This is a genomic window from Massilia genomosp. 1 (assembly GCF_011682185.1).
Classification (GTDB): Bacteria; Pseudomonadota; Gammaproteobacteria; order Burkholderiales; family Burkholderiaceae_D; genus Telluria_A; species Telluria_A rubra.
The window spans coordinates 1-56,632 of sequence record NZ_WHJF01000037.1 but is presented as its reverse complement, the minus strand read 5'-3'; the positions used below and the strand labels follow the sequence as shown (position 1 = coordinate 56,632).

Annotated in this window: 31 protein-coding genes; 17 read left to right on the top strand and 14 right to left on the bottom strand. The window is 67.1% G+C overall.

All coding sequences use genetic code 11. From position 1 onward, the window contains the following. Nucleotides 1-210: 210 nt before the first annotated feature. The 5 genes from rplI to F1735_RS15695 all read right to left on the bottom strand — a co-directional run bounded on the left by rplI (nt 211) and on the right by F1735_RS15695 (nt 2,057). Complete coding sequence (rplI, locus tag F1735_RS15715) at nt 211-663, bottom strand: 50S ribosomal protein L9 (protein ID WP_166891657.1); 453 nt, start codon at nt 661-663, stop codon at nt 211-213. Nucleotides 664-689: 26 nt separating this feature from the next. Beyond that, on the bottom strand, nt 690-980 hold the full coding sequence (gene rpsR, locus F1735_RS15710; RefSeq protein ID WP_008450941.1) for a 30S ribosomal protein S18: 291 nt from the start codon (nt 978-980) through the stop codon (nt 690-692). Nucleotides 981-1,014: 34 nt separating this feature from the next. After that, nucleotides 1,015-1,308, bottom strand: a complete 294-nt coding sequence (gene priB, locus F1735_RS15705) for a primosomal replication protein N (RefSeq protein ID WP_167237808.1) — start codon at nt 1,306-1,308, stop codon at nt 1,015-1,017. Between the two features lie 41 nt (nt 1,309-1,349). Then, the gene (gene rpsF / locus F1735_RS15700) at nt 1,350-1,754 is read right to left on the bottom strand and encodes a 30S ribosomal protein S6 (RefSeq protein WP_167237807.1); all 405 of its coding nucleotides are present in this window, start codon (nt 1,752-1,754) and stop codon (nt 1,350-1,352) included. Nucleotides 1,755-1,892: 138 nt separating this feature from the next. Next, nucleotides 1,893-2,057, bottom strand: a complete 165-nt coding sequence (locus F1735_RS15695; RefSeq protein ID WP_167237806.1) for a DUF29 domain-containing protein — start codon at nt 2,055-2,057, stop codon at nt 1,893-1,895. A 131-nt stretch (nt 2,058-2,188) separates the two neighbouring features. On the opposite strand from F1735_RS15695, the gene lexA reads away from it, so the two are divergent. Next, a complete protein-coding gene (gene lexA, locus F1735_RS15690; RefSeq protein ID WP_167237805.1) occupies nt 2,189-2,824 on the top strand; it encodes a transcriptional repressor LexA in 636 nt (211 codons plus the stop codon). Between the two features lie 34 nt (nt 2,825-2,858). On the opposite strand, the gene F1735_RS15685 is transcribed toward lexA, so the two are convergent. After that, nucleotides 2,859-3,584, bottom strand: a complete 726-nt coding sequence (locus F1735_RS15685; protein WP_167237804.1) for a tetratricopeptide repeat protein — start codon at nt 3,582-3,584, stop codon at nt 2,859-2,861. Nucleotides 3,585-3,778: 194 nt separating this feature from the next. Here F1735_RS15685 and F1735_RS15680 point away from each other — a divergent pair, with 194 nt between their 5' ends. From F1735_RS15680 to F1735_RS15610, 15 genes are all read left to right on the top strand, one after another. Continuing rightward, the gene (locus F1735_RS15680) at nt 3,779-7,465 is read left to right on the top strand and encodes a WGR and DUF4132 domain-containing protein (protein WP_167237803.1); all 3,687 of its coding nucleotides are present in this window, start codon (nt 3,779-3,781) and stop codon (nt 7,463-7,465) included. Continuing rightward, on the top strand, nt 7,456-10,149 hold the full coding sequence (locus F1735_RS15675) for a DUF4132 domain-containing protein (protein ID WP_167237802.1): 2,694 nt from the start codon (nt 7,456-7,458) through the stop codon (nt 10,147-10,149). Before F1735_RS15680 ends, F1735_RS15675 begins: the two co-directional genes overlap by 10 nt. A 27-nt stretch (nt 10,150-10,176) precedes the next feature. Beyond that, nucleotides 10,177-13,608, top strand: a complete 3,432-nt coding sequence (locus F1735_RS15670; protein ID WP_167237801.1) for a DUF4132 domain-containing protein — start codon at nt 10,177-10,179, stop codon at nt 13,606-13,608. 197 nt (nt 13,609-13,805) lie between these two features. Then, nucleotides 13,806-14,036: a hypothetical protein gene (locus F1735_RS15665; protein WP_167237800.1), complete on the top strand. Its 231-nt coding sequence runs from the start codon at nt 13,806-13,808 to the stop codon at nt 14,034-14,036. A gap of 30 nt (nt 14,037-14,066) precedes the next feature. Then, a complete protein-coding gene (locus F1735_RS15660) occupies nt 14,067-17,474 on the top strand; it encodes a DUF4132 domain-containing protein (RefSeq protein WP_167237799.1) in 3,408 nt (1,135 codons plus the stop codon). 37 nt (nt 17,475-17,511) lie between these two features. Continuing rightward, a complete protein-coding gene (locus F1735_RS15655; RefSeq protein ID WP_167237798.1) occupies nt 17,512-20,931 on the top strand; it encodes a DUF4132 domain-containing protein in 3,420 nt (1,139 codons plus the stop codon). Nucleotides 20,932-20,970: 39 nt separating this feature from the next. Then, a complete protein-coding gene (locus tag F1735_RS15650; protein ID WP_167237797.1) occupies nt 20,971-24,669 on the top strand; it encodes a DUF4132 domain-containing protein in 3,699 nt (1,232 codons plus the stop codon). A 37-nt stretch (nt 24,670-24,706) separates the two neighbouring features. Beyond that, complete coding sequence (locus F1735_RS15645; RefSeq protein ID WP_167237796.1) at nt 24,707-28,453, top strand: DUF4132 domain-containing protein; 3,747 nt, start codon at nt 24,707-24,709, stop codon at nt 28,451-28,453. 35 nt (nt 28,454-28,488) lie between these two features. After that, complete coding sequence (locus F1735_RS15640) at nt 28,489-32,175, top strand: DUF4132 domain-containing protein (protein ID WP_167237795.1); 3,687 nt, start codon at nt 28,489-28,491, stop codon at nt 32,173-32,175. A 35-nt stretch (nt 32,176-32,210) separates the two neighbouring features. Then, nucleotides 32,211-35,888, top strand: a complete 3,678-nt coding sequence (locus tag F1735_RS15635; RefSeq protein ID WP_167237794.1) for a DUF4132 domain-containing protein — start codon at nt 32,211-32,213, stop codon at nt 35,886-35,888. A 4-nt stretch (nt 35,889-35,892) separates the two neighbouring features. Further along, a complete protein-coding gene (locus F1735_RS15630; protein WP_167237793.1) occupies nt 35,893-39,606 on the top strand; it encodes a DUF4132 domain-containing protein in 3,714 nt (1,237 codons plus the stop codon). 70 nt (nt 39,607-39,676) lie between these two features. Beyond that, the gene (locus tag F1735_RS15625; RefSeq protein WP_229505803.1) at nt 39,677-40,774 is read left to right on the top strand and encodes an ATP-binding protein; all 1,098 of its coding nucleotides are present in this window, start codon (nt 39,677-39,679) and stop codon (nt 40,772-40,774) included. Next, a complete protein-coding gene (locus tag F1735_RS15620; protein WP_167237791.1) occupies nt 40,771-43,104 on the top strand; it encodes a DUF5682 family protein in 2,334 nt (777 codons plus the stop codon). Before F1735_RS15625 ends, F1735_RS15620 begins: the two co-directional genes overlap by 4 nt. Continuing rightward, nucleotides 43,101-44,252, top strand: a complete 1,152-nt coding sequence (locus F1735_RS15615) for a vWA domain-containing protein (RefSeq protein ID WP_167237790.1) — start codon at nt 43,101-43,103, stop codon at nt 44,250-44,252. The genes F1735_RS15620 and F1735_RS15615 overlap by 4 nt, the downstream gene beginning before the upstream one ends. Further along, nucleotides 44,249-46,210 (top strand): SWIM zinc finger family protein, encoded by a 1,962-nt coding sequence (locus F1735_RS15610; protein ID WP_167237789.1) that lies wholly within the window; start codon nt 44,249-44,251, stop codon nt 46,208-46,210. The genes F1735_RS15615 and F1735_RS15610 overlap by 4 nt, the downstream gene beginning before the upstream one ends. Here the strand turns inward: F1735_RS15610 and F1735_RS15605 are convergent. The 6 genes from F1735_RS15605 to accD form a co-directional block, all read right to left on the bottom strand. Next, on the bottom strand, nt 46,207-47,448 hold the full coding sequence (locus F1735_RS15605) for a cystathionine gamma-synthase family protein (protein WP_167237788.1): 1,242 nt from the start codon (nt 47,446-47,448) through the stop codon (nt 46,207-46,209). The two genes, F1735_RS15610 and F1735_RS15605, sit on opposite strands and share 4 nt — an antisense overlap. Nucleotides 47,449-47,451: 3 nt before the next feature. Continuing rightward, nucleotides 47,452-48,972 carry an amidophosphoribosyltransferase gene (purF, locus tag F1735_RS15600; protein ID WP_167237787.1) on the bottom strand — a complete coding sequence of 507 codons (1,521 nt, stop codon included), beginning with the start codon at nt 48,970-48,972 and terminating at the stop codon, nt 47,452-47,454. 35 nt (nt 48,973-49,007) lie between these two features. Then, nucleotides 49,008-49,493 (bottom strand): CvpA family protein, encoded by a 486-nt coding sequence (locus F1735_RS15595; protein WP_167237786.1) that lies wholly within the window; start codon nt 49,491-49,493, stop codon nt 49,008-49,010. Between the two features lie 25 nt (nt 49,494-49,518). Further along, nucleotides 49,519-50,577, bottom strand: coding sequence for an SPOR domain-containing protein (locus F1735_RS15590; RefSeq protein ID WP_167237785.1), 1,059 nt, complete (start codon nt 50,575-50,577; stop codon nt 49,519-49,521). A 10-nt stretch (nt 50,578-50,587) separates the two neighbouring features. Further along, nucleotides 50,588-51,886, bottom strand: coding sequence for a bifunctional tetrahydrofolate synthase/dihydrofolate synthase (gene folC, locus F1735_RS15585; protein ID WP_167237784.1), 1,299 nt, complete (start codon nt 51,884-51,886; stop codon nt 50,588-50,590). A 109-nt stretch (nt 51,887-51,995) separates the two neighbouring features. After that, a complete protein-coding gene (gene accD / locus F1735_RS15580; RefSeq protein WP_167237783.1) occupies nt 51,996-52,868 on the bottom strand; it encodes an acetyl-CoA carboxylase, carboxyltransferase subunit beta in 873 nt (290 codons plus the stop codon). Between the two features lie 167 nt (nt 52,869-53,035). On the opposite strand from accD, the gene F1735_RS15575 reads away from it, so the two are divergent. Beyond that, nucleotides 53,036-53,275, top strand: coding sequence for a TIGR02450 family Trp-rich protein (locus F1735_RS15575; RefSeq protein ID WP_308627589.1), 240 nt, complete (start codon nt 53,036-53,038; stop codon nt 53,273-53,275). A gap of 100 nt (nt 53,276-53,375) precedes the next feature. On the opposite strand, the gene F1735_RS15570 is transcribed toward F1735_RS15575, so the two are convergent. Together F1735_RS15570 and F1735_RS35695 are read right to left on the bottom strand one after the other, a co-directional pair. Continuing rightward, nucleotides 53,376-55,910, bottom strand: coding sequence for a cellulose binding domain-containing protein (locus tag F1735_RS15570; RefSeq protein WP_167237782.1), 2,535 nt, complete (start codon nt 55,908-55,910; stop codon nt 53,376-53,378). A 528-nt stretch (nt 55,911-56,438) separates the two neighbouring features. Continuing rightward, nucleotides 56,439-56,632, bottom strand: a 194-nt coding sequence (locus F1735_RS35695) for a hypothetical protein (protein WP_222852998.1), incomplete at its 5' end; no start/stop codon positions are given.

Below are 56,632 nucleotides of genomic sequence, written 5' to 3'. Positions count from 1 at the left end.
CGCAGTTTCGCTCCACGCTTCCTCCCCACAGTCGGTCGCCCTTCCGCAGTTGCGCTTCACTTCGCTCACTGTGGTCAGCTTGCGGGAGGACTTGCACCTCCAAGAGTGCGCCCATGCTGGGCGCACGTAAAAAAAGCCGGGAAGACCCGGCTTTTTCTTAGTTGCATTGCAAGCATGATGCCTGCAATGCAACAGTGTGACATGCCTTACTTAAGCAGCTTCGCCAACAACAGCGATCGTGATCTCAGCCACCACGTCGGTGTGCAGGGCGACTGCGACAGCGTGTTCGCCAGTCGTTTTCAGCGGGCCGGTAGGCATGCGTACTTGCGATTTTTCTACAGCGAAGCCCGCTTTCGTCAACGCTTCAGCGATGTCGAAGTTGGTGACCGAACCGAACAGACGGCCATCGACGCCCGCTTTTTGAGCGATCGAGATGGTCATGCCGCCCAGCTTGTCGCCTTGGGCCTGGGAAGCGGCCAGCTTGGCAGCTGCCGCTTTTTCCAGTTCGGCGCGCTTGACTTCGAATTCAGCGACAGCCGATGCGGTAGCACGGCGAGCCATGCGTTGCGGGATCAGGAAGTTACGTGCGTAACCGTCTTTGACTTTAACAACATCGCCCAGGTTGCCGACGTTAACAACTTTTTCCAACAGAATGATTTGCATAGAGTTCTCCAGTTTATCCGCAGCGATTAAGCGTGGTGCAGATCGGTGTATGGCAGCAGCGCGAGGTAGCGGGCGCGCTTGATTGCGGTGTCAACCTGACGCTGGTAGTGCGCTTTGGTACCGGTCAGGCGTGCTGGCATGATCTTGCCGTTTTCCTGGACGAAGTCTTTCAGGGTGTCTACGTCTTTGTAGTCGACCTGTTCAACGTTTGCTGCGGTGAAGCGGCAGAATTTCTTACGCTTGAACAGTGGGTTCTGTTGTTTGCGCTTTTCTTTAAGCTTGAGCTTGTTCTTGTCGAATTTTTTACCGAATGCCATTTGAGGCTCCTGTATCTAAAAATGTGCTGACGCCTCAGGCGGCGGCACAGAAATCAATGATGTGAAACACCAGGCTTTTGCTGCTGCGGTTCTTCTTGGCCAGAAATCCCGTGAACTGATGAACGGCGCCCAATTCGGCCTGGCTGAATCGTCCCGAAATCTCGCCCGCGGCAAGCGCGGTGATCTCGAATTCGACCAACCTGGCAAGCCCTGCTTCCATCTGCTGCGAACTGTGCAGCAGGGTGGCGGTCACGATGGGCACGCCGGCCGGGGTGTAGCGCAATACGTCGCGCTCGCAAATCTGGGCTACGAACTGGAGTTGATTCACCGAGGTGAGGTCAATTCGCGTTCAGGGAATCTTGTCAACAATTACGCTGCTGCGGCTGGAGCTGGCGCTGGCGCGGCTGCAGGAGCAGGCGCTTCAGTGCGGTGGCTCTTGGCTGCGTCTTCACGTTGTACCGATTTCATCATCGGCGACGGTGTGGTTTCAGCCTTCTTCATCTTAACGGTGAGGTGACGCAGCACGGCATCATTGAATTTGAACGCGGTTTCGAGTTCCACGAGGGTCTCGTTGTCGCATTCGATGTTCAGGCAGATGTAGTGCGCTTTTGGCAGCTTCTGGATCGAGTAAGCCATCTGGCGACGGCCCCAGTCTTCAACACGGTGAACCGAACCGCCGCGCGTGCTTACGCTGGCTTTGTAGCGTTCGATCATCGCCGGGACTTGCTCGCTTTGGTCCGGGTGGACGATAAAAACGATTTCATAATGACGCATGCATAACTCCTTAGGGACGTTTAAACAAATGCCCACCTCGGCGTCAAGACGAGTGTGGGAAGGGAAAGCCGGCGATTATAGCGTGAAATGGAGCAACAGACAAGGACGCTGTGAGGCGCTTACGGGTTTCGGCGGCGTTTATGGCACAACATTCTTTTTGCGACGCTGTTCCGCGCACGCAACGATGTGCCCGAGATGAGCTGCGGGTTCCCTGCGCTCCGCCCGCAGCAACTGCGCCTGCTGCTCGCGCCACAGCACAAAATCGTCCTCATAACCCACCGGTGAAACCGCCAGCCGCTCCATGACGCGCCTCCTTTGGTCCTTGTTGGACAGCCCCTGTCGCAAATAATTCCCCGTTCTGCCAATTAACCCTTGCATTGCGCGAAATACTGTACAAAAATACAGTCTGTCCATATACACAGTCCCGCACATCGATGATCAAGCTCACACCACGGCAAGAACAAATCCTCAACCTGATCAAGGATGCGATCGAGAACACGGGCTTTCCTCCGACCCGTGCCGAGATCGCCAATGAACTGGGCTTCAAGTCGGCCAACGCGGCCGAAGAGCACCTGCAGGCGCTCGCGCGCAAGGGCGCCATCGAAATTTCGCCGGGCACCTCGCGCGGCATCCGCCTGATCGGCGCCAGCGTCGACGCCATCGCCATGCCGCCGCCGAACCTGCTCATGTCGCTGCCGCTGGTCGGGCGCGTGGCCGCCGGTTCGCCCATCCTGGCGCAGGAACATGTGGAAGCGACCTACAGCGTGGACCCGGCGATGTTTTCGTCGCGCCCCGATTTCCTGCTCAAGGTGCGTGGCTGGTCGATGCGCGACGCCGGCATCATGGATGGCGACTTGCTGGCCGTCAAAAAGGTCGACAGCGCCAAGAATGGCCAGATCGTGGTGGCCCGCATCGGTGACGACGTCACCGTCAAGCGCTACAAAAAGACTGGCTCGCTGATCGAACTGCTGCCGGAAAACCCGGACTTCAAGGTCATCCACGTCGATCCGGCGACCGACGATTTCGCGCTCGAAGGCCTGGCGGTGGGCTTGATGCGCAGCTGGAACTGAGGGCGCGGGCGCGGCCCGGCTGCGCCCGCCTGCTTCAGTCGCCCTTGCGCGGCGCGCTTGCGGCCGCATCGGTCACGATGCGGTTGTGTTCCTTGATATAGGCGTCGGTGGCGCTGCGCCAGGCGCCGAAGTCGGCCAGCACCAGCTTGGCCGAAACCTTGGCGTTTTCGGCGATGCCGGCATACACGCCTTCCAGGTGCAGGCGCGACTGCTCGGTTTCTTCCTTGGTCAAGAGGTCGGCGATATCCTTGGGAATGCGCTTGGTCAGCGGGCTCGCGTCGTTCAGCTTGCGCACGAAGGCGTTGTAGCAATCCTGCCACGCGGCGACCTTGGCCGAGACGCTCTCGATCTCGTCGTTCTGCTTCGACATGGCCGGAATGCGCGGCGCCGGACAGCGGAACTGGCCTGCGCTGAACTCGGCGCCATCGTATCCGGATATCCAGTAATCGAGCTCGGCGCGCCGCGTCTCGCGCTTTTTGATCATCTCGAGCGAGCCGGCGGCGCTCTTGTTGCCCTTGGCCGCCGATTTCTTGAACCAGGCTTCGGCCTTGGCCAGGTCCACCGTCCCCGCCTCGCCGTAAAAATACATTTCGCCCATGTGCAATTGGGCTTCGGCATTGCCGGCGTTAGCCAGTTTGGTGTAGAGCTGCAGCGCTTGCGGATAGGATTTTTTCGCGAACAGGGCGTTGGCGTCGGCCAGCTCGTCCGCTTGCGCCACGCCGCCCAGCATCAATGCCAGGCAAAACAGGGTTTTCTTCATTGCATGTCTCACGATGGGATGTCCGGATGCGCATCATAACCGGATTGGCACGGCTCGACAGGGGCACCGCTTTGCCGTAAAGTATCATTTTTTGCAACACTTATCTTATCATTCGTTATGAGCAAGCGAAACAAGTGTACGGCGCGCGCCGGCAGCCGCTTCCCCCTTCCCTTCAAGCTCGCTTAGGACGCCGAATGCGACGTTTCGAGTGTTGCGAAGGCGCGTCCAACAAATTCTGGGAAGTCGAGCAGGATGGCTGCGATCTCCATGTCCGCTACGGCAAGGTGGGCACGGCGGGACAGGGGCAAACCAACACCCATCCTGACCGCGCCACGGCGGTGGCGGCAATGGACAAACTGATACGCGAAAAAACCGGCAAGGGCTATGCCGAGATCGGCGCAGCGCCGCCGCTGGCGCCTGTGCCAGCCGCGCCAGCCGCACCCGCCCCGCTCCCCATCGCGCCCGCCATCGCCGCGCCAGGCGCTGTGGCGCCCTGGCTGGCGGTCGAGCCGCTGGTCGACATATCGCCCGCACTGGCAGCGCTGGCAATGCCGTCGCGCCGGTTCCCCGGCATGGCGCGCGCCATCGACGCCGGCGCATGCTGGGACGACTTCAAGCTGGTCACCCGCCATTGCACCTTCAGTGCGGAGCTCTCCGATCCCGCGTACCGCGATGCCGTGGCCGAAACCATCGAGCGCATCGCCCAGGACCGGCGGCGCGGTTCGCCCCTGTCGGACGCCATCATGATGCTGCTGGAAGCGAAAACCGGTTCCGCCTACGGCGAGGTGCATACCAGCGCCTTCACCGACTTCCTGGTGAGCGACAGAGGCTTGCCCTACGCCGTCGCGGTGTATCTGCAGCGGCTGGGAATGGTCCTCGATCAGGAGCGCGATCCCTCCGGCCTGGCGTACGCCATCAGCGCCGACGTGGACAATAGCGGCTACAGCTGGTTAACCGGCGGCTATCGCGAGGCCGACATGCTGTTGCGTGAGCACCTGGCGCAGGCGCGCGAGGAGGACTGGAACGCGTGCGTGCGGTCGATGCGGCAGGCCGCACCATCGCTGCCCGACTGGCGCCGTCCCCTGCTGGCCATCCTGCTGCCCGATGCGCCGGACCTGGCCAACGAACTGACCCTGGGCACGCAGTCGCCGGAAGGCCAGCCTCCCGCGCCCTGGTTCGAACAGTACGAGTGGTTCAAGGCCTACGCCACCTCGGACGCCGCCATCAAAGCGTTGCGCCGCTGGCCCAAGGCGGCAAGCTGCGGTGAGCACAACATCGGCACATCGGCCAGGCACGTGGCCACGGTGGTGCGCGACCGTGGCGCCGGCGCGGTCGCGCTCCTGGCCCCGCATGCCATCTACGAGGAAACCTCGGACGGGCTCAGTTGCATCGGCACGCACGAAGCGATGACGGCGCTGGCGCTTGAAACACTGGGCAGGTCGTATTCGTCCGCGCGTTTTGACGCGGCGGCCGCGCGCTGGCCGCAAGCGGCGATGGCCGTGTTGAGCGAATTGATTGCCAGGGATGGCTGCGGACCGCATTTCGCACGCTGCGCGCTGGCCGGGGTACTCGCCAGCAGCGCCCACATGGTTCCGGCGTTCAAGCCGTGGCTGTCGGCAGGTGCGTGGAAGGTACTGTCGAACGCCGCCGCGCGCTACCTGGCCGTGCCGGACATCGCCGACGCGGCCGACCTGCCGCCAGTGCTGGTCAACCCGCCCTGGAACAGGCCATCGAAAAAACCGGCCTGCGCAGCCGCGCTGGCGCTGGCCCCGATGCCCCTGGCGCCGGTCGAACGCTGGAGCGCGCAGCAGCGCGAACAACTGGGCAAGGAGAGCCGCCACATTCACTACCACGGCCCGGCCACGCCGTTCGCCGACGCCGCCATCGCGGCCGGCGACGCCGATGCGCTGATCGCGGCATGGCGCGCCAGCACCGGTTCCTACCATCCGCCGGAACAAGGCGCGCGCCTGATCGGCACGCTGCCGGCGCCGCTCAACGCCCAGGTCTGGAACGCGCTGGCCGCTACCGACATCAATCACCCCGGCTGCGCCATCGCCGCCACGGGCCTGGCCGGCTTGCCGGCCCTGGTGGCCCTGGTCGCACAGCAGCCGGTCGATAACCTGGCCTACGCGCTGCACTTCGGCGCGGTCGAACTGGCCGCGCCGGTGGCGCGTGCCTACGCCATGCTCAAGCCGAAAAAAATGATCGCCAGCGCGCGCAGCTGGCTGCTGCGTAATCCCGAACATGCCGCCTGCGGCCTGGCCGCCGCCGCCCTGGGCGAAGCGGGCGCGCCGCGCGAGCAGGCGCGCCAGGCCCTGCGCATGCTGGCCGGCGCCGGCCATGACGGCGTGCTGATGGAGGTCGCCGCCCGCTATGGCGACGCTGCCGTCACCGACGCCATGCGCGCCATGCTCGATGAAGATCCGCTCACGCTGCATCCGCCCAAGATCGGCAAGTTGCCGTCCTTTTGGGACCCGCCCGGATGGACCCGCCCTCTCTTGTCCAGCAACGGCAAGGCGCTGCCCGACGCGGCGCTCGACATCATCGGCGCCATGCTGCGCTTTCCCCACACCGACCGCATTTACGCCGGCGTGACCCAGCTCAAACAGGCCTGCACGCCGGACTCGCTGGCCGATTTCGCCTGGGAGCTGTTCCGCGCCTGGGTTGAACGCGGCGGCGAAACCAAGGAAAACTGGGCGTTTTACGCGCTCGGCATGCTTGGCAACGACAACAGCGCGCGCATGCTCGCGCCGCTGGTGCGCGCCTGGCCTGGCGAAAGCCTCAACGCGCGCGCCGTGGTCGGCCTGGACGTGCTGGCCATGATCGGCAGCGACACCGCCCTGATGCTCCTGCACGGGATCGCCCAAAAGGTCAAGTTCCAGGCACTGCGGCACCACGCATACGACAAGATCGGCGAGATCGCCGCATCGCTCGATCTGGGCACCGAGGAACTGGAAGACCGCCTGGTCCCCGACCTGGACCTGGACCAACACGGCGAGATGCAGCTCGACTTCGGCCCGCGTCAGTTCCGCGTCGGCTTCGACGAGGCGCTCAAGCCCTGCCTGCGCGATGCGCAGGGCGCGCGCCTGGACGAGCTGCCCAAGCCGAAAAAGACCGACGACGCCGCGCTGGCGGCGGCCGCCGTGGCGCGCTACAAGCTGCTCAAGAAGGATGCGCGCAGCATCGCCGCCCAGCAGGTGCTGCGCCTGGAACAGGCAATGTGCGGGCGGCGGCGCTGGACCGCGCACGCCTTCCGTGACTTCCTGGCCGGCCACCCGCTGCTGCGCCACCTGGTGCAGCGCCTGGTGTGGGGCGCGTACGACGGCGACGGCACGCTGCTGGCCAGCTTTCGGGTCGCGCCCGACGGCGGCTGCACCGACCATGCGGACGACGCCTTTGCACTGGCGCCGGGCGACGCTATCCGCATCGGCATCCCGCACCCGCTCGAACTCGACCCGGCCGTCCTGGCCGCCTTCGCCCAGCTGTTCGCCGACTACGAACTGCTGCAGCCGTTTGCCCAACTCGCGCGCGACACCTACACGCTCACGCAGGCCGAGCGCGACGGCCAGGCGCTGGCGCGCTGGGACGGCGCCGTGGTCAGCACCGGGCGCTTGCTTGGCCTGGTCGAGCGGGGCTGGCACCGCAACATCGGCAGCGGCGGCGAGACGGTCGAATTTTCAAGGTGGTTCGGCCGCGGCAAGCTGGCGCACCTGCACATCGCGCCGGGCCTGACGGCAGGCTTCATCCACGGTGACGAACAACAGACGCTGGTCAGGCTGGTTCTCGAACACTACCGCGTCGACGAGGACGCGCGCCTGTCCGCGCTCGACCCGATCGATGTCAGTGAATTTATCCGGGTAATGGAGCAATTATGCGCGTGATGCCGCCGTCCGCTTCCATCGCGCCTTGGCTGGCGGCCGGCGCGCTGGCCGACATGCCGCCCGAACTGGCCGCGCATGCCCTGCCCTCGCGCCGCCACCCCGGTCCACCGTTTTGCGCGACCAGCAGGGAGCGCTGGGTGCTGTTCCTGACCCGGATGCGCGAAAACTGTACGCTGCAAGCGGGCGGCGACTGCGCGCACCAGCCGGTCGTCATCGACACCATCGAGCGCCTCGCCAAGCGCAGGCAGCTCGGCACGCCGGAAACCGATGCGGTCCTGCTGGCGATGGAAAAAATCAACGAGAAAAATCGGCCGGCGTCGGAAGGCTGTCCTTTTCTCGACGTGCTGGTGGCGGACAAAGGTCTGCCGTATGCCTTCGACATCATGCTCAGGGCGCAGCGCATATGCCTCGAACCGGTTGCCGGCCCCGATAAGAACGGCCATGAAGTGCATGCCAACAGCGGCGGCGCCCGTCAATTCTATGGCATCACCGACCTGGCCCTGCGCGCCCATCTGGCGCACGCCCCGCAACAGGTCTGGGAACAATGCGTCCGCATGGCGCGCGACGCGGCAAAGGAACTGCATACCAGCACCCGCCCGCTACTGGCCGCGCTGCTGCCCGATGCACCGGAACTGGCCAACGAACTGGCGCTGACGCTGCAGCCGGAAACGGACGACAAGGGGCGAGCGCAATGGTGCGGCAACTACGCATGGCTGATCGTCTACGCCAGCTCGCCCGAAGCACGGCGTGCGCTGCGCCTGTGGCCGCGCGATGAGGCCCTGCGCGACGACAGCTTTCATCAATCGCCGCGCGCCGTCGCCACCGCATTGCAGGACCGCGGGACCGACGCTGTCGATGCGCTCAAGGACGGCGTAAGGCACGCGCAGACGGTACAGGCGCTGGCCTGCATTGGCACGCCGGAAGCGATCATGACCCTGGTGCAGGGCCACTGCGCGCTGCCGCCCGGCTATCTGGGCGACGCCGGGAGGCGCTGGCCCGATGCCACCATGGCGGCGCTGAGCCAACTGATCGCCCGGGATCACTGCGGCCCTGAGCGCGCGCGCCAGTTGCTGGCCGGCGTGGTGGCTATCCACGCGCACCGGGTTCCCGCCCTGCGGCCATGGATTGCGGCGCCGGCCTGGAAGGTGCTGTCGGTCGCCGCCGCGCAGTACATCACGATGCGCGACTGCGCCGTCACCAGCGAACTGCCAGCGGTGCTGGCTGCGCCGCCCTGGCGCGGCAAGCTGCCGGCCTTCTGGACACCGCTGGTGTGGACCCGTCCCCTGCTGGCCGCCGGCGGCAAGGCGCTGCCCGATGACGCGATGGATGCGCTTGGCGCCATGCTGCGTTTCCCGGACCCTGATGGGGTGCATGCCGGCGTCACCCAACTCAAGCAGGCATGCACGCCCGATTCGCTGGCCGATTTTGCGTGGGAGCTGTTCCGCGCCTGGACAGAGGACGGCGCCAGGGGCAAGGAAATCTGGGCTTTCCACGCACTCGGCCTGCTCGGCAACGACGAGAGCGCGCGCAGGCTTACCCGCCTGCTGCGCGCCTGGCCCGGCCAGGGCCTGCATGCGCGCGCCGTCATCGGCCTGGACGTGCTCGCGCGGATCGGCAGCGACATCGCCCTGATGCTGCTCAACGGCGTCGCACAAAAACTCAAGTTCAAGCCGCTGCAGGACCGCGCGAGGGAAAAGATCGCGCAGATCGCCGACCTGCGCGGCCTGACGCGCGAAGAACTGCAAGACCGCCTCGCGCCCGACCTCGGCCTCGATGAGCAAGGCACCCTGCTGCTCGACTTCGGTCCGCGCCAGTTCCATGCCGGCTTCGACGAAACGCTCACGCCATTCGTGCGCGCCGCCGACGGCACGCGCAGCGCCGACCTGCCCAAGCCGAAAAAGAGCGACGACGCCGATCTGGCGACGGCGGCGGTCAAGCGCTTCAAGCTGCTCAAGAAGGATGCGTACACCATCGCCGGCCAGCAGGTGCTGCGGCTGGAGCTGGCCATGTGCGCGCAGCGGCGCTGGCCGGTGCAGGTGTTCTACGACTGCGTGGTGAGGCACCCGCTGGTGCGCCACCTGGCACAGCGCCTCGTGTGGGGCGTGTACGACGCCGCCGGCGGCCGCTTGCAGGCCTGCTTTCGCGTCACGCCCGAAGGCGCCTTGAGCGATGCGGCCGACGACGCCTTTACGCTGCCGCAGGGCGACGGCGCCGTGGTCGGCATCCCGCATGCGCTGCACCTGGCGCCGGCCGACGCCAACGCCTTCGCCCGGCTGTTCGCAGACTATGAACTGCTGCAGCCGTTTGTGCAGATCGGGCGCGACACGCACATCCTGGACGAGGGCGAAGAAAAGCGCCACGCGCTCGGTCGCTGGTACGGCGAGGTGGTGCCGACCGGGAGCCTTCTCGGGCTGCTCGAGCAAGGCTGGCGGCGCGGCCCGATGCAAGATGGCGGCGCGCTGCTGGAAATTGCCAGGGACCTTGGCGGCGGCTATGCGGCGGCCCTGGACTTCGCGCCCGGCATCCTGGCCGGCATGCCAGGCGAGAACGCGCAGCAAACCCTGGGCTCGGTGGTGATCTGGCGGCCCGGCCAGGACGGCACCCGCGACAGCGCGCCCTTGTCCTCGCTCGACGCGGCGGTCGTCAGTGAGCTCATTGGCGACATGGCGCGCTTATGCGCATGAACGAACACCAGGCACACAAGGCACACGATGCAGCAATCTGACCCAAGCGGCGCCGTTGCGCCGTGGCTCGACGTCGGCCCCTTGGTTGACATTCCCGCCGCACTGGCGGCCGAAGCGCTGCCCTCGCGCCGCTTTCCCGGGCCGGCGCCGCGCCCCGACACCGATGCCATCTGGGACCGCTTCATCCCTGCGGCGCGCCGCCACTGCGTGCTCGACCCGGCTGGCTCGGACGACCAACAGCTGGTGCGCGAGGCGGCGGCGCGCATCGCCAGCGGCGAGCGGCGCGGCTCGCCGGCCTGCGACGCGGTGCTGCTCGCGGTCGAGCGTCATCTGGACTTTCCCTATCTTCCGCTCATCGGTGGCGCCTCCCTGATCGATGTGCTGGTCGCCGACCGGGGCCTGCCGCATGCGCTTGAAGCACTGATCGGCATGGAAGGCACCGCCATCGAGACGACCAGGGCTGGCTATGGGGTGCGCGCCGCATCCGACCAGCGCGGCTTCCTGCGTAACGACACGTACGACCCGACCGAGCTGACGCTGCGCAGCTACCTGGCGCTCGCGCCCGACCACGTCTGGGAAGAATGCGTGCGCCTCAGCCTGGCGGCGACAGGGCGCCTCCACACCTGTCGCCGCCCGCTGCTGGCGGCCTTGCTGCCCGATGCCCCGCATGTCGCCGACGCCATCGCACTGACGCTGCAGCCGCCGCCAAGCTACTATGGACTCGACTGGCTGGCCCAATATGGATGGCTGCTCGCGTATTGCGGCTCGCCCGAAGCGAGGAAAGCGATCCGCCAGTGGCGCCGCACCTGCCACGACGCCGATTTCGCCTTCTGCCGCTCGCGGCAAGCGCTGGTGACGATCGTGCGCGATCGCGGCGTCGACGCGGTCGAGGCCTTGCGACTCGGCGCCATGCATGAAGAGGCAGCCGCCACGGCGCTGGCCTGCATCGGCACCACCGAGTCCTTGACGGTGCTGGCGCTGGCGTGCAACGAAGGCGAGGCGCAGTGTACGCGTTTCGCCCTTGCGGCCGAACGCTGGCCGCAAGCGGCAATCGCCGTCCTGAGCGAATTGATCGCCAGGGATCACTGCGGTCCGGCGCGCGCGCGCCGCTTCCTGGCTGCGCTGGTCGCCCGCCACGCCGCCAGCGTGGCGGCGTATCAACCATGGCTCTCGCCGCGCGCATGGCACGTGCTTTGCAACGCCGCCGCGCAGCACTGCACGGTGCGCGACTTCGCCGCCCCGGCCGACCTGCCGCCCATCCTCCTCAATCCGCCGTGGACTTCGGCGGCAAAAAAGGCCTCGCCCACGCTGGCGCTCGCGCCTTTGCCGCTGGCGCCGGCCATGCGCTGGAGCGGGGAGCAACGCGCCGCATTAAGCAGGCAGCCACGCTATACCGTCACGTCCTGCACCAATTACAGCGACCCGCTGATCTCGGCCGAGGCCACCGCCGGCGCCGGCCCGGAAGCGATCATCGCAGCCTGGCTGGCCTGCCTTGCCGCCGGCAAGCACATCAACGACGCCGCGCGCATGATCGCCGACTTGCCCGCGCCGCTCAACGCGCAGGTCTGGAACGTGGTGGCGCAGGTCGAGGTCAACCTTCCGGGCTACGCGATTGCGGCGCTCGGCCTGGAAGGGCTGCCTGGCCTGGTGAGCATGGTCGAGCGGCGCCCGGCGCAGGACCTGGCGTACGCACACCACTTCGCCGCCGTCGAATTGGCCGTGCCGGTGGCGCGCGCCTGGGCCACCCTGAAACGCAAGGAACTGCGTGCAAGCGCCAGCAACTGGCTGCTGTCGAACCCGGAGCACGCCGCCTGCGGACTGATTGCGGCGGCGCTCGGCAAGCCAGGCGCTGCGCGTAACCAGGCGCGCGGCGCGCTGCGCCTGCTCGATGCGGCCGGCCATCGCGCGCTGCTGTCGGGCGTCGCCAGCCGCTACAGCCAGGCAGCCGTGACGAGCGCCATGCTCGCCATGCTCGATGAAGATCCGCTCGACATGCACCCGGCAAAAATCGCCAGCCTGCCGTCGTTCTGGACACCGCAACTGTGGGCCCGCCCTCTGCTGGCAAGTAATGGCAAGGCGCTGCCCGAGCCCACGCTCGACACCATCGGCGCCATGCTGCGCTTTCCGCATGCCGACGGCGTCTATGCGGGCGTGGCCTTGCTCAAAGAAGCATGCACGCCGGACTCGCTGGCCGATTTTGCGTGGGAGCTGTTCCGCGCATGGATCGAAGACGGCGCGCAGGCAAAGGAGAACTGGGCCTTTTTCGCGCTCGGCCTGATCGGCAACGACGACAGCGCGCGCAGGCTCGCGCCCCTGCTGCGCGCCTGGCCCGGCCAACAACTGAGCGCGCGCGCCATCGCCGGCCTGGACGTGCTGGCCCTGATCGGCAGCGATACCGCCCTGATGCTGCTCAACGGGATCGCGCAAAAAGTCAAGTTCAAGGCCTTGCAGGAGCGCGCCCGCGAAAAGATCGCCGTCATCGCCGACGCGCGCGGCTTGAGCGTCGAGGAACTGGAAGACCGCCTTGCGCCCGACCTGGACCTCGACGAACAGGGCGTGCTGCTGCTCGACTTCGGCCCGCGCCAGTTCCGCGTCGGCTTCGACCAGGCACTCAAGCCATGGGTGCGCGATAGCGGTGGCACGCGCCTGCCCGACCTGCCCAAGCCGAAAAAGACCGACGACCCGGCCTTGGCGGCGGCGGCGCATAAACGCTACACGCTGCTCAAGAAGGACGCGCGCACGATCGCCGCGCAGCAGGTGCTGCGGCTGGAAATGGCGATGTGCGCGCAGCGGCGCTGGCAACGCCAGGCCTTCGTCGATTTTCTCGCCCACCATCGGCTGCTGCGCCACCTGGTCCAGCGCCTGGTCTGGGGCGTCTACAGCGTCGCCGGCGATACCCTGCTGGCGTGCTTCCGGGTCGCGCCGGACGGCACGTTCACCACGGCGAACGACGACCCTGTCGACCTGCCGCCCGACGACGCGGGCAAGATCGGCATCGTGCATGCGCTCGACCTGCCCGCCGCCGACGCCGACGCCTTCGCGCGCCTGTTCGCCGACTACGAGCTGCTGCAACCGTTCGCGCAGATCGGCCGCGACACGCACCGGCTGGGCGAGGCCGAAGCGGGCCGGGAAGCCCTGGCGCGCTGGGACGGCAAGGTGCTCGAGAGCGGACGCGTCATGGGCCTGGTGAACAAGGGCTGGCGCCGGGGCCCGGTGTACGACGGCGGCGCCATCCGCACCTTCACCAAGGCGCTCGATGCGGCCCACCTGGCCGAACTGCACATCACGCCGGGCCTGATTACCGGGATCACCGGCGAATACCCGGAGCAGACCCTGGGCGAGGTGCGGATCGGGCGAGGCGATAACTGGGGCTGCATCGGCCAGCCGGTGGCGCTGTCTTCGCTCGATCCCGTGACGGCCAGTGAACTGATACGCGACATGCACAATCTGTGCGCCTGAGACGGCGCGGACACCAGTCAATTTTCAGGAAACATGATGCGGCGGGCGGCCCACGGGCTGGCGTGCATCGGCAGCGCGCCATCGATGACCGTGCTGGCACTGGGCTGCGACCAGGGCCAGACACCGTTCACGCAACCCTGCGCCGCCGGCCGCGCGGGCAAGCGTGGGACGGCGGCGCGATCGGTGGATTTACCAAGATGCTCGGCGGTGCTTACATTGCCGAACCAAGCATTTCTCCGGGTATCATTGCGGGCATGGTCTACGAGAGCGAACAACAAAGGCTCGATCAATTGGTGGTGCGGCACGGCGACGGGGCGGGCCGCATGGGCGGCAGCGTGGCGCTATCGTCGCTCGACGCGGCCATGCTCAGTGAGTTGATCAGGGATATGGAACAGTTATGCGCCGCCGAAGGCGCGCGTACGATATGAATTGAAGGATGGATGATGCGGCAATGTGAATTGAGCGATGACGTTTCGAACCCGGGCGACAGCGCGCCCTGGCTCTCGTGCGGGCCGTTGGTCGATGTGCCGGCGGCGATGGCCGCAATCGCCCTTTCCTCGCGCCGTTTCCCCGGTGCGCCGCCGCGTACCGATGCCGATCAGGCGTGGAAGCTGTTCCTCAACCATGCGCGCAAGGAAAGCCCGCTGGACGCCGCCAGGTCCGACGCGCCGTTCCAGGATGGCGTGATCGAGGCCACCGGGCGCATTGCGCAAGGCGTGCGCGCCGGCACACCGATGTCCGACGCGATCCTGCTTGCGGTGTCCACCTTGTTTTGCGATAAGCTGGACGCGTCGGAAGGCGCGCCCTTCGTCGACTTCCTGGTGGCGGAAAAAGGACTGCCCTACGCACTCGATGTGCTGCTGACCTGCCTGGAAAAGATGAGGCTCAAGCGCACGTACACGGACGGCGTGCTCGCGTGGCACATCGCGGCCGATCGCGACTTGCAGTTTTCGCGGCATTCATTGTTGTTCTCCCCGACTGAACTGGCGCTGCGCGCTCATCTCAGTCACGCCGCCCCGGCGCTCTGGGAGCAATGCGCGCAGACGCTGCGCGAGGCGGTGCCGCACATGCCCGAACAGCGCCAGGCGCTGCTGGCCGCCCTGCTGCCGGACCTGCCCGACATGTCGGACGCACTGGTGCGCGCGCGCGGCTTCGTGCTGCGCTCGAACGACTCGTGGCTCAACACGACCGCCAGTGCATCCGTGCGCATGCAGGCGCTCGAATCGGGCAATCCGCACGAAGGCACGAATGGATTTTACGAGGTCCCCGCCGCTGTGGCGGCGGTGGTGCTGGAGCTGGGGACCGAGGCCGTAGCGCTGCTGCGCAGCGGGGTCCAGATCGATCTCGCCGCCGAGGGCCTGACCTGGATCGGCACACCCGACGCGGTGGAGACCCTGGCGCGCCGGGTGCTCGCGAGCGACAGCGGCAGGGCGCTCGAATTGCTCACCACGGCGGTACGGCGCTGGCCGTACGCCGCACTGGCCGCATTGGCCGAGCTGATCGCACCGGAACGCTACATGCCGCTCACCTTGCGTGACCTCCTTGCCGGCCTGGTGGAAACCCATGTCGATGCCCTGCCCGCATTCAAACCATGGTTGACGCAGAGCGCGGCGGCGCTGTTGGAGACGATCATGGCCAGGATCGCCAGCGCCGGCGAGATCGCCGACGTCGCCGACCTGCCGCCGGTGCTGGTCAATCCGCCCTGGCTGGCAGCGCGCAAGAAGGCGAAGGCGCTGGCGCTGGAACCGCTTGCGCTGGCGCCGGCCGCGCACTGGAGCGACCAGGAACGCGAGCAGATGCGCCACGAAAACCGCGACGGCGTTCCTACAGCTTTCAACGATGCGTTCACGGTGCCGCGCGACGCCGCTCAAGCCGCCGCCGTGGGCGACATGGTGGCGGTACTTGCGATCTGGCAGAAGTACGCCAAACCGGGCGACGCCGCCATTGGCGACCTCGTGCATGCATTCATCGACCTGCCGGCGCCGTACAACGCGGCGGTGTGGAACGCGCTGGCCGGGTATGCGATCAAATCGCCCGGCTACGCGGTGGCCACGCTTGGCCTGCACGGCCTGCCCGGTTATGTCACGATGTGCGAACGGCGCCCAGGCGCCGACCTTGGCTACATGCGGCACATCGCCGCCGTCGAACTGGCCGCGCCCATGGCGCGCGCCTACGTGGTCCTGAAAGCGAAAGAAGTACGCGCCAGCGCGCGCCGCTGGTTGCTGGCGTATCCCGAACACGCCGCCTGCGGCCTGATCGCCCCCGCCCTCGGCAAGCCGGGCGCCGGCTGCGACCAGGCGGCGGACGTCTTGCGCATGCTGGCGGCGGCCGGCCACGACGCGCTGCTGATGGAGGTTGCGGGGCGCTACCAGCAAACGGCGGTGAGCGCCGCCCTGCGCGCGCTGCTGGACCAGGACCCGCTCGAAATGGTCCCGGCAAAGATCGCCGGCGCGCCCGCGTTCTGGCGAGTCGACACCTTTACCCGTCCGCGCCTTGCCAGCAACGGCAAGGCGCTGTCCGACCATGCGATCGACCTGCTCGGCGACATGCTGCGCTTTCCCCAGGGCGTGCGGGTCTACGCCGGCATCACCCAGGTGCGGCAGGCCTGCACGCCGGCCTCGCTGGCCGCGTTTGCATGGGACCTGTTCGGCGCCTGGGAGCTCGATTTCGGCAACCCAAAGGAAAACTGGGCCTTTGCCGCCATCGGGGTGCTCGGCGACGACGACCTGGCGCGCAAGCTGGCGCCGATGATCCGCGCCTGGCCCGGCGAAGGCTTGCACGCGCGCGCCGGATACGGCCTCGATGTTCTGGCCGCAATCGGCACCGAGACCGCCATGATGTTACTGAGCGCGATCGCGCAACGCGGCGGCACGGCGAGCCTGCGCGAAAAAGCGCGCGAGGCGATAACGCAGGTCGCGGCGGCGCGCAACATGACGGCCGACGAACTGGAAGACCGCCTGACGCCGGAACTCGGTCTCGACGAGCAAGGCACCCTGCTGCTCGACTTCGGCCCGCGCCAGTTCCGGGTCGGCTTCGATGAAGCGCTCAAGCCATATGTGCGCGACCAGGACGGCGCGCCGCTGGCCGACCTGCCCAAACCCAGGCAAGGCGACGATGCCGAACTGGCGCGCGCCGCCACGGAGCGCTACAAGACACTCAAGAAAGACGTGCGCGGCATCGCCTCGCAGCAGGTGCAGCGGCTGGAGATGGCAATGTGCATGCGGCGGCGCTGGACGCCCGAGGTCTTCCTGGCCTGCCTGGCCGGCCATGCGCTGGTGCGCCATCTGGTACGGCGCCTTGTCTGGGGGGTGTATCGCGGCGGCCGGCTGGAAAGCTGCTTCCGGGTCGGCCTGGATGGCGGCGTCACCGACGGCGCCGACGACGCGTACGTGCTGGCGCAAGGCGACGATATCGGCATCGCGCATGCGGTGGAAATGTCGGCCAGCGACACGCAGGCCTTCGCCCAGCTGTTTGGCGACTATGAGCTGGTGCAGCCATTTCAGCAGATGGGCCGCGATACGTACGCGCTGAGCGCGGCCGAACTGGCATCGGGCCGTTTGCTGCGCTGGGACGGCGTGGTGGTGCCGACCGGGCACCTGATCGGCCTGACGAAGCGGAATTGGCGGCGCGGCCGCACGCAAGAGCGCAGCTACGTGCGCGACGCCAGCAAGGCCATGGGGGGCGGCTTGCTGGCCGAACTGACCTTCGAACCGGGCTTCATGGCCGCAATGGTCGACCAGCATCCCGAACAAACGTTGAAGCAGGTGCTGCTCACCGGCCCCGGCACGCAGGGCGCGCCGCTGGCGGCGCCCGATCCGGTCGCCGCCAGTGAACTGATACGCGACCTGCAACAACTGTGCGTCTGAAACGGCGCTGATACGAATCCCATTTTCAGGACCCATGATGCGGCAATCCGAATCGAATGATGGCGCGCTCGCGCCCTGGCTCACCCGTGGCCCGGTGATCGACATCCCGCCCGACATGGCGGCGCTGGCCCTGCCCTCGCGCCGTTTTCCCGGCGCGCCGCCGCGCGCCGCAGCTGCCCTGAGCTGGAAGCTGTTTCTGGCCCGGGCGCGCAAGCATGGTCAGTTGAACGCGGACGAATCCGAACCGATTTTTCGCACCGCCGTCGCCGAGGCGATCGAGCGCATCGAGCAAGGCACGCGCGATGGCGGTCCGTTGTCGGATGCGGTGCTGCTGGCCCTGTCGGCGGGCCTCGATAACGAATTGAAAACCGCGCGTGGTGCGCCGTTCATTGACTTCCTGGTGGCCGAAAAAGGGCTGGCATACGCCCTCGACACACTGCTCACGGCAACCGAACACCTGAGCGTGCGCTACAACGCAAGCCGCATGTGGATCGTCTGCCGCGACCCTGACAGGCATCTGGCGTTCTACCATCGCTCGCTCTCGCCGACCGAGCTGGCCTTGCGCGCGTATCTGGCCCACGCGCCGCAAGACGTCTGGGAACAGTGCGTGCAAGCGATCGAAGGCGCCGCCGCGCGCGTGCCATTTTGCCGGCGCGCGCTGCTCGGCGTGCTGCTGCCGGATGTGCCGGCGCTGTCGAACGCGCTTGCCCTGGAGAGTCGCGCCACGCCCCAGTTCAGCTACGGGTGGTTACGCCTGACCGTGAGCGAGGCAACCAGCCTGGCGGCGCTCGGCTGGGACGGCGCATACCGCGACTCGCGATCGTACTACGAGGTGCCGGCAGCCGTCGCGTCCATCGTCCAGGAACGCGGCGTCGATGCGCTGCCATTGCTGGAGCGCGGCGCGGAGAACGATGCGGCGGGCCGCGCGCTGACCTGGATCGGCACTCCCGCGGCGGTGAGCGCGCTGGCGCGGTTGCTGATCCCGTCCGGCGGCGCCACCTGCCTGGCCCACCTGAAAGCGGCGGCCGAGCGCTGGCCGCACGCCGCGATCGCGGCCCTGTCCGAGCTGGTCGCCGTCGATAAACGGGTGCCACCGACGGCGCGCGCTATCCTCGCCACGCTGGCGCAGGATCATCGTGCCGACCTGCCCGCATTCGCGCCCTGGATTTCGGCAGCGGCGGCGGCGGTCCTGGACGACCTGGCCGGCAAACCCGGCGTGGACGCCGACATCGCCGACGCCGCCGACCTGCCGTCCGTGCTGGTCAATCCACCCTGGATGGCGCCGCCGAAGAAGACGGTCGCCCCGCTGGCCCTTAAACCGCTTGCGCTGGAGCCGTCCGAACACTGGAGCGCTGAAGAACGCGAGCAGGTGCTCAGGCAAGAACGTTACGACGCCTACCCCTGGTCGGCGCGTCGCATCGATGCGCCCGCACAGGCCGCGGCGGCGATCGTGGAGGGCGACATGGACGCGCTGCTCGCGCTCTGGCAAGCATCGGTGGGCGACGGCTACTACATCGGCGGCTGCGTACACGCGATCATCGACATGCCGGCGCCGTACAACGCGGCGGTGTGGAACGCGATGGCGCAGCACCCGATCAACTCGCCCGGCTACGCTATTGCCACCCTGGGCCTGCGCGGCCTTCCGGGCCTGGTGGCCATGTGCGAACGGCGACCGGCCGACGAACTGGAGTTCGCGCTGTACTTCGGCGCGGTCGAACTGGCGGCGCCGGTGGCGCGCGCCTGGGCGGGCCTGAAAGCGAGCGACGTGCGGGCAACCGCGCGCCGTTGGCTGTTCGCCTATCCGGAACACGCCGCCTGCGGCCTGATTGCGCCGGCGCTGGGCAAGCCAGGAACGGCGCGCAACTACGCCGCCGAGACACTGCGCATGCTGGCCGCTAACGGCCACGATGCCCTGCTGATGGAGGTGGCGGGACGCTACCGGCAGCCGGCGGTGGTCAGCGCCCTGCGCGCGCTGCTGGACCAGCAGCCGCTCGACCTGTACCCGGCCAAATTCGGCGCGGCGCCCGCGTTCTGGCTGCCGCGCAGTTGGACCAGCCCACGCCTGGCCAGCAACGGCAAGGCGCTGCCCGGCGCCGCGCTCGACGCGCTCGGCGCCATGCTGCGCTTCCCGCAGGTTGACCATGTATATGCCGGCATCATCCAGGTACAACAGGCATGCACGCCCGAATCCCTGAGCGCATTTGCGTGGGACCTGTTCCGTGCCTGGCAAAGCGCAGGCATGGACCCGAAGGAGAACTGGGCGTACGCCGCGCTGCGCCTGTTCGGTGACGACGACGTTGCGCGCAAGCTGACGCCATTGATCCGGACCTGGCCGGGCGAAGGCCAGCATGCGCGCGCGGTATTCGGCCTCGATGTGCTGGCCGCGATCGGCACCGACACCGCCATGCTGCTGTTGAACGGCATCGCCCAGCGGGTCAAGTTCAAGGGCTTGCAGGACAGCGCGCGCGAGAAAATCAGGCAGGTCGCCGAAGCCCGCAACATGACGGCGGACGAACTGGAAGACCGCATCGCCCCCGACCTGGGGCTGGACGAACATGGCGCCCTGCTACTCGATTTCGGGTCGCGCCAGTTCCGGGTCGGTTTCGACGAAACGCTCAAGCCGTTTGTGCGCGACCATAATGGCACGCGCCTGGCGGACCTGCCCAAGCCGAAACAGACGGACGACGCCGACCTCGCGAAGGCGGCGCTGGAGCGCTACAAGCTACTCAAGAAAGATGCGCGCGCCATCGCCGCACAGCAGGTGCTGCGGCTCGAAGTGGCCATGTGCGCGCGGCGCCGCTGGGAGCCCCAGGTATTTTCCACCTTCCTGGCCGGCCATCCGCTGGTGCGCCACCTGGTGCAGCGGCTGGTCTGGGGCTTCTACCGGAACGAGCGCCTGGAGACCTGTTTCCGCGTCGGCCCCGACGGCGGCTTCACCAACGCCGCCGATGACGCGTACGCGCTGGCGCAAGGCGACGATATCCGGATCGGCATCCCGCATGCGCTCGAGATGTCGGCCCAAGACACGGCCGCCTTCGGCCAGCTGTTCGCCGACTATGAACTGATGCAGCCATTTGTCCAGATCGGACGCGATACCCATGCGCTCCGCGCCGACGAACTGGCGGCCGACCGGTTGCTGCGCTGGGACGGATTGGTGGCGTCGACCGCCAATCTGCTCGGGTTGACCAGCCGCGGCTGGCGGCGCGGCCAGGCGCAGGATCGCGGCTATGTCCACGATGTCAGTAAACCGCTGGCGGGGGGCCACCTGTTCGAGTTGCAGTTCGAACCGGGTTTCATGGTCAGCGTGGTGGCGGAAGATCCGCAGCAGACGTTGAAGCAGGTGTTGTTCGGCAGCGCCGGCCGGCATGGCCGTGTCGACAAACACGTGCCGCTGTCGGCGCTCGACCCGATCGCGGCCAGTGAGCTGATACGCGACCTGCAATCGCTGAACGCCTGACACCGTGCCGGCACGACTAGACTTTCCAGGAGACGCATGATGCGGCGATTTGAATTAAGCGATGGCGTTTCCAGTAAATTCTGGGAGGTCGGGCAGGCCGGTTGCGAACTGCACATCCGCTTCGGCAGGATCGGCACCGCAGGACAAAGCAAACCGAAAACCTTCGCGGACGACGCTACGGCGGCCGCCGCGCTGGTCAAACTGGTGCGAGAAAAGACCGCCAAGGGCTATGTGGAGGCAGGCGCCGGGGGCGGCATCGCCGTGGTGGGCAATCCCGCTGCCGCGCCGGCGACGCCGGTTGCTGTCGGCGACATCGCCCCATGGCTCGCCTGCGGACCGGTGCTCGACCTGCCGCCCGGCCTGGCCGCGCTGGCCCTGCCCTCGCGCCAGGCGCCCGGTCCGGCGCCGATTACCGACGCCGCACGCGCCTGGGATATGTACCTGCAGGTCGCGCGCCCGTACGGCGACCCGGCCATGGCCATCTGCGACGTGCATCTGCACGCCGGCCTGAACGAGGCCATGCAGCGCATCCGGCAAGGCACGCGCAGCGGCAGCATGCTGTCGGATACGATCATGTTCGCCATCGCCGCCCAGTTCTGGTCACCAAAAGAATTCAATGGCGCCTTTCCTTTCCTCGATTTTCTCGCGGCTGAAAAAGGACTGCCTTATGCGGTCGACGTGATGTTAACCGCCATGCAAGAACTGAGCGCCAGTTCAATACGCGCGAGCGCCGCCATGCCCAACGAGCGCTGGCAGGTGCGCGCAATCGGGCGCGATGAGACGCTGACCGAAACGTACTACCGTATCAGGACAAAACGGGCGCTTCACCAGCACCTCGTCCACGCTAACGAGGCCACGTGGAATCAGTGCATGCAAACGATTGGCGAGCGTCTGGCGGGTTTGCCGGCAGCCTGCCGCGTGCATCTGGCGCCCTTCCAACCCGACGCGCCGCTGATCGCGCTGCGGCCCTTGCCAGAGCAAGGAAACGAGACCTGCCGCCCTGCCGCGTCCCTGTCGCAGATGTACGCCACCCTTGCCAACGCCAGGGCACTGGTGATGGGCGCCGGTCGCGACACCGAGCTGTATCGTGACAGCGCGCTCACGGTCATGGCCACCTTGATCCGGGAACACGGCGCCGATGTCGCCACGCTGTTGCATGCCGCACCCACCATTGAGCTGGGCACCGAGGCGCTCACCTGGATCGGCACGCCGCTGGCCATCCATACGCTCGGGCGCGAGCTGGTGGAGGCCAGCCGCGGATTTTTCCGCCAGCCCGCCGTCGACGCGCGCCAGCGCTTGCGCGAAGTTGTGCGGCGCTGGCCGCTGGCGGCGATCGCGGGCCTTGCACAGCTGATCGCCACCGAGGAGCAGGTTCCGCACGCTGTCCACGAGATGCTGGCCACGCTGGCCTACGAACACCTCGCAGTTGTTCCCGCTTTCAGGCCGTGGATAACGGCGACGGCGGCGGCGGTGCTCGATGAGCTCAGCACCAGCTTCACCGACGACACGCTTGCCGCCGATGCCGACCTGCCGCCAGTGCTGGCCAATCCACCCTGGCTGGCGCCGCGCAAAAAGACGGTCGCGGCGATGTCGCTGGCGCCGCTGCCGCTGGCGAGCGTCGCACACTGGAGCGACGAGGAACGCGAAGATATGCGCATGGAGGAGCGCGAGACGCTGTTTACTTACGCCAGCCAGGCCAAGGCGCCAGCGCACAGCGCGGCGGCCATCGCTGCCGGCGACACCGCTGGCCTGGTCGCCATATGGCAGGAAGCGGCGCAAGACAATAAGTTCTTCGCGGCCTGCGTGCATCTCATCGCCGACCTGCCGCCTCCCTTCAACGCGGCGGTATGGAACGCCACCGCCGGGCACCCGGTCAATTCGCCCGGCTACGCGGTGGCAACCCTGGGCCTGAGCGGCTTGCCGGCCCTGGTGACGATGTGCGAGCAGCGTCCTGGCGACGACCTGGTGTACGCCCGCTACATCGCCGCGGTCGAACTGGCGGCGCCTGTCGCACGCGCCTATGCGACCCTGAAAACGAGAGCGGTGCGCGCCGCAGCCCGGCAATGGCTGCTGGCGTACCCGGAACACACCGCCTGCGCGCTGATTGCGCCGGCCCTGGGCAAGGCGGGCAGCGTGCGCGAGCAAGCGGCCGACGTCTTGCGCATGCTCGCTGCGGCCGGCCACGACACCTTGCTGATGGAGGTGGCCGCGCGCTACCAGCAGCCTGCGGTCGGCGCCGCCCTGCGTGCGCTGCTCGACCAGGATCGGCTCGACCTGTATCCGGCAAAACTGGCCACCGTACCGGATTTCTGGGCGCCGCGCAGCTGGCCCCGTCCGCGCCTGGCCAGCAATGGCAAGGCGCTGCCCGACGCCGCCATCGACGCCCTCGGCGCCATGCTGCGCTTTGCGCAAGGGGAGCGCGTGTACGCCGGCCTGACCCAGGTTCGCGCGGCATGCACGCCCGATTCGCTGGCCGCCTTTGCCTGGGATCTGTTCATCGCCTGGCAGAACGATGGCGGCAGCGCCCGCGAGAACTGGGCCTTCACCGCCCTGGGCGTGCTGGGCGACGACGACATCGCCAGGAAGCTCGGGCCGCTGGTACGCGCGTGGCCGGCCGACGCCCTGCATGCGCGCGCGGCATTCGGGGTCGATGTACTCGGCGCGATCGGCACCGATGTGGCCCTGCTGGAGTTGCGCGCCATTTCCCGGCGCTTCAATTCCGGCACGCTGAAAGAAAGCGCGCATGCAAAGATCGTCCAGATTGCCGAAGCGCGCGGCATGAGCGCCGACGAGCTGGAAGACCATCTCACACCCGAACTGGGACTGGACGAACAAGGCACGCTGCTGCTCGACTTTGGCGCGCGCCAGTTCCTGGTCGGCTTCGACGAAGCGCTGCGTCCTTATGTGCTAGACCCGCACGGCGCGCACCTGGCCGACCTGCCCAAGCCACGCAAGGACGACGACGCCGAACTGGCGCGTGCGGCCGTGGTGCGCTACAAGCAGCTCAAGAAAGATGTGCGCGCCGTCGCCTTGCAGCAGGTGACGCGGCTGGAAATGGCGATGCGCACGCGGCGCCGCTGGTCGCCGGAAAAATTCATGACCTTCATGGCCGGCCATGCGCTGGTGCGCCACCTTGCGCAACGGGTGGTGTGGGCCGCGTATCGCGACGCCCGCGTCGAAGCGTGCTTCCGGCTCACGCCCGACGGCTCCTTCGCCGATGGCGCCGACGACACCTACGTGCTGCCACAGGACGACGGCATCCGCATCGGCATCCCCCACCCGCTCGACATGACGGCTGCCGACCTGGCGGCATTCACGCAGCTGTTGACCGACTATGAGCTGATGCAGCCGTTTTCCCAGCTCGATCGCGACACCTATGCACTCGCCGCCGCCGAGATGACGTCGGACCGCTTGCTGCGCTGGGATGGCGTGCCGGCGGCGAGCGGCGCCATCCTGGGGCTGGGCAGGTGGGGCTGGCGGCGCGGCCGCACGCAAGAACGCAGCTACGTACACGACTTCAGCAAGGCCATGGCCGACGGGCGGGTGGCGCTATTGAGCTTCGAGCCGGGCATCATGATCGCCGCAACCGAGGAACATCCTGAACAAACCCTCAGGCTGGTGCTGGTCGGCAGCAGCGACCAGCTCGGATATTATCCACGCGACCCGGTAGCGCTGGCGCAGCTCGACCCGGTCGACGCCAGTGAACTGATACGCGACATCGAACACTTGCGCGCCTGAGACGGCACGCGCGCACACCATCACAACAGGACTGAGAATGCGGCGATTTGAATTGAGCGACGGGACTTCGAACAAATTCTGGGAGATCAGCCAGGACGGCAGCGACCTGACGGTTTGCTACGGCAAAATCGGCACCGGCGGCACCACCCAGTGCAAGAACCACGCCGATGCGACCAAAGCCGGCGCCGCGATGGACAAGCTGATACGCGAAAAGACGGGCAAGGGCTACGCCGAAGTCAACACCGGTGCGCCCGCCATCGCCGCGATCGCGGCAACGCCGAAGGCGGTCAAGGCGGTCAAGGCCGCCACGGCGCCCGCTCCCGCACCCACCGCACCGCCAGTGCCAGCGCCAGCGGGCGACCGCGCACCATGGCTGGCAAGCGCCGCGTTGATCGACATGCCGGCCGCTTTCGCGGTCCAGGCCCTGCCCTCGCGCCGCTTCCCCGGGCGCCAGCCGAACGCCGACGCCGACGCCTGCTGGACGCTGTTCCTCTCGCTGGCGCGCGCCTGTGTGCCGGCCGACCCCAAGCACTCGCACAAGCAATACCGCGCCGCCGTGACCGAAGCGATGCAACGGGTCGAACAGGACCTGCGCAGCGGCTCGGCGCTGTCGGACGCGGTCCTGCTGGCGCTGTCGACGCGCTTCGAAAGCACGCTGGCGCCGGCGCAAGGCGCGCCCTTCCTCGACTTCCTGGTCGCCGACAATGGCCTTGCGCATGCCATCGGAGTGCTGCTGCAAATGGAGAAGATGAGTATTCGCGAAGAGCGCAACCGCTTTACCAGTCATTGGTTCATCAGCGACGAGATCGACCTGTCGTACGGATCGGCGCGCAGCAGTTTCGGCCCGACCGAACTGGCGTTTCGCTCGCATCTGGCATGGGCGCCGGAAGTCCTGTGGCAGGAATGCGCGCAACTGCTGCGCGACGGCCTGCCCACCTTGTCCATCTACCGCCAGCCGCTGTGCGCCCTGCTGCTGCCCGAGGAACCGGCGCTGTCGGACGCGCTGATCCTCAAGCTCGCGCAGCATCCCTACAACCCGAGCGGGTGGCTGCGCCTGACTGCGCGCGATCCGGCCAGCCTGCAAGTGGTGGAGCCGTTCGAACCCACCAGATACGACGAGTACGCGCAAAACCTGTTTTACAACATCCCGTCCGTGGTGGCCGCGCTGGTTCTGGAGCATGGCGTCGACGCAGTCGCGCAGCTCGAACAGGCCGCCGGCGTCGATGCCGCCGGCGACGCACTGGCCTGCATCGGCACGCCGGACGCGCTGCGCGCGCTGGCGAAAGTCTGCAACGTCACCAAAAAGTCGTTGGGGCGCCTGACGGCAGCAACCCAGCGCTGGCCGTTGGCCGCCATGGCCGCCCTATCGGAACTGGTTGCCAACGACCCGGTCTCTCCACCGGTCTTGCGCTCCACCCTCGCCAGCCTGGTGCTGGAGCATACCGGCGCGGTGCCATTGATCACGCCGTGGATATCCGCCCCGGCCGCCCGGCTGCTCGCCGAGATGGCCGGCAAATTCGCGGCATCGCTCGACACCGCCGCTGCGGACGAACTGCCAGCGGTGCTGGCAAACCCGCCGTGGATGGCGCCGCCCAAGCCGGCCCCAAAACCGCTGGCGCTGGCAGCGCTGCCGCTGGCGCCCCGCACGCGCTGGACCGAACAGCAGCGGCAGCGCCTGCTGGCCGACCAGCGCTACAACGCCTGGCCGTATGACGCCGAGCGCTTCGACGGCCCGCAAGGCACGGCCGCCGCCATCGCGGCGGGCGATGTAGAGGCCGTGGTCGCGCTGTGGGAGGACTACGCCGATGAGAATCACGACATCGGTGGCTGCGTACACGCCATCGCCGACCTGCCCGCACCGTTCAACGCGGCGGTGTGGACCGCCATGTCCGCGCACGAGATCAACTCGCCCGGCTACGCCTTCGCCACGCTGGGTGTAGACAGCCTGCCGGCGCTACTGCTCATGTGCGAGCGCAATCCGGTCGACGAACTGCCGTATGCAATGTACTTCGGCAGCGTCGATCTGGCGCAGCTCATGGGTCGCATCTGCGCCAGCGGCAAGAACAAAGCCGTGCGCGCCATCGCGCGCGGCTGGCTGCTGGCCAACCCGGAGTACGCGGCCTGCGCCCTGATCGCGCCGGCGCTGGGCAAACCGGGCGCGGCGCGCACCGCCGCCGCCGGCCTCCTGCAACTGCTGGCGGCCGGCGGGCATCGCGCGATCGTGGTCGATACGGCAAGCCGCTACCAGCAGGACGCCGTCAACGCCGCCATCGAGAACATGCTCGATGAAGGTCCGCTCGATCGCCATCCGGCCAGGGTCGATCCCCTGCCCGCGTTCTGGTTGCCACGCAACTGGAGCCGCCCGCGCCTGTCCGGCAGCGGCAAGGTGCTGCCCGACAGCGCACTCGATCCGCTCGGCGCCATGCTGCGCTTTCCGCAGGAAGACGGCGTCTACGCCGGACTGCACCAGGTGTACGCGGCGTGTACGCCGGCCTCGCTGGCCGACTTTGCGTGGGACCTGTTCCGCGCCTGGCTCGACGCCGGCGCCGACCCGAAAGAAAACTGGGCCTACGGCGCGCTGCGCGTGTTCGGCAACGACGACGTGGCGCGCAAGTTGACCCCGATGATCCGCACCTGGCCTGGCGAAAGCCAGCATGCGCGCGCGGTCGCCGGGCTCGACGTGCTGGCCGCGATCGGCACCGACACCGCCCTCATGCTCCTCAATGGCATTGCGCAAAAGGTCAAGTTCAAGGGTTTGCAGGACAACGCGCGCGAAAAGATCGCCCAGATCGCCGAGGCGCGCAAGCTGACCACCGAAGAACTGGAAGACCGGCTCGCGCCCGACCTGGGCCTGGACGAACAAGGCACGCTGCTGCTCGACTTCGGACCGCGCCGCTTCCTGGTCGGTTTCGACGAAGCGCTCAAGCCATTCGTGCGCGACCAGGATGGCGCGCGCCTGGCCGACCTGCCCAAGCCGAAAAAGTCCGACGACACCGAACTGGCCGAGGCGGCGGTCGAACGCTACAAGCTGCTCAAGAAGGATGCGCGCACGATCGCCGCCCGGCAGGTGGTACGGCTGGAAGTGGCCATGTGCGCCCAGCGCCGCTGGGGGCCGCAAGTGTTCCTCGACTTCCTGGCGCGCCATCCGCTGCTGCGCCACCTGGTGCAGCGGCTGGTGTGGGGCGTATATGAAGTCGACACCGGCGCCAGTCACGGCGGACGCCTGCTTGCCTGCCTGCGCGTCGGCGCCGACGGCGACATGAGCAATGCCGCCGACGACGCACGCGCGCTGCCGCAAGGTGAGAACATCCGCATCGGCATCCCGCATGCGATCGACCTGCCGGCCGGCGACGCCGCCGCCTTTGCGCAGCTGTTCGCCGACTATGAGCTGATGCAGCCATTCGCCCAGATCGGGCGCGACACCTACGCGCTGAGCGGCGCGGAACTGGGCGCCACCGCACTGATGCGCTGGAAAGGCATGGTAGTGCCGACCGGGCGCATGCTGGGCATGGCCAACAAGGGCTGGCGGCGCGGCCGTCCGCTCGACGGCGGCAGCATCCTGGACTTTACCAAGACGCTCGGCGCCGGCCGCGTGGTCAACCTGCGCTTCGAACCCGGCATCATCGCCGGCCTGGTGGACGAATTTCCCGAGCAGACCCTCAAGCAGCTCACTATCGGCTTGCCCGGCACCTGGGGCGGCGTGGACGAACCGGAACCATTATCGACGCTCGATGCGATCGCCGCCAGTGAACTGATTCGCGACATGCAGGCGCTGTGCGCGTGAACGGTACGGTGGCGCTTTAACTTTGTGGAGAGAGAATGCGGCGATTTGAATTGAGCGATGGGGCGTCCGACAAATTCTGGCAGATAGGCCAGGACGAGCGCGACGTTAACGTCTGCTACGGCAGGATCGGCAGCGCCGGCACCAGCCAGACCAAGCGTCACGCCGATGCCGGCAAAGCGGCGGCGGCGATGGAAAAACTCATTCGCGAAAAGACTGCCAAGGGTTATGCCGAAACCACTCCGGGGGCGCGCCCGACGCCGGAGCCGGTCACCCCGTTGGCGGCGCTGCCGGCCGCGCCGCCGCCAACGGGCGCGGTGGCGCCATGGCTGGCCGTCGCCCCGCTGATCGACCTGCCGCGCACCCTCGCAACCAGGGCAATAGCTTCGCGCCGCTTTCCCGGTACTCCGCCGAACGCGGACGCGGCGGCCTGCTGGACGCTGTTCGCTTCGCGCGTGCAGCGCCATGCCGACGTCGACCCCGACAACTCCCCCACAAGCTTCCAGGACGCCGTGCGCGAAGCGCTTGCCCGCATCAGCGGCAACGTGCGCAACGGCTCCGCCGCATCCGACCTGGTGCTGCTGGCTATCTCCACCCTGGTCGAAGACAAGCTGGCGGCGTCGGACGGCGCTCCGTTCCTCGACTTCCTGGTGGCCGACAAAGGCTTGCCGTATGCGCTGCAGGTATTGATCGACATGGAACGCGTGAGTATCGAAGAACGCAATAACCAGTACGGCATGTGTTGGTACATGTGCGAACAAGGCATTGGCTCGTATTCACCATCGAATATCGACTTCGGCTCGACCGAGCTGGCAATGCGCGTACACCTGGCACACGCGCCACAGGAGGTATGGGAGCAGTGCGTCGGCATGATCCGCGCGGCGCTGCCGACATTGCCCGTGCGCCGCCAGCCGCTGTTCGGCGTGCTGCTGCCCGACCTTCCCGACCTGTCGGATGCACTGGCCCTCGCGCTCGCGCAGCAGGAAGTCGATACGGCCGCCTGGCTGCGCCTGAGCGCGAGCGCGCCGGCCGCCTTGCAGGCGCTCGACCCGTTCGTGCCGTCCACCGGCACCTATGCGGTTCACTTCTTTTACAACCTGCCCGCCGCCGTGGCCACCTTGGTGCAGGAGCGCGGCGTCACGGCGGTCGACTTGCTGAGGGACGGCGCCGGCATCGATGCGACCGGCGAGGCGCTGGCCCATATCGGCACGCCCGACGCGCTGCGTGCCCTGGCGCTGGCCTGCGAGGCGAGCAAGAAGTCGCTCAAGCGCCTGGCGACGGCGGCGAAGCGCTGGCCTTATGCGGCGCTGGCCGCCCTGTCCGAGCTGGCCGCCGCGAAGCAGGCGCCGGCCGCCGCCAGCGCGGTGCTGGCGGACCTGGTGCTGGACCATGCGGACGCAGTCGCCGCCGTCAAGCCCTGGATTTCGCCGCCGGCGGCCGCGCTGCTCGATCGCGTTGGCGCGCGCGTTGCCGCCCCGGCCGAGCTGGCCGAGCTGGCCGAGCTGGCCGAGCTGCCGGCGGTACTGACAAGTCCACCGTGGCTGGCGCCGCCCAAGCCGGACGCCAAGGTATTCACGCTCGCGCCGCTGGAGCTGGCGCCGCTGGTACGCTGGACCGAGGACCAGCGCGAGGAACTGCTCAAGCAAAAGCGCTACAACGCCTGGCCGTACAACTGGAAACGCTATCTTGGCCCCGCCGACGCGGCTGCGGCCATCGCGGCGGGAGACGTGGCCCGCGTCGTCGCCCTGTGGGACGCCTATTCGGTCGGCGGCTACGAAATCGGCGGCTGCGTGCATGCGATTGCCGACATGCCGGCGCCGTTCAACGCTGCCGTGTGGGCCGCCATGTCCAGATACGAGATCAACTCGCCCGGCTACGCCATTGCCACCTTGGGCCTGGCCGGCCTGCCGGCGCTGGTCGGCATGTGCGAGCGGCGGCCGGCCGACGAACTGCCGTACGCGGGCTACTTCGGCGCGGTCGCACTGGCGGCGCCGGTGGCGCGCGCGTACGCGACCCTTAAAAGCAAAACGGCGCGCGAGCTGGCGCGCACATGGCTGCTGGCCAATCCGGAGCACGCCGCCTGTTGCCTGATTGCGCCGGCCCTCGGCAAAGCCGGCGGCGCACGCGACGCCGCCGCACGCGCCCTGTACCTGCTGGCAGAGAGCGGCCACCAAGCGGTGCTGGCCGATGTGGCCAGCCGCTACCAGCGCGCTGATGTCAGCGTGGCCTTGCGCGCCCTGCTCGACGAAAATCCGCTCGACCGCCTGCCCGCCAAAATCGGCCCGCTGCCGGCCTTCTGGATGCCACGCAACTGGACCCGTCCACGCCTGGCCTGCAACGGCAAGGCCTTGCCCGACGCGGCGCTTGACCCCATCGGCGTGATGCTGCGCTTTCCGCAGGCCGACGGCGTGTACCCGGGCATCGAGCACTTGCGGCAAGCCTGCACGAGCGCCTCGCTGGCCGATTTTGCCTGGGACCTGTTCACCGCGTGGACCGACGCAGGCGCCGACGCCAAAGAGAATTGGGCGTTCAGTGCCCTGCGCCTGTTCGGCAACGACGACATTGCGCGCAAGCTCACGCCGCTGATCCGCGCCTGGCCGGGCCAGAGCCAGCACCAGCGCGCCATTCTCGGCCTCGATATTGTCTGCGAAATCGGTACCGACACCGCGCTGATGCTGCTCAACGGGATCGCCCAAAAGGTCAAGTTCAAGGCCCTGCAGGACAAGTCGCGCGAGAAGATCGGCCAGATCGCCGAGGCCCGCAAGCTGGGCATCGACGAACTGGAAGACCGCCTCGCGCCCGACCTGGGCCTCGACGATGACGGCGCCTTGCTGCTCGACTTCGGCCCGCGCCAGTTCCGCGTCGCCTTCGATGAAACACTTAAACCGTATGTACGCGACGCCGACGGCGCGCGCCTGGCCGACCTGCCCAAGCCGAAGAAAACCGACGACGCCGCATTGTCCGGCGCGGCGCAAGAGCGCTTCAAGCTGCTCAAGAAGGATGCGTACACCATCGCCGCGCAGCAGGTGCTGCGGCTGGAGCAGGCGATGTGCACGCAGCGGCGCTGGCAGCCGCAGGTCTTCTTCACCTTCCTCGCCGGCCATTCGCTGGTGCGCCATCTGGTGCAGCGGCTGGTGTGGGGCGTGTACGCGGCTGGACCGGGCGGGGGCCTGCTCGGGTGCTTCCGCGTCGGCCCCGATGGCGCGCTGACCAGCGCCGCCGACGAAACATTCGACCTGCCGCAGGATGCAATGATCGGCATCCCGCATGCGCTCGACCTGCCGGCCGCCGAGGCAGGCGCGTTCAGCCAGCTGTTTGCCGACTACGAACTGCTGCAACCGTTTGCCCAGATCGGGCGCGACACGTACACGCTCACCGAGGCGGAAGCGGGCGCGCTCGCGTTGACACGCTGGGACGCCATGAAGGCGCCAACGGGACGCGTGCTTGGCCTGACCAGCAAAGGCTGGCGTCGCGGCGACCCGCAGGACGGCGGCTGGATCGGCGAGTTTTACAAACCACTCGGTGATGGCCGCCTGCTGGAACTGCACCTCGATCCCGGCCTGATCGTCGGCATGCCGGAGCATGATCCGGAACAGCGCTTGAAGGAAGTGCGTGTCACGGACGGCCAGGCAGTCAACGGCAAAGCGGCTTGCTACCCCTTGTCGACGCTGGGCTCCATCGTCGCCAGTGAACTGATACGCGACATGCAGGAATTGTGCGCCTGAGCGGCGCGACCACACTTTTACATTCAGGAACAACGATGCGGCGATTTGAATTGAGCGATGGCGTTTCCAGCAAATTCTGGGAAGTGAGCCAGGATGGCAGCGATATCACAGTCTGCTTCGGCAAGATCGGCACGGCGGGCAAGGTCCAGACCAAGAACCATCCGGATGCCGCCACGGCCGGCGCGGCGATGGCAAAATTGATACGCGCAAAAACCGGCAAGGGCTATGCCGAAACCTCGACCGGCGCGCCAGTGGCGCCGGCGCCGGTGCCAGAGCCAGTGGCGGCTGCGCCGGCGCCCGGGTCGGACATGGCGCCCTGGCTGGCCGTCTCGCCGTTGATCGACCTGCCGGCTACGGCGATGGCGCTGGCCCTGCCCTCACGCCGCTTTCCGGGCGCCGCACGGACAATCGACGCAGACGCCAGCTGGAAGCTGTTCCTGGCCCACGCGCGAGAATGCGCTCGGCTCAGTCCCGCGCTCTCCTCCTCCAGCTGGCGCCCGGCGATGGAGGAGGCGGCGCAGCGCATCGAACACGGGCAGCGCGATGGTTCCGCCGCCTCGAACATCGTCCTGCTGGCGCTATCGAGCACCTTCGACGACCTGCTGGCGCCGTCCGATGGTGTGCCCTTCATCGACTTTTTGGTGGCCAGCGAAGGCGTCGCTCACGCCCTCGGCGCCATGCTGCAAATGGAACGCATCAGCGTGCGCCAGCAGGGCCTGCGCAACCCCGGCATCTGCATCGACGACAATGCCGGGCAATGGTTTGCGCCGACCGAAAACGTGTTCGGCAAAACCGAACTGGCGTTGCGCACCCACCTGGCCCGTGCGCCACAGGATGTGTGGGACGCCTGCGTGCGGCTTGTCCATGCTGCCTTGCCCTCGCTCGCCGCGCACCGGCGGGCGCTGTTCGGCGTGCTGCTGCCCGATGCCGTGGGCCTGTCGGACGCGATCGTCGCCGCCGCCGGTCCCGACTACCCGACGTCGATGGCGTGGCTGCGCCTGACGGTGCGCGACGCCGCCAGCATGCGCGCGCTCGATACGATCAAGGCGTGCGACGACTTCTACCTGTTCGCGTGGTACGACAAGCCGGAGATGATTGCGACCGCGATCCAGGACCGTGGCGTCGACGCGGTGGCCGCGCTGCGCGACGGGGCCGGCGTCGATCTCGCCGCCGACGCCATCGCCAGCATCGGCACGCCGGAAGCGATCCGCGCACTGGCGTCGATCACCGCAAAAAAGGCGATCAAGCGCCTGACCTCGGCGTCGGCGCGCTGGCCCCTGGCTGCCATCGCCGGCCTGGCCGAACTGATCGCCACCGACAAGCGCGCCCCCGGCGCCGCGCGCTCGGTGCTGGCCGCACTGGTTCCGCAACACCTGGCTGCCTTGCCTGCGTTGACACCGTGGCTGTCGGCAGCGGCGGTCAAGCTGCTGGGCGGCCTTGCCGGCCGCCTGGAAGCGCCCGCCGACACGGCTGACACGAGCGACTTGCCCTCGGTGCTGGCCAACCCGCCGTGGCTGGCGCGGGCGAAAAGCGCAAGCAAGGCAATGCTGCTCGCGCCCCTGCCGCTGGCGCCGGTCGAACGCTGGAGCGAGGCCGAACGCCAGCGCGTGCTGCGCGAACGACGCCTCATTGTCTATACACACGGGGGAACAGGATTCAAAACGCCGAACGACGCCAGCGCGATCGCCGCCGGCGATGTGGCGGGCGTGGTGGCGCGTTGGGAAGCTTACCGGCAAAGCGGTCACGATATGGCAAACAGCGTACATGCCATCGTAAAGCTGCCGCCGCCGATTAATGCGGCCGTGTGGAGCGCCATGGCGAAGTACGATATCAACTCGCCCGGCCATGCCATCGGCAGCATGGGAATCGACGCCATTGGCGGGCTGGTGGTGATGTGCGAGCGCCGTCCTGCCGAGGAATTGAAGTATGCGATGTACTTCGGCGCGGTCGAACTGGCGGCGCCGGTGGCGCGAGCGCTGGCGGTGCTCAAGTCCAAACCGGCGCGCGACATGGCGCGCAACTGGCTGCTGGCCAATCCGGAGCATGCCGCCTGCGGCCTGATCGCCCCGGCACTCGGCAAGGCCGGCGCTGCGCGCGACGCCGCCGCCAGCGCACTGCGCCTGCTGGCAGCGTACGGCCACGAAGCCTTGTTGGTCGAGGTGGCCGGCCGCTACGACCAACAGGTCGTCAATGCCGCCATGCGCGCCATGCTGGACGAAGATCCGCTCGACCGCTTCCCGTCCAACATCGCCGCGCTGCCGGCGTTCTGGATGCCGCGCAGCTGGGCGCGCCCGCACCTGGCCGCCAACGGCAAGCCACTGCCCGACGAGGTGCCCGACCTGATCGGCGTCATGCTGCGCTTTCCCCAGGCCGATGGTGTCTACGCCGGTATCGATCAAGTTCGGCAAGCATGCACGCCGGACTCCCTGAGCCGGTTCGCGTGGGATTTGTTCAACGCCTGGGCCGACGCCGGTGGCGACGCAAAAAACAACTGGGCCTTCACGGCCCTGGGCCTGTTCGGCGGCGACGATTGCGCGCGCAAGCTCACGCCGCTGATCCGCGCCTGGCCGGGAGAAAGCCAGAATGCGCGGGCCATTGCCGGCCTCGATATCCTGGCGGCGATCGGCACCGACCTGGCCTTGATGCTGCTCAATGGGATTGCGCAGAAGGTCAAGTTCAAGGCGCTTCAGGAAAAGGCGCGCGACAAGATCGGCCAGATCGCCGAAGCGCGCAATCTCAGCACCGACGAACTGGAAGACCGGCTCACGCCCGACCTGGGCCTCGATGACGACGGCGCCCTGCTGCTCGATTTTGGTCCGCGCCAGTTCCGCGTCGGCTTCGACGAAGCGCTCAAGCCTTGCGTGCGTGACGCGAACGGCCTGCGCCTGGCAGACCTGCCCAAGCCGAACAAGAGCGACGACGCCGCCCTGTCGGCGGCGGCGACCGAGCGTTTCAAGGGGCTCAAGAAAGATGCGCGCAGCATCGCCGAACAGCAGTTGACGCGCCTGGAGGTGGCCATGTGTTCGCAGCGACGCTGGGAGCCGGCCGTCTTCCAGCGCTTCCTGGCCGGACACCCGCTGCTGCGCCATCTGGTGCAGCGGCTGGTATGGGGCGCTTATGACATGGAACCGGGCACCAGCCACGGCGGCCGCTTGCTGGGCTGCTTCCGGGTCGGCCCGGACGGCGAATGGACCGACGCCGCCGACGACACCTGGCTACTGCCGCAGGGCGAAAACATCCGCATCGGCATTCCGCATGCGCTGGACCTGCCGGCGCCGGATGCAGCCGGCTTCGGCCAGCTGCTGGCCGACTACGAGCTGGTGCAACCGTTTGCGCAGCTCGCGCGCGACACGTATGCGCTGACCGCCGACGAACTGGCCGCGAGCGCGCTCACACGCTGGGAAGGTATCGTGGTGCCTGTCGGGCGCCTTCTGGGCCTGGCGCACAAGGGATGGAACCGTGGCGATGCGCAGGATGCCGGCTTGGTCTTCGACTTCTACCGGCCGCTGGGCGACGCTCGCATGGTGGAACTGCGTTTCGGCCCGGGCCTGATGCTCGGTTCGATCATGGATTCGGACGACCAGGTCATTGAGCAGATCAGCGTGGGCCTCGGCGGCGCCTGGGGCGGCGTCGAGAAGGCCCAGCCGCTATCGACGTTAAGTGCGATCTCCGCCAGTGAACTGATTCGCGACATGGAAGCACTGTGCATCTGATGTGATGGCACTGCCTGATAACGACGATAACGAGAAAATGCACGAGAACATGCGACGATTTGAATTGAACGACAGCGTTTCCAGCAAATTTTGGGAAGTCACCCAAGATGGCAGCGATGTCACGGTCTGCTTCGGCAAGATCGGCAGCGCCGGCAAGGCGCAAACCAAAAACCATCCCGACGCAGCCGCCGCGCATGCGGCGGTGGATAAACTGATACGCGAAAAGACCGGCAAGGGCTACGTCGAAACCGGCGCCGGAAGCGATGCGCAAGCGGTTCCGCCCAAGCCGGCGCCCGTCGTAGCGCCTTCGATTGAAGTGCCACTCGCGCCAGCGGCCGGCATCGCGCCGTGGCTTGCCGTGTCGCCCTTGATCGACGTGCCGCCCGCATTGATGGCGCTGGCCCTGCCGACGCGCCAGTTTCCTGGAACGCCACCGGTTGTCGATGCCGACAAGAGCTGGACACGATTCCTGAAACGCGCGCGCGAAGTACAAGGCGTCGAGGCAAAATACTCCGGCGCGTCGTGGAAGACGGCAATCGACGAAGCGACACGCCGCATCAAACAGGGTTTGCGCAGCGGTTCAGCGGCCTCCGATATGGTGTTGCTGGCTGTATCGACCGTTTTCGACAAGACCGATGCTGTCGCCACAGACACCAGCTTCCTCGACTTCCTGGTTGCGGAAAAGGGACTTCCGTACGCTCTGGGCATCCTGCTCGACCTGCAAAAAGCCAACGTCGACCGGCGTTATGCATACGAGCACCGCGTCTGCATTGACGACATCGACACCGACTGGTTTGATGGGTCGCATGGCGAATACACGAACGTCGAACTGGCGCTGCGCACCCATCTCGTTCACGCACCGCAGGACGTGTGGCTGGCATGCGTAGGGATGGTGCGCGAAAACCTGGACGCTATTCCGCGCAATCGGCAACCCTTGTTCGGCGTGCTCTTGCCGGACGCTCCCGAGCTGTCCGACGCCCTGGTCCAGGGCGGCGGCTATCTGCATGACATGACGGGCTGGTTGCGCATGAGCGTGCGCGACCCCGAAAGCCTGGCCCTGCTCGACAGCGTCAGGGATGCGTATTACCTCTTCTACGACAAGCCAGCGTTCGTCGCCACCGCCATCAGGGACCGTGGCGCCGATGCCGTTGCAGTGCTCAAGCACGGCGTCACCGAGAAGGTCACTGCCGATGCACTTGCCTGCATCGGTACGCCCGACGCAATCGGCGCACTGGCGCTGGCATGCGGCATGCGCAACGGCAGCCCCTCGCGCCTGGAAGCGGCGGCCAGGCGCTGGCCGTGGGCCGCCATCGCCGGCTTGAGCGAACTGCTCGGGCACGACAGGCAAGCCCCGGATGTCGCCCGTGCCACCCTGAGCCGGCTGGTACCCGATCACATTGCCGCACTGGCGTCGTTGCGCCCCTGGCTCTCGCCCGCCGCGCTCAAGGTGCTTGACGATATGGCTGCGCGTTTCTGCGAGCCGGGCGAGATGGCCGCCAGCGCCGACCTGCCTGCGGTGCTGCAAAACCCGCCATGGACGGCGCCGCGCCAGGCGCGACCCAAGGCGCTCGATCTGGCGCCCTTGCCGCTGGCAGCCGTCGAACGCTGGAGCGCCGCCGAGCGCCAGTTCGTCCTCAACGAGAAACGCCACAAATACAATCCGTACCAACAGAGCACCTTCGTCACACCCGCCGACCTGATCGCGGCTGGCGATGTCGACGCGGTCGTCGCGCTGTGGAAAACGCGCCAGAACCCACGCATGAACCTTCACGCCGAGGTCCGGCTGATCGCCGATCTGCCGCCGCCCTTCAACAAGGCTGTGTGGACGGCGTTGGCGAAGCACGAGTTCAATTCCCCCGGATACGCCATCGCCACGCTCGGCATCGATTGCCTGCCAGGCCTGGTCACCATGTGTGAACTGCGGCCGGAAGAAAACTTGTGCTACGCGCTGCATTTCGGCGCCGTGGAGCTGGCGTTCCCGGTCGCGCATGCAATGGCGACGCTGAAGAACAAACCTGCGCGCGCCATCGCGCGCCGCTGGCTGCTGGCCAATCCGGAACACAGTGCCTGCGGCCTGCTCGCGCCCGCGCTTGGCAAGGCCGGCAAGACACGCGACGCCGCCGCAGCCGCCCTGCGCCTGCTTGCCGCACATGGCCACGGCGACGTATTGATCGACGTCGCGCGCCGTTACGGCATCGCCGCTGTCGACAGCGCGGTGCAAGCCATGCTCGATGAAGATCCGCTGGACCTTCATCCCGCCAGGATTCCCGTCCTGCCAAGCCTGTGGGCCCCGCGCAGCTGGCACCGTCCGCGCCTGCGCAGCAACGGCAAGCCATTGTCCGACGAGGCGCTCGGCCTGATCGGCATCATGCTGCAATTCCCGCGCAGCGAGGGTGTGTACGCCGGACTCGAACAGGTGCGGCAAGCCTGCATGCCGGCGTCGCTGGACGCCTTTGCATGGGACCTGTTCCGCGCCTGGCACGACCTTGGCGGCGACCCGTCCGAAAAATGGGCGTTTACCGCCCTTGGCGTTTTCGGCAATGACAACAGCGCGCGCAAGCTCACACCGCTGATTCGCGCATGGCCGGGCGACAGCCTGCACGCGCGCGCCGTGACCGGACTCGATGTGTTGGCCGGCATCGGCACCGACCTGGCGCTGATGCTCCTGAACGGCGTCGCGCTCAAGCTCAAGTTCAAGGCCCTGCAGGACAGCGCGCGCGAAAAGATCAAGCAGATCGCCGACGCGCGCGACCTGACCCCGGAGGAACTGGAAGACCGCCTGGCGCCCACCTTGGGACTGGACGACCAAGGCTCGCTGCTGCTCGATTTCGGTCCACGTCAGTTCCGCGTCGGCTTCGACGAAGCGCTGAAACCGTATGTACGCGACGCCGGCGGCGCGCGCCTGGCCGACCTGCCCAAGCCGAACAAGAGCGACGATGCAGGCCTGGCGGCGAGCGCTGTCGACACCTACAAACTGCTCAAGAAAGATGCCCGCACCATCGCCACGCAACAGGTAAGACGGCTGGAAGCGGCGATGTGCGCGCGCCGCCTCTGGGACGGCGACACCTTTCTCGCGCTGCTGGCCAGGCATCCGCTGGTGCGGCACCTGGTGCAGCGCCTGGTTTGGGGCGTCTACCAAGCCGGTTCGTCGGGCGGCGCTTGCCTGGCCGGCTGCTTCCGGGTCGGCCCCGACGGCGCGCTGACCGACGCCGCCGACGACGACTATGTACTGCAGGCCGGCGCGCGCGTCGGCATCGTGCATGCGCTCGAGCTCCCGGCCAGCGATGCGGATGCATTCGGCAAGCTGTTTGCCGACTACGAACTGCTGCAGCCCTTCCCCCAGATCGGCCGCGAGACGTATGCCTTGACGCAGGACGAACTGGCGGCCGATGAACTGCTGCGCTGGGTACACCTGGAAATGCCGGCCGACCGCCTGATGGGCTTGACGAACAAAGGCTGGCATCGGGGAAAAGCGCGCGACGCAGGTGGCATCTGGGCTTACAACAAGGATATCGGCGCGGGACGGACCGTGGAGCTGGGGATCTATCCGGGGCTGGACGTGAATAAGCTCAACGACTACCCGGAACAGACCTTACAGGCGGTCAAGGTCGGCAGCATGAACCCGTGGGGCGACATCGGCACGCCGCAGCCGCTGTCGGTGCTCGATCCGATTGCCGCCAGTGAGCTGATTCGCGATCTCGAATTTTTGCGCACATGAGAAAAGGCGTTATCATCTCGGCAAATCCAGAAACGGCGCACGACAACCATCCATGAGTCGGACCACAGCAATGAGCAAAACCAAAACCGCAGCGATGCAGCGCCCACCGGCCGAAATCCAGCATGCGGGCGAGCTGGCCAAACTGGCCAAGTCCGACAAGGCGCCGCGCCCGCCCGGCTGGGCCCTGAGCCTGAACGCGGCGCGCGCCTTCATCAGCGGCGACGAGGCCCTCGGCATCGAACGCAAGGTGGTGGCGCCGGTCGCCGCCATCGAGCGCATGCTGGTGACGCTGGCCACCGGGCGCGGGTTGATGCTGGTCGGCGAACCGGGCACCGCCAAGTCCATGCTGTCGGAGTTGCTGGCCGCCGCCGTATGCGGGCAGTCGACCCTGACCATCCAGGGCGGCGCGTCGATCACCGAAGACCAGATCAAGTATTCGTGGAACTATGCGCTCCTGATCAACGAAGGACCGAGCCCGCGCGCGCTGGTCCCGGCGCCGCTGTACCACGGCATGCGCGACGGCCTGATCGTGCGCTTCGAAGAAATCACGCGCGCCCCGCTGGAGGTGCAGGATTGCCTGCTCGGCATGCTGTCGGACCGGGTCATGGCGGTGCCAGAACTGGAAAACGAGCACGCCATGCTGTACGCGCGCGAAGGCTTCAACATCATCGCCACCGCCAATACGCGCGACCGCGGCGTCAACGAAATGAGCGCCGCGCTCAAACGGCGCTTCGACTTCGAGACCGTGTTCCCGATCCTCGACTTCGGGCACGAACTGGCGCTGGTGGAGCAGGCCTCGGCCCGCCTGCTGGAACGCAGCGGCATTCCGCATCGCGTGCCTGGCCCGGTCCTCGACCTGCTGGTGTCGACCTTCCGCGACCTGCGTTCCGGTGGCGGCAAGGGCGCGCCGGACGGCATGGACAAGCTGGCGGCGGTCATGTCGACCGCCGAAGCGGTCAACGTGGCGCATGCGGTCGGCGTGCGCGCCTGGTTCCTGGAACAGCGCGCCGGCAACGCGGCCGACCTGGTGGACTGCATCGCCGGCACCGTGGTCAAGGATAATCCGGACGACCGCGCCAAGCTGCGCCGCTACTTCGAGCAGCGCGTCGCACGGCGCGAGGGCGATCACTGGCGCGACTACTTCAACGCGCGCCACCGCCTGCCGTGACACAGGCTTCGCAGCGCGATCCGCTGATCATCGGCGTGCGCCACTTCAGCCCCGCCTGCGCGCGCCTGGTGGTGCAGCGCATTGCCGAACTGCGTCCGCGCCACGTGCTGATCGAAGGCCCGGCCGACTTCAACGCGCGCCTTGGCGAACTGGCGCTGCCGCACAAGCTGCCGCTGGCGATCTACAGCTATTTCTCGGCCGCCGACGACGCGCTCGAGCGGCGCGCCTCGTGGTCGCCGTTCGCGCTGCATTCACCCGAATGGCAAGCCATGCAGGCCGCGCGCGCCTGCGGCGCACAGTTGCGCTTCATCGACCTGCCGGCCTGGCACGACGCCTTTGCGTGCATCCCGAACCGCTACGATGACGACGCGCCGGACGCTGCCGAGGCCTACGAAGACGCATTGTGCCGCGCAATGGCGATCGACGGCCGCGACGCCCTGTGGGACCATCTGTTCGAAGGCGAGCTGGCTGCCGATGAACTGTCGGCCCGGCTCGATGCGCACTTCGCCAATCTGCGCGCCGGCGACCCCGGCTCGCCGGGCAACCAGGCGCGCGAAGCGATGATGGCGCGCCATGTCGCCTGGGCCATGCACCAGGACGACGGCCCGGTGCTGGTGGTCTGCGGCGGCTACCATGCGCCGGCACTGGCGGCGCTATGGCGCGCCATTCCGGTCGCCGACTGCGCCAGCGAGCCGGCCACGCCGCTGCCCCCCAGCGCTCCCGGCCTGCGCTACGGTTCCTACCTGGTGCCCTACCACTTCAATCGCCTCGATGCGTACGCCGGCTATGCCTCGGGCATGTCCTCGCCCGCCTGGTACGAATGGGCGTGGACGCTCGGCCTTGCCGGCGCCGGCAAGGAACTGCTGCGCACCGTGCTGGCGCGCCTGCGCGCGAAAAAACTGCCCGCCTCCACCGCCGACGTGATTGCGATCCACAGCCGCGCAATGGGCCTGGCGCGTATGCGCGCGCATCCGACGCCGCTGCGCAGCGACTGGCTCGACGCACTGGCCGGCAGCTTGGTCAGCCAGGCGCTGGACGTGCCCCTGCCCTGGACTTACCGGGGCCGCGTGCGCGCGGGCACCGATGCGGCGCTGGTGGAAGTGATGGCGGTGCTGGCCGGCGACGCCGTCGGCGAACTGGCGCCCGGCACGCCGCAGCCGCCGCTGGTGGCCGCCGTCGACGTCGAACTGGCGGCGCTCGGCATCGTTATCCCAAGCCAGGTCACGATCGACCTGCTCGACCCGGCCCAGCGTCCGCGCAGCCGCGCCCTGCACCGCCTCGTCCTGCTCGACATTCCCGGCATCGTGCGCACGGCGGGACCGAACCTGGCGCTCGGGCGCGGCCAGCAGGAAAGCTGGGACCTGCGCGCGCCGCTCGAACAGCGCGCCGCGCTGATCGAAGCGGCCACCTACGGCGCCACCCTGCATGACGCGGCGCGCGCGCGCCTCGAAGACATCCTGCGCCAGCGCCCCGCCGGCGGCAGCCGCATCGGCGCCATTAGCGGCGCCCTGAACCGCGCCGCCTTTGCCGGCCTGGCCGATGTGAGCGAGCGCCTGCAGGGTGAACTGCACGACGCCATCGGCCAGGAAGCGCACTTCGGCGAACTCGGTACGCCGATGCAGGTGCTGTTTGCGCTGTACCGCCACGGCGACGCGCTCGGCGTGAGCGGCAGCGCGGTGCTGCAAACGGCCATCGGCGCCGCGTTCGACCGCGCCCTGTGGCTGGCGGAAGCGGCCGGTGGCGTGGCGCCGATGGAGCAGAATGCCCACATCGGCACCTACAGCGCCATCGCCATGCTGGTGCGCGAAGCACGCGCCGCCGTGCTGCCCGGCGTGGAAGGCTTGCGCGCGCTGGCCGTGTGCCGGCGCGTGGCTGCCAGCATGGATGCGGCGCCGGTCAGCCGTGGCGCGGCGCTCGGCCTGGTGCTGGCCGGCGACGCCGACCCCGATGCCGGCGTCCTGGCCAGCGACCTGCTCGCGTCCCTGCCCCCGGCCCTGGTGGGCGACGCGCTGGCCGGCCTGCTGGCACTGGCGCGCCAGTCCCTGTGCGACGACGCGCGCTTCGTCAAGGCGCTCGACGCGCTGGTGCGCGCCCTGGACGACGCCGATTTTGTGCTGGCGATGCCGGCCATGCGCGCCGCCTTTACCTGGCTGCCGACCCAGGAGCGCGGCGCGCTGGCGGTCGATGTGCTCAAGCTGCACGACGCCGGCCACCGCTCGCAGCGTTCGCTGACCGGCCCCCTCGCCGTGGCGCCCGGACTGCTGGCGCGGCACGATGCGCTCGAACGCGCCGCCACCTTGCGCCTGGCCATTTGGGGAATCGCACCATGAGCGGATCATTGACGCTGCCCGATCCGCTGGTGCGCTGGCGCCTGTTGCTGGGCGAAGCCGCCGAAAGCTGCATCCCTTGCCCGCCTGGAGCGGCCAGCGCCGCCGATGACGCCCTGGAGTGGCTCTACGGGCGCGACCCGGAGCGCCTGGCGCGCGGCGAACGCCAGCAGTCGCAGGACCGTACCGGCTCGCCGGACGGCGCGTCGGTACTGAGCACGCCCGAGTGGATCAACGCGATCCACGAATTGTTCCCGCAAGAGGTGATCGAGCGTCTCGAACGCGACGCGGTCGAGCGTTTCGGCATCGATGACGTGGTGACCAATCTGGAGGTGCTGGAACGGATCGAACCATCCGAAGCGCTGCTGCGCGCCGTGCTGCATACCAAGCACCTGATGAACCCCGATGTGCTGTCGGCGGCGCGCCGCCTGGTGGCGCAAGTGGTGCGCCGCATCATGGAAAAACTGGCGACCGAAGTGCGCCAGGCTTTTGGGGGCAGCCGCGACCGGCGCCGCCCGTCGCGCATCGCGGCGGCCGCCAATTTCGATTTCAAGCGCACCGTTGCGGGCAACCTGAAACACTGGGACCCGGAGCGGCGCAAACTGTACATCAAGCGGCCGGCCTTCATCAGCCGCGTCAAGCGCCATGCCGAGCGCTGGGACATCATCCTGCTGATCGACCAGAGCGGCTCGATGGTCGATTCGGTGATCCACTCGGCGGTGATGGCGGCCTGCCTGTGGCAGCTGCCCGGCATGCGCACGTCGCTGATCGCCTTCGATACCGACGTGGTGGACCTGACGGCCGATGTGTCCGACCCGGTCGAACTGCTGATGAAAGTGCAGCTTGGCGGCGGCACCAATATCGCCGGCGCGGTGGCGTATGCGCAGTCGCTGGTGGATAATCCGCAGCGTACGGTGGTGGTGCTGGTCAGCGATTTTTACGAAGGCGGCCACGACACGGAACTGGTGCGGCGCGTGCAGACGCTGGTGTCGGCCGGGGCCACCGTGCTGGGCCTGGCGGCGCTCGATTCGGCCGCCAATCCGAGTTACGACCGCGAAACGGCGGCGCGCCTGGTGCGCGTTGGCGCCCACATCGCCGCCATGACGCCGGGCCAGCTGGCCGCGTGGCTGGCGGAGAAAATAGCGCAATGAGCACCCGTACCGATTTGCTGGAACTGAGCGTGGACGCGCTGACCGCCCTGTCGAACGCGGGCTTTGTGAAGCGCGCGCAGAAAGATGTCGCCGAAGGCAAGCTGCCCGAAATCGAGCAGCAGCCCGACGGCGCCGTGCTGGCGCGCTACGCCGACGGCATCACCACCACCCTGCCCCCGGGCTTGCCGCTGCGCGAGGCGCGTTGCAGCTGCCCCGCCACGGGCCTGTGCCGGCACCGGGTGACCCTGGTGCTGGCTTATCAGTCGAAATACGCCGGCGGCGCCAGCGAGGCGGTGGCCGACGCCGCGCCGTGGTGCCCGTCGACCCTGGCCGGCGCGGTCGACCTGCTGCCGCGCGTGACGCTCGAGCAGGCGCGCCGCATGGCGGGTACACGCCCGGCGATCAGGCTCACGGCCGGGTCCACGCCGAATGCGCGCCTGCCGATGTGCGACGTGCGCTTTTTGTCGCGCACCAGCCTGGCGCTGGCGCGCTGCGACTGCAAGCAGGCCGAGAACTGCGCCCACATCGCGCTGGCCGTGTGGGCGTTTGCCCAGGGCGAGCGCCAGCAACCGGGCTTTGCCAGCATGACGGTGGAGCTGGACCTGGCCGCCGGCGCGGCGCCAACGCCGGTGCAGGATGGCGCCAGCGCGGTCGAGGCGATCGTGGCGCTGGCCTCCCAGCTCTGGCTCGACGGCACCAGCCAGAATCCCCTGATCCTGGACACGCGCTTCGAAAAAGCGCTGCAGGAAGCCAGCCAGCTCGGATGGCGCTGGGTGGTCGAAGCGCTGACCCAGCTACGCCAGGCCGTCGCCGGCCAGCACGCGCGCGCCAGCAATGCCGATCCTGCCACCCTGCTGCACGCAGTGTCTATGCTGATGGCGCGCCTTGGCGCGGCGCGTGCCCGCACCCCGCTGCCGGCCAGCCAGATCCTCGGCGTGGGCGTTTCCGGCGAAGTGGCGCTCGACCACCTGCGCCTGGTGCCGATGGGTAGCCAGTGCTGGTCCGACGAGGCGGTCGACGGCGTGCGCATGATCTGGGCCGATCCCGACACCCTGGCCGTCACCGTCATGGAAAAAACCTGGCCGCGCGCCGACAGCGGCGCCACCCCGGTCGCCCTGCGCGACCGGCGCCTGGTCGGCATGCCGCTGCACCGGCTGGCGGCCAGCCAGATCGTCACGCGCGCGGCCAAGCGGCGCGCCAACGGCTTGCTGACGGTCGGCACCGGCGCGACGCAGACGTCCGCGCTGCCGCTCTCCGGCGGCGCCTGGGACACGCTGGCAAGCCCGCTGCGCCAGCCGGACGTGGCCAGCCTGCGCGCGCACCTGCGCTCCCTGCCGCCCGATTTCGTGCGTCCGCTGCACGCGATCGAGCATGTGCATGTGGTGCCGGTGGCGGCGCTGGTCGACTGCCTGTGGGATGCCGCCAGCCAGAGCCTGTGCGCACGCGTGCAGCTGGCCGCCGGGGATGACAATCTGTTGCTGTTGCGCCTGCGGCACGACCCGGCCACGCCCGGCGCCATCGATGCCTTGGCGCGCGCGCTGGACGACGACCCGCTGGCAGTGGCGGGCAGCGTCTCGAGCGAGGCCGGGCAATTGAGCATGACGCCGCTGGCGGTACTGACGGCGCAGGGCTTGCAGGTGCCGCAACTGGCGGCGCAAGGCACGCCCGTGAACCTGGCGCGAGGCCAGGGCGACGACAAGAGCGCGCTGCACGCCTTATTGGAAGGGACGATGAACCTGCTGGCGCACAGCCTGCGCCAGGGAGTGCGGCATCAGCGCGACGGCGCGGTGGCGCGCGCCACGGAACAAGCGGCAGCCCTGCGCGCGGCGGGCCTGGCGCGTTGCGCCGACGCCCTGGCCGCGGCGCTCGATAGCATGAAAAGCAGCGACCCGACGATGCTGCCGGAGCGGCTGGCAGCGCTGTATGCGCTGCTGCACACCTTGGGTAGTGAAAGCTAGCCGGCCAGCGCCGACTGGAAGTCGTCGAGCAAGTCGGCGGTGTCCTCGATGCCGACCGACACCCGGATCAGCGATTCGGCAATGCCCATGCTGGCGCGCCGCTCGGCGCCCATCTCGTAGAAGATGGTGTGCGAGACCGGAATGACCAGGGTGCGCGTATCGCCCAGGTTACTGGCCGAGATGCCGAGCTTGAGGCGATTGAGGTAGTCGAAGCAGTCGATGCCGTCTTTCAGTTCAAAGCTGAACAGCGAACCGTAGGCCTTGAACAGGTCGGTCGCCAGCGCATGCTGCGGGTGCGAGGCCAGGCCGGGGTAGTACACCGCCGCTACGCGCTCGTCGGCCGCTAACATGCTCGTTACCGCCAGCGCATTGCTTGATGCACGCTCCATGCGCAGCGCCAGCGTTTCGGCCCCCACCGCGATATGGTGCGCCGCTTCCGGCGCCAGCGAGGCCCCGAAGTCGCGCAGGGCCTTGGCGCGCAATTGCGCCATGCCCCACTGCGCCGGCGGGTTGCGCTTGTAGTTCGCCGCGATGTTCGGGAAGGCGCTCCAGTCGTAAGCGCCGGTGTCGGTCAGGCTGCCGCCGAGCGCATTGCCGTGGCCTCCGATCGACTTGGTCAGCGCGTTCACCACCAGCCCCGCACCGACCGTTTTGGGCCGGAACAGGTAGGGCGAGGTCATGGTGTTATCGACCACAAACAAAATGCCGCGTTCCTTGCACAACTGGCCGATACGGGCCAGGTCCGCCACCTGCGTGCGCGGGTTGGCGATGGTCTCTAAAAACACCAGGCGGGTGGCCGGCGTGAGCGCCGCTTCCACATTGGCCACGTCGGTCGCGTCGGCAAACGCCACCTGCACGCCCTGCCCCGCGGCGGTTTGCCACAGGCTGTTGGTGTTCCCGAACAAGAACGACGACGACACGATATGGTCGCCGGCGCGCAGCAGCGCCTGGAACACCGCCCCGATGGCCCCCATGCCGGTCGCAAAACACAAGGTGGACACGCCGTCTTCCATCTTCGTGATCTTGTCTTCGAGCGCGGAGATGGTCGGATTGCCCTGGCGGCCGTAGCGAAAGCCCGCTTCCTTCCCCTGGAACACCGACGCCAGTTGCCGCGCGTCGTTGTAGCCGAAGGTGACCGAGGTGTGAATCGGCTTGTGCAGCGACCCATGCTCGATCGGCTTTTGCCGGTCGTTGTGCAGGATGGTCGTGGTGAAGCCGTAGCTTTTCTTCTCGCTCATCAGTTACTCGGCGTTCGCCAGGTTCAGGTTCAGCTGGGTGCGCGCCGCGTCTTCGGCCGGTGCGGCTTTCGGATTGTGGCGCGCAAATTCCAGCCGGTCCAGGTAGGCGGGCGTCACGTCGCCGGTCACGTACACGCCGTCGAAGCAGGACGCCTCGAAGCTGGTCAAGGCCGGATTGACGTCCGAGATCGCGCGCTTGAGCGCATCGACATCCTGGTACACCAGGGCGTCGGCCGTGATCTCGCGGCAGACTTCCTCGGTGCTGCGGCCGTAGGCGATCAGTTCATCGCGGGTCGGCATGTCGATCCCGTACACGTTCGGGAACAGCACCGGCGGCGCGGCCGATGCGAAGAACACGTTGCGTGCGCCCGCTTCACGCGCCATCTGCACGATTTCCTGGCTGGTGGTGCCGCGCACGATGGAATCGTCGACCAGCAGCACGTTCTTGCCCTTGAATTCGGAACCGATGGCGTTAAGCTTCTGGCGTACCGACTTGCGGCGGATCGCCTGGCCCGGCATCAGGAAGGTGCGGCCGATGTAGCGGTTCTTGATGAAGCCTTCGCGGTACTCCACGCCCAGCTTCAGGGCCAGCTGGATCGCGGCCGGACGCGAGGAATCGGGAATCGGCATGACCACGTCGATCTCGCCCGACTTGAATTGCTGGCGCACTTTGTCGGCCAGGTACTCGCCCATTTTCAGGCGCGTGGCGTAGACCGAAGCGCCGTCGAGGATCGAATCCGGGCGGGCCAGGTACACGTACTCGAACGCGCAAGGATTGAGCGACGGATTGTCGGCGCACTGACGCTCGTGCAGCTGCATGTCCATGTCGATGAAGACCGCTTCGCCCGGTGCGATATCGCGCAGGAAGCGGAAGCCCATGCCTTCGAGCGCCACCGATTCGCTGGCGACCAGGTATTCGGTGCCGTTGTCGGTGTCGTTGGTGCCGATGCACAGCGGACGGATGCCGAACGGATCGCGGAAGGCCAGCAAGCCGTGGCCGGCGATCTGGGCGACGACGGCGTAGGCGCCGCGCACGCGCCGGTGCACCGCGGCGACCGCCTTGAAGATCGAATCGGGATCGAGCGTGAAGCCGGTGGTCGATTCCTGGATTTCATGCGCCAGCACGTTGAGCAGCACTTCCGAGTCGGAATCGGTGTTGATGTGGCGACGGTCGTTGCGGAACATCTCGGACTTGAGCTGTTCCTGGTTGGTCAGGTTGCCGTTGTGCGCGAGCGTGATGCCGAACGGCGCATTCACGTAGAACGGTTGCGCTTCTTCCTCGCTGGACGAACCGGCGGTCGGATAGCGGCAGTGGCCGATGCCCGAATTGCCTTGCAGCGAACGCATGTTCCGCGTGCGGAAAACGTCACGCACCAGGCCATTGGCCTTGTGCATGCTAAACATATTGGAATGACTGGTTGCGATCCCCGCCGCATCCTGACCGCGGTGCTGCAACAGCAGCAAAGCGTCATACAGCACTTGATTGACGGGGTTATTCGAGACGACGCCGACGATGCCACACATGAAGCGCTCCTAGAGACTACTGATGTTAAAAAATGTCAAAACTGTACATGCCGCGCAAACTCGGGCGGCAACAATGTCTTTATCATGCGCGCGCCCTGTTCCGCCATGGGGCTCGATACCGCGCCGGTCCAGAAGGCCTGCTTGGGCAGATCGGTCATGCCGCACAAGATCACGGCGGCCAGCACGATCAGCATCCCGCGCGCGAGCCCGAACACGGCCCCCAGCAAGCGGTTCACGGGACTCAATCCGGTGGCCTTGACCATCAGGTCGACCGCCATCATGACCAGTCCCATGACGATACGCACGCCGAGGAACAGCGCCACGAAGGCCACCATCAGGCGCACCGTCTCGCCGGGAATCATGGACAGCATGGGCGCCAGCTGGGCGCCGTAGGCGTTGGCCACGACGAAGGCCACCACCCAGCTGATCAGCGACAGGATTTCCTTGACCAGGCCGCGCAGGATGCCGATGACGCAGGATGGCACCAGGATCACCAGCACCACGTAATCGAACTCGGTCACCTCGCGTCCGCCCGCATCCGCGCCATCAGCCCGGAACCATGATGCCCGACAGTCCCATCTTGCTTAACTTGGCGCGCACTTTTTCGGCTTCATCTTTGTTGAACGGTCCCACCTGCACGCGAATCCGGTCGCCCGACTGGGTCGAGGTCTTGTGGGTGAACGAGCGGATGCCCGCGCCAGCGAGCTTGGCCTGCAATTCGTTGACTTTTTCCTGGGTCGCGAGCGCCGCAACCTGCACCACAAAGCGCTGGTTGTCGTCGGCGGCTTTCTCGGGCGCCTTGCCTTCGAGGATGGACATGGCGCGCTGGGCGTCCGGCACCGGCGGCTTGACGGCCGGCTTTTCCTTTTCCTCGACCTTGGGCGGCGCCTTGGCGAGCGGTTTTTCAAGCGGTTTCTCGACGTGTTTTTCGACCGTCTTTTCGACCGGCTTTTCGACGCGCTTGACCTCGGCGACTTTCGGCTCCGGCTTCGGTTCGGCCTTGGGCTCGACCTTCGGTTCGACTTTGTGCTCTACCTTATGCTCGGGTTTCGGCTTCTCGACCTTGGCGACGACTTTCGGCTCGGGCTTGATAACCGGCTTCGGTTCCGGCTTCGGTTCCGGCTTCGGTTCCGGCTTGACCACCGGCTTGGCCACTTCCTTTGGGATGGGCCGCTCTTTCGGCAGCGTCACCAGCGGCGTCGGCGGCGGCTCGACGATTTCTTCGCGCTTGTCGAGCGCATCGGCGGCGGCCACGGCGCGTGGCTGGGCCTGCGGTGCGACCTTGTCTTTTGACGGAATGCGGATATCGATGTCGCCGGCCAGCGGCTTCGGTTCGGAGTCGAGCACCATCGGCAAGCCGACCGCCACCCCGAGCGCCAGCGCGACGGCGCCTACCAGGCGGCGGCGCGCGCGCTTCTTCTCGGGCAAAACAGGATCGGCGGCGGCGCGCGCTTCCTTGCTGCGGCGCGCTGCGGGTTCGTTGGCGCTGGATGCGCGTTTGGAACGGGCACGGGCGGCGACGGTGTCGTCGTCCGACTTGGAATAATAGCCACTATCTTCCGTGGATTCTTGCTTGTTTTTATTGAGGAACGAGAACAAGCCCATGCGTTTTTCTTCAGTGATGTGAGGATTTTCGGGCAGCCATCACACCGGCGACGGTGTAGAAGGAGCCAAAGACCACAATTCTATCATTCTCCCCGGCTCGACTCATTGCATTTGCAAAAGCTGAGGCCGGATCGGCGAAGGTATGGACGCTGCGCTCGCCCGGTTTGGCGTCACCCGACGGCAGCGCCGCCAGGGTAGCGGCCAGTGTGTCGGGATCGGCCGCGCGCGGCGATGGCAAGTTGGCAACGCACCAGTGGTCGACGTAGTCGGCCATCGGGGCGATCACGCCGTCGATATCCTTGTCCTGCATGATCCCGAACACGGCATAGGTATAGGGATGGAAGCCCATGTTGCCGAGGTTCTGGGCCAGCGCCGCCGCCGCGTGCGGGTTGTGGGCGACGTCGAGGATGACGGTCGGGCGCCCCGGCAGCACCTGGAAGCGCCCCGGCAGCTCGACCACCACCAGCCCGGTGCGCACTTCCTGGGCGCCCACCGGCAGCACCAGGCGCAGCACTTCGAGCGCGACCAGCGCGGCAGCGGCGTTGAGCAACTGGTTGGCGCCGCGCAGGCTCGGGTACGCGAGCGAATTGCGGCGCTGTTCGCGCCCGCCGTAGTTCCACTGCTGCTTGTCGCCGGAATAATTGAAGTCGCGGCCCAGCAGCCACAGGTCGGCGCCGATCGCTTCGGCGTGCGCCACCAGCGACGCCGGCGGCACCGGGTCGCTGCAGATGGCCGCTTTACCGGGGCGGAAAATGCCGGCTTTCTCGAAGCCGATGTCGTCGCGCGTGGTGCCGAGGAAGTCGGTGTGGTCGATATCGATCGAGGTGACGATGGCCACATCGGCGTCGATCACGTTGACCGCGTCGAGGCGCCCGCCCAGGCCCACTTCGAGGATGGCCACGTCGAGGTTCGCGCCGGCCAGCAGGTGCATGATGGCCAGGGTGGTAAATTCGAAGTAGGTCAGATCAAGCTCGCCGCGCTGCGCTTCGACCGCGTTGAAGCTGGCGATCAGGGCCTCGTCCGAGGCCAGGTCGCCGTTGATGCGGGCGCGCTCGTTGAAGTCGAGGAAGTGCGGCTTGATGTACAGGCCCACCTTGTAGCCGGCGCGCAGCAGGATCGCTTCCAGCATCGAGCAGGTCGAGCCCTTGCCGTTGGTGCCGGCCACCATGATGACCGGGCAGCTGAAGGCAAGACCCATGCGCTCCTTGACCTGGCGCACACGGTCCAGGCCCATGTTGATGTGGATTTCGGCGTGGCGCGATTCGAGCAGGGCCAGCCAGGCGGGCAAGGTGGTGGGGAAAGTGGACATGAAATACACCTGTAAAAACAAGGGCGGCTCATGGAAGCCGGGCACGCATGCCCGTCCGCCATGAACCGCGATGAACCAAAGACTAGTGTGGACTAATCAGCGTAGCCGATCAGGCCAGGACTTCAAGCGCCTGGTCTTGCAGCAGCGCCAGCAGGCGCGCGATTTCTTCGCGCATCTTGCGGCGGTCGACGATCATGTCGACAGCGCCTTTGGTGACCAGGAATTCGGCGCGCTGGAAGCCTTCAGGCAGCTTTTCGCGCACGGTGTTCTCGATCACGCGCGGGCCGGCAAAGCCGATCAGCGCTTTTGGCTCGGCGATGACCACATCGCCCATGAAAGCGAACGAGGCCGACACGCCGCCCATGGTCGGGTCGGTCAGCACGCTGATGAACGGCAGCTTCTTCTCGGACAGCTTGGTCAGCATGGCGGTGGTTTTTGCCATTTGCATCAGCGACAGCAAACCCTCTTGCATGCGCGCGCCGCCGGTGGCGGTGATGCAGATGAACGGCACTTTTTGCTCGATCGCGATCTGGGCGCCGCGCACGAAGCGCTCGCCGACCACGGAGCCCATGGAGCCGCCCATGAATTCGAATTCGAAGGCGGCCACGACCACCGGCAGGCTCATGATGGCGCCGCCCATGACGATCAGCGCATCGGTCTCGCCGGTCGCTTCCATCGCCGCTTTCAGGCGCTCAGGGTATTTTTTGCTGTCTTTGAACTTGAGCGTGTCGACCGGCAGGGTTTCCTGGCCGATTTCGTAGCGCCCGCCTTCGTCGAGCAGGCCGTCGAGGCGCTCGCGTGCGCGGATGCGCATGTGGTGGCTGCATTTCGGGCAGACGTGCAGATTCGATTCGAGGTCGGTACGGTACAAAACGGCTTCGCAGGAGGGGCACTTGACCCACAGGCCTTCGGGCATGGTCTTGCGCGCGGCAGCGTCGGAACGCTGGATTCGTGGGGGCAGTAGTTTCTCTAACCAACTCATACATTCTCCTTCTGCGGCATCTTAGTGGTCGGTAGTTTAGCCGGTAAGACACTGCTTGTCGAACACAACGGGATGGAAATTGCTTATCTGGCATTGTTTTCACTACTGGTACTGCTGTTCGATGCGCCAGGTGTCGAAGGGTTCCCTGTGCGGCGCGAACGCATGCGATGCGCTATGCTTCCGGCATGAATCCCTTGCATCCTAAAAAATTACTGCTTTCGAAATGGACGGCGCTGGCGCCCGTCAACAAGGAGAAGCATTTTCTCGTGACCAGGGTGGTCGAGCCCGAGGCGCCGGGCGGCCCTGTGGAATGGGTCGATATCGATGCCGTGCATAGCCGGCAAACGCGGCGCATCGCATGGCAAACCCTGCGCGACGAGACCATGTGGCGGCAGGGTTGGTTGTAGGAAAACGTAGCAGGAGCGCCGGGCCGCCGGAGCGTTGCCCCGGCTGCGCTGCGGCGCCAGTGAGTCCTCACTTTGCGCTTGCTTGTTGCGCAGTGGCCGCTTACTTTGCCTTGGCGCAGGCGGTACCGCCCAGCACAGGCAGCTGGCTACCGGCGCTGCCGCCGGTCCCCTGGAAGCCGAACTCGACGGTCTGACCTGGCTGGATCACCGCGTTCCAGCCGACATTGCTTGCCGTGTACGGATTGCTGCCGCTCAAGACCGCATTCCACATACTCGTCACTTTCGAGCCATCCGCATAGGTCCAGCTCACGCTCCAGCCGTTCATGGCGGCGCTGCCGCGGTTGGTGATCTGCACTGCCCCGTTGAATCCTCCCGGCCATTGGCTGCGTACCTGGTAGATGCACTGAGCGGTTGGCGTCGGCGTTGGCGGCGGCTCGACCGGCGGCGGTGGATCGATCGGCGGCGTGGTGGTGCCGCCAGGCACGCCCATGGCGATGCCGCGTCCGGCGGTACTCATGTACACCACGCCATAACGGTTCATGTCGCCGACGATGAACTGGCCGTTGGCCGGGCCGCCGTACTGGTGAGCATCATCATTGACCCGCACCCAGGTCGCGCCGGCGTCAAGCGAGCGATGCACGCCCTTCACGCCGCCCACCGTGCCCCATATATAGACGGTCGGGAAGCTTGCGCCCGCAGCGGCCGCGCCGAAACCGACCGCGCCCGCGTAGCTGACGCTGCCGATGCTGCTGAACGTCGCGCCTGAGTCGGTCGAGCGCGCAAGACCCGCGCCGTTCAAGGGCACCCACAGCTCGCCTTCGCGGTTCGGTACGGCGCGGATGACTTTCGAGCCGCCAGCTTGCAAGGTCGCCTTTGGCGCGAAGGACACGCCGCCATCGGTACTGACGAACACGCGGCCATTGTCATACGCATAAAACTTGCGCGGATTGACAGCGTCGGCCACCGGGCGCGCGCTGCTGGCGTTCAAGCCATTGACGCTGGTCCAGCTGGCGCCGAAGTCGGTCGAGCGGTAGCTGGTGGCCGAATTGTCGGGGCTGTGCAGCAGCACGGCGCCGTCCGAGGAGAGCGCGACCTGGCCGTTCTTGCCGTTCATCACCGCACTCTTCTTCCAGCTGACGCCGGTGTCGGTCGAGTAATACATGCCCGGCGCATCGTTGCCGCCGGCACGCGCCAGTACCGAGGTCTTGCGTGCCGCAAAATCGAGGCCGGTCGTGGTGCCGATCGACGGCGTGTGGATCGGCGCGTAGCGGCTGGTGTCGGTATGGCGAAAGCCATCATAGTCGCCAATGGCCGACACCAGCGGCCCGCCCGGAATGCTGACCAGGTTGAGCGGCACCGTTTCTTCCAGCCCGGCCACATTGAAAGTCCAGGTGGCCGGGCTGGCGTTGATGTTGGCCGTTTTAAAGATGCCGTTACCGGACGATACCCACGCCGCCTTGGTATCGAATGGATCGAGCTCGACCGTGCCAGCCCAGTGGATCGCCTTGTCGCCGACCCAGGACACGCCCGCGCTGTCCTTGGCGAAGCCGCGCGCGATCACGTCGGTCCAGCTGGCGCCGCCATTGGTCGAGGTGTAGATGCGGTCGCCCCAGGCGTTGCCCTGGGCTTGGTAGGTATTGACGGTCGAGGCCACCAGATTGTTCGGATTATCGGGCGCCACGCTGATGCCGCTGAACGCCGAGCCCACACCGGCCGGCGTCACATTGGTCCAGGCGCCGGTGCCCACGTTGTACTTCCAGATCTGGCCGCGGTCCATCGGTTCCGGCTGCGCCCAGTGGCCGTGCGGACCGGCGCCGTTGGCGTAGGTGACGTACAGCTTGCCGTCGCTGGCGCGCGCCGCGCGTTGCGGCATCAGGTCGGTGGGGGCGCCGGCGACTGGCGCGAAAGTCTGGCCGCCATCGTTGCTGCGGTACAGGTTGGGAGCCACGTAGCCGAAGCGCGACACGCCGACCACGATGCGCTGCGCTGCGCCATTGACCACGCTGGACGGGTCGAGCGCGACGAAGTTGATGCCGTTTTCGTTCGGTGTGGTGGTTACGTTCAGGCTGGACAGGCGAGCCCAGGTCGCGCCGCTGTCGGTGCTCTTGAACAGGCCGTTGGCGCGCGTGCCCACATACAGGATGTTGCTCGAACCGGGATCGACCTGCAGGCGTTCGCCGGTCTGGCGGCCCATGCCGTTGCCGTGCGCCTTGAACAGCGCCGACACGTCGGTCTTGATGAAGGTTTTGCCGTAATCCGAAGAACGCAGGATCATGGTCTTGCCCTTGTTGAAGTAGCTGATGCCGGCCAGCAGGTACACCTTGGCGGGGTTTTTCGGGTCGAGCGCGATCGATTCGACGCCCAGCAAGCCGGTTTCGTCTTCCGACGCCCAGTCCAGCAGCGGCACCCAGCGCGCCGCCGTATTGTCCCAGCGGTAAGCGCCACCGACGTCGGTGCGGGCGTAGGCCAGGCCTTTTTGGGTCTTGCTCGGAATCACTGCGGACACGAAACCGCCGCCGCCCATGGCGACACTGTTCCATTGGTAAGTTTCGGACGCGGCGCTAGCCGGTGCGGAGGCGGCGGCGCACAGCGCGCAGGCCGCCGCAATGGTCGAGAGTCGATGCAGGGGTGTCATGGGAGTTCGCTTTTCTTGGTGGCGTTGGGATTGAAAACGTTTTCAGGCGTGAGCGAAGGTATGCTATGCCCTGTATGTACGTGTGTCTAATCTTTATTTTGCGAGGAAAACAGCGGAAAATGGGCGAATTAGCATGGTTTACGGGCAAAATGTGCGAGCCGTAAGCAAGAGGTGATGACGGGAATTGAAGAAGCGTTTTCGGCTGGAATGAAAGGCGCGCGGGGAGAATGAATTCGCAGCGAGGCCGCATCAGGATCTTCTCTTCAGGCAACCGATCAAACTGCGCAGCCCCCCCCAGACGCCGTCCCCAATGGGCTCGACGTCGCCAAGCAGGCCTTGCCTCATTTTTACGAGCCGGGCATTGACACGAAGTCGGGTGGTCTTATCCTTGATCCACAGAAAGAACCTGGTAAACACGGATGGAAGCGCAGAGTGAACATGTTTAGCGCAGGCGGTCGAATAAGCCACGTCAATCGGACCTGAGGAATGTCCTTTGTGACGGGTCCAGGAGGTGATCCAGGACCCGCTCTAGCCTGAATGTTGCATAAACCGCCGCCGCAGCGTCACTTTTCCGATGCCGGAGTTTTTCAACTTAAATCGGAATGTCGCGGGCGATAGCGTCCCTACCCAATTGAACGGGACAGTCAATGAAGCGGTTTGAAGGTTGAAGTTTGGCGGCGTGTGGTCGATTCTCGGCAGACCGGACGTGACCCCGTCAGGAC

Coding starts and splice junctions, on each gene's coding strand:
- F1735_RS15685 (WP_167237804.1), bottom strand. CDS start 3,584: ATGAAGAAAACCCTGTTTTGCCTGGCATTGATGCTGGGCGGCGTGGCG.
- F1735_RS15680 (WP_167237803.1), top strand. CDS start 3,779: ATGCGACGTTTCGAGTGTTGCGAAGGCGCGTCCAACAAATTCTGGGAA.
- F1735_RS15675 (WP_167237802.1), top strand. CDS start 7,456: ATGCGCGTGATGCCGCCGTCCGCTTCCATCGCGCCTTGGCTGGCGGCC.
- purF (WP_167237787.1), bottom strand. CDS start 48,972: ATGTGTGGCATCGTCGGCGTCGTCTCGAATAACCCCGTCAATCAAGTG.
- F1735_RS15630 (WP_167237793.1), top strand. CDS start 35,893: ATGGCACTGCCTGATAACGACGATAACGAGAAAATGCACGAGAACATG.
- F1735_RS15625 (WP_229505803.1), top strand. CDS start 39,677: ATGAGCAAAACCAAAACCGCAGCGATGCAGCGCCCACCGGCCGAAATC.
- F1735_RS15640 (WP_167237795.1), top strand. CDS start 28,489: ATGCGGCGATTTGAATTGAGCGATGGGGCGTCCGACAAATTCTGGCAG.
- F1735_RS15650 (WP_167237797.1), top strand. CDS start 20,971: ATGCGGCGATTTGAATTAAGCGATGGCGTTTCCAGTAAATTCTGGGAG.
- rplI (WP_166891657.1), bottom strand. CDS start 663: ATGCAAATCATTCTGTTGGAAAAAGTTGTTAACGTCGGCAACCTGGGC.
- F1735_RS15590 (WP_167237785.1), bottom strand. CDS start 50,577: ATGGGCTTGTTCTCGTTCCTCAATAAAAACAAGCAAGAATCCACGGAA.
- F1735_RS15645 (WP_167237796.1), top strand. CDS start 24,707: ATGCGGCGATTTGAATTGAGCGACGGGACTTCGAACAAATTCTGGGAG.
- rpsR (WP_008450941.1), bottom strand. CDS start 980: ATGGCATTCGGTAAAAAATTCGACAAGAACAAGCTCAAGCTTAAAGAA.
- F1735_RS15635 (WP_167237794.1), top strand. CDS start 32,211: ATGCGGCGATTTGAATTGAGCGATGGCGTTTCCAGCAAATTCTGGGAA.
- accD (WP_167237783.1), bottom strand. CDS start 52,868: ATGAGTTGGTTAGAGAAACTACTGCCCCCACGAATCCAGCGTTCCGAC.
- F1735_RS15670 (WP_167237801.1), top strand. CDS start 10,177: ATGCAGCAATCTGACCCAAGCGGCGCCGTTGCGCCGTGGCTCGACGTC.
- F1735_RS15610 (WP_167237789.1), top strand. CDS start 44,249: ATGAGCACCCGTACCGATTTGCTGGAACTGAGCGTGGACGCGCTGACC.
- rpsF (WP_167237807.1), bottom strand. CDS start 1,754: ATGCGTCATTATGAAATCGTTTTTATCGTCCACCCGGACCAAAGCGAG.
- F1735_RS15655 (WP_167237798.1), top strand. CDS start 17,512: ATGCGGCAATCCGAATCGAATGATGGCGCGCTCGCGCCCTGGCTCACC.
- F1735_RS15570 (WP_167237782.1), bottom strand. CDS start 55,910: ATGACACCCCTGCATCGACTCTCGACCATTGCGGCGGCCTGCGCGCTG.
- F1735_RS15605 (WP_167237788.1), bottom strand. CDS start 47,448: ATGAGCGAGAAGAAAAGCTACGGCTTCACCACGACCATCCTGCACAAC.
- lexA (WP_167237805.1), top strand. CDS start 2,189: ATGATCAAGCTCACACCACGGCAAGAACAAATCCTCAACCTGATCAAG.
- folC (WP_167237784.1), bottom strand. CDS start 51,886: ATGTCCACTTTCCCCACCACCTTGCCCGCCTGGCTGGCCCTGCTCGAA.
- F1735_RS15615 (WP_167237790.1), top strand. CDS start 43,101: ATGAGCGGATCATTGACGCTGCCCGATCCGCTGGTGCGCTGGCGCCTG.
- F1735_RS15665 (WP_167237800.1), top strand. CDS start 13,806: ATGCTCGGCGGTGCTTACATTGCCGAACCAAGCATTTCTCCGGGTATC.
- F1735_RS15575 (WP_308627589.1), top strand. CDS start 53,036: ATGCGCTATGCTTCCGGCATGAATCCCTTGCATCCTAAAAAATTACTG.
- F1735_RS15695 (WP_167237806.1), bottom strand. CDS start 2,057: ATGGAGCGGCTGGCGGTTTCACCGGTGGGTTATGAGGACGATTTTGTG.